This window comes from Xanthomonas sp. NCPPB 3959 (assembly GCF_056675575.1).
In genome coordinates, this window is sequence record NZ_JBWWVR010000001.1 from 692,060 (window position 1) to 749,730 (window position 57,671).

The window sequence follows — 57,671 nt, forward strand, 5'->3', positions numbered from 1 at the left end:
GAAGGTGACATGCGCCACCCAGATCGCGACCGCCCCGCGCGGTGCGATACCGAGCACCCCGCCCATCGACACCAGCAACAGCAGGATCGACAGGCCGATGATCACTTCCGGCATCACCAAGGGCGCGGTAATCAACGCACCGAACAAGGTTTTGCCGGGAAAGCGCCGCATGCGCACCATTGCCATCGCCGCCATGGTGCCAAGCACTGTCGATGCACACGCGGTCCAGAATGCCACTTCCAGGCTGACCCAGCCCGCGTCCAGCAACTGCCGGTCGCGCAGCAATTCGCCATACCAGCGCGTGGAAAAACCGCCCCACACGGTGGCCAGGCGCGAGGCGTTGAACGAGTACACCATCAGCAACAGGATCGGCAGGTACAGAAAGCCGAAACCCAGCGCGAGCACGCTGCCGCCAAGCACGCGTCTACTGCGAGAGGCGCGCATCATGTGAGCCGCCCTTCCAGCTCGCGCTGTTGATAACGGTGGAAGATCACGATCGGCACCAGCAACAACAACAACATCACAGTGGCTACTGCAGCGGCCACCGGCCAGTCGCGATTGTTGAAGAACTCGCCCCACAGCACGCGGCCGATCATCAAGGTGTTGGGGCCGCCCAACATTTCCGGAATCACGAACTCGCCCACCGCCGGAATCATCACCAGCATGCAGCCGGCCACGATGCCGTTGCGCGAGAGCGGCAAAGTGATGCGCACAAACGCCTGCCACGGCCGCGCGCCCAGATCGTAGGCCGCCTCAAGCAAACGTTGATCGTGCTTGACCAGATTGGCGTACAGCGGCAACACCATGAAGGGCAGATAGCAGTAGACGATGCCGATGTAGGCGGCGATCGGGGTGTACAGCAGGTGCAACGGCTGCCGGATAACGCCCAGTGCCAGCAGCGCCTGATTGAGCAATCCGTTGCCGTCGAGGATGCCGATCCAGGCGTACACGCGGATCAGGAACGAGGTCCACGATGGCAGCACTACCAGCATCATCGCCACGTTGCGCGTGGCCAGCGGCAGGCGCGCGATCACGTAGGCCATCGGGTAGCCGATTAGCAGCGCAAGCGCCGTGGAGATCGCTGCGATCTTGATCGAACTCGCATACGCCGCCACGTACTGGCTGTCGCGCAACAAGACCAGATAGTTGCCCAGATGCAGCTTGATGCTCACCGCGCCATCGGCAGCCACGGCGAACAATGGCGTGTACGGCGGCATTGCGGTGGCGTGCTCGGCGAAGGAGATCTTCAGCACGATCAGGAACGGAATCGCGAAGAAAAGCAGCAGCCACAGATACGGTGCGGCGATCACGCCCCAGCGTGCGCCCGGCAGTGCATGGCGAAGAGTGGCTAGCAAAACGTAGCGAGCAGTCGCCAGGGGGGCGCGGACGGCGCGGAGGAACCGCAGTGTACGAGTGGTACATGAGGATTCCGAGCACCGGCCGCGCGCCCCTGGCGGCTGCGCAGTAGTTTTGCTGGCCGCTCTCATGCGGTCAGCACCACGCCATCGTCCTCGCCCCAGCCCACCCACACCGCATCGCCCCAGGTCAGCGCTTCGCTGGCCCAACGCTGGCGGTTAGCGAAATGGGCCATCAACTTGAAGCCGCTCGGCAAGCGCACGTGATACACCGAATGGCTGCCGAAATAGGCGATGTCTTCGATCACCCCGTGCGCCTTGTTGCAGGTCTGCGCGGGTTCGTCCTTGCCGATGGCGAGTTTTTCGGGACGTAGCGCGAACGCCACCGTTTGCCCTGCGAACCCGGTGATGCCATGCCCGATGCGGATGGGTGCAGCGAATGCCGATGTTTTCAAACTGACGTAATCCGGCTCGTCTTCGACGATGACCGCGTCGATCAGATTGACCGAGCCGATGAATTCGGCAGCGAAGCGGTTGGCCGGTTGTTCGTAGATCTCGTCGGGGGTGCCGACCTGCTGGATCCAGCCCTTGTCCATCAGCGCGATGCGGGTGGCCATGGTCATGGCCTCTTCCTGGTCGTGGGTGACCATGACGCAGGTGACGCCGGAGGTTTCGATGATGTTGACCAGTTCCAGCTGCATCTGCGAGCGCAGCTTCTTGTCCAGCGCGCCCATCGGTTCGTCCAGCAACAGCAGCTTGGGCCGCTTGGCCAGCGAGCGCGCCAACGCCACGCGTTGCTGCTGCCCGCCGGATAATTGATGCGGCTTGCGCTTGGCCAAGCTGCCGAGCTGCACCAGCTCCAGCATCTCGCCGACACGCGCGGCGATGGCGGATTTGGACAAGGCTTCCTGCTTCAATCCGAATGCGATGTTCTGCTCCACGCTCATGTGCGGAAACAGCGCATACGACTGGAACATCATGTTGATCGGGCGCTCGTACGGCGGCAGCGCGTCGATGGGTTGGCCATCGAGCACGATGCGCCCCTTGGTCGGCCGTTCGAAGCCGGCCAGGCAGCGCAGCAATGTGGACTTGCCGCTGCCCGAGCCGCCCAGCAGCGCGAAGATCTCGCCCTTGCGGATCTGCAGGCTGACATCGTCGACCGCGACGAAGCCGTCGAACTCCTTGCGGACCTCGCTGATGCTCAGATACGCGGTGTCGCCGGTGGAGAGCTGCTCGGGAACTGCCATGAAACCTCTCGATTGCGAAGGCGCGAGGACCGCACTGGCGACCACTCACCGCATCATGGCAAAACCCGACTGCGGCTGCAGCGCTTGCGCCCGCCGCATCAGGAATCGCTCAGCGCGCCTCCTGCGCCGGTTCGCTCCAGCCCAGGCCCAGGCTTTTCTGCAAGGCCACGTAGTTCACCAGCAACTGCACCTGCGCCTGCGCGGCTGCGTCCTGCGCGGATAGTTGCTGGCGTTGTACATCGAGCAGGTCGATCGACGAAGTGGCGCCGGCATCGCGCCGCTGCTGCATCAGCCCGGCCGAGCGCGTGGCCGAGGCTTCGGCCTGCCGCGCCACCACCAGTTGTTTGCGCGCCGAGCCGAAGCGCGCCAACGCGGAATTGGCATCCTGCAACGCACCCAGCACGGCACCTTCGTACGCGGCCTCGCGGCCGGCATTGCCGGCACGCGCCTGCTCCACCTGGGCCTTGGTGCGGCCGAAATCGAAGATCGACCAGCGCAACATAGGCACCGCCAACGTGGTCAGCGCATCGGAATTGAAATCGCCCGGCGAACCGGCCACCCAGCTCAGCCCGCCCAGCAAGGTCACCTGCGGGAAATAGCCGTTCAATGCCTCGCCGATCTGCGCGCTGGAGGCAGCCAGCTCGCGTTCGGCCTTGCGCACGTCGGGGCGGCGACGGATCAACGCACCGGCATCGTCCACACGCACCTGGGTGGGCAACATCGGCAACGGCTGCGCTGTGCTCAATTGCGTATCCAGTGCACCGGGCTCGCGCCCGACCATCAACGCCAGCTGGTCCAATGCCTCCTGCGATTGCATGTCCAGCGGCAGGCGTTGCGCCTGTTGCTGCTGCACCTGCGTGGCGATCTGCTCGACCTGCAGGTCGGAGGCAGCGCCTTGTTCGCGGCGCTGCTGGGTCAGCCGCAACGTCTGCCCGATCTTGTCGAGGTTGGCGTCGGCAATGGCCAGACGCGCCTGCAGCCCGCGGTAGTTGAGATAGACCTGCCCGACTTCGGCAGCCAGCTGCACCTGCGCATCGGCCAGCTCGGCTTCGGAGGCCTGCGCCTGTGCCAGCGCACCTTCGGCGGCGCGGCGGCGGCGGCCGAACAGATCCAGCTCCCAGCTGGCATCGAACCCGACGCTGTAGATCTGGGTCTTGTCCAGGCTCGCCTCTTCGCTGCCTGCGGCCGGCGGCTGGCTGTTCTGGCCATTCTGCAAGTCGCCGAGCGTATCGACGATGGTCTGCGGCGGCTCGGCATACGCGTACAAGGCGCTGGCATTGAGCTTGGGCAGACGCTCGGCGCGACGCTGGCGTGCCAGTGCGCGGTTAGCCAACAACCGCGCCTGCGCAGCACGCAGATTGGGGCTGTCGGCCAGCGCCTGGGTGACCAGTTGGGTGAGCATCGGATCGTGCAGCTCCTCCCACCAGTGATTCAACGGCGCAGCGGCGACCACCTCGGCGCCGCTGGCGCGATGCAATGCCGGCGCCTGCATGGCCGCATCGGCCACGACCGGTGCCTTGGTGTAGTTGGGACCGAGCATGCAGCCGCCGAGCAGCACCGCGCTCAGCGCGGCTGCCAGTGGCATGCGGATCAGGCGCATGGAATCAGTGCATTGCAAGGTGCGCCCCCTTGGGTAACGGCTTGAGCAAAAAGGCCAGCGGAATCGTGCAGACCACGATCACGCCGAAGATCCAGAACAGATCGCTATAGGTCATCACCAGCGCCTGCTGCTGCACCAGGCGCGCCAGCTGCGCGATCGAGCGGATCGCGGCCTCCGCACCGGCGCTGCCCTGCATCTGCGCGCCCAGACCTGACAAGAACTCCTGCGCGCGCGAGGCGTTGGCGGTGATCGCGCTGCCGATGGTTTCGGTATGGAAGGTCATGCGGCGCTCCTGAAACGTGGAGATCAGCGCCAGGCCCACCGAGCCGCCCAGGTTGCGGCCGGCGTTGAACAAGCCCGAGGCATCGCCTGCCAGCTCGGGCGGCACCGACGAAATCGCGGCCTGATTCAACGACATCATCGCCAGCGCCAACCCGCAGCCCTGCAGCAACTGGCCGGCGACAAAATGCATGCCCACGGTGTCGGCAGTCAGCGACAGATTGACGAAACAGGCCGCGGCAAAACAGATCAGCCCGGCGATCACCAGAATGCGCACATCCACCACTTCCAGCAGCTTGGGCATCATCGGCATCAGCAGCACGGTCGGCAGACCGGACAGCAGCAGCACATAGCCTGCCTGCTCGGTGTTGTAGCCGGAGATCACCGCCAGAAACTGCGGAATCATGTACATGACCCCGAACAGGATCATGCCCACCGCCATGATCATGACGAACACCGCACCGAAACTGCGATGCAGCAACAACGACAAGTGGATCACCGGCGGCCGGCGACGGAACTGGGTGATCACCAAGGCGATGAATCCGCTCAGGGAGATCAGGCTCAGCATGTTGATCTCGCTGGATTCGAACCAGCGCTCGCGCTGGCCTTCTTCCAGCACCACGGTGAGCCCACCCAGCCCGGCGGTGAGGCCATAGATGCCCAACCAGTCGGCATCGAGCAGGCCGGCCCAATCGCCTTTTTCATGCTTCAACCCGAGCAGCAACAAGGCCACCAGGCCGACGCAGATCGGCACGTTGATGAAGAACGCGTAGTGCCAGCTGACGTTTTCGGTGAGCCAGCCGCCCAGCAGCGGGCCGATCACCGGGCCCATGATCACGGTCATGCCGAACAAGGCGGTGCCCATGGTCTGCTGGCTGGGCGGCAGCCGCGTGGCGACGATGGTCAGCGCGGTGGGAATCAACGCACCGCCGGCCAGGCCCTGCCCGACGCGGCCGATGATCATCATCGTCAACGAGGTCGACAAGCCGCACACCACCGAAAACGCGGTGAACATCACCGCGCAGATCAGCAGGAAGTTGCGCAGGCCCAGCGTGCGCACGAACCAGCCTGTGAGCGGGATCATGATGATCTCGGCCACCAGATACGCGGTGGAAATCCAGGTGCCTTCGGTGCCGCTGGCGCCGACTTCGCCCTGGATGGTGGGCAGCGCCGCGTTGACGATGGAGATATCCAGCGTCGCCATGAACGAGCCGATGGTGCCGGCCAGTACCGCCAGCCACGCGCCCGGTTCGGCCTTCTCGCGTTGGGCGCTGCCGCCGGCACGCGGGCCGGTGGCTGCGGCTGCACTCATCGCGCGCGCTCCTGCGCCTGCACGCGATCGGATTCCTCCTCGGCCCGTTGCTTGGCGTCCTTGGCCGAGCGCGTATCCACCGTCACTTCGACCGACATGCCCGGCACCAGCACCTTGCGCGCCTCGTCACCGGCCAGCACACGGATCCGCACCGGAATGCGCTGGACGACTTTGGTGAAGTTGCCGGTGGCGTTCTCCGGCGGCAACAATGCGAATTGCGAACCGGTGCCCGGCGAGAGGCTTTCGATCTTGCCGTGCAGCTTCACGCCCGACAGCGCATCGACCTCGATCTCGGCCGGCTGGCCCGGACGCATCAGGCCGACCTGGGTTTCCTTGAAATTGGCGACCAGGTACAGCGATTGCTGCGGCACGATGGTCATGGTGCGGGTACCGGCGCCGAGGAACTGGCCCACCTGCACGGTCTTGTCGCCGACCCGGCCACGGATGCGGCTGGTGAGGAGGGTGTCTTCCACCGCCACGCGGGCCTGGTCGGCATCGGCGGTGGCCTGCTTCACGCCGGCTTGCGCCTGTTCCAGCTGTGCGTTGCTGGCCAGGATCTGGCTCTGCGCGCCCTTGGCCTGTGCCTGCGCCGCGTCGTACTGGGCGCGTGCGCGGGCCAGTTCGTGCTGCAGGCTTTCCTGATGTTCGTGGGTGTCTGCACCCGAGGCGGCCAACGGGGCGAAGCGCTTCACTTCGGCCTGGGCGAATTTCAGGCTTGCCGCCGCCGAGGTCACCTGGCTACGCGCCTGCACCAGCGACGACTCCTGCCCGGACACGTTGGCAGTTGCTGCGGCGATATCGGCCTGGCGCGCGGCGATTGCGGCTTCGGCCTGCTGCAGGGTGGCCTGGTAGGTGCGGTCGTCGATCTGCAGCAGCGGCTGGCCGGCCTCCACGATCTGGTTGTCGCCCACCATCACCTTGGTCACATAGCCGCTGACGCGCGGCGCGACCGCTACCGAATCGGCCTGCAGATAAGCGTTATTGGTGCTCTGCATGTAGCGGCCCTTGATCAGGTAGTAGGCCAGCCACAGCGCCAGCAGCACCACCACCAGCAGGCCGACCACGATCAGCGTCCACTTCACCTTGGGGTTCTTCAACGGCGAGGGCTTGGGCGGCTCCTGCTGATTGTGTGCAGCGTTGCCTTGGGCATCCTGGGCCGAAGCCTGGCCGTCGTTGGACTGGTGATCGTGGTTGCTCAAAGTCAGGCGTCCTGTGTCGTGGGCGAGGCGCGCGCAACGACGTGCCGCATCAGCGGTTCCGGCGAAGGCGGCGCAACCATACAATTATTTGAACCGCCCGGTACAGATTGCGTGACGAGCCTGGTCAGCTGCCGCTTGGACTGATTGGTTCTTTATGAAGACCTGGCTACGCGGCCGCGCCTTCAACCCGCCGACGCCTCAACGACCGGTCTTGATCTCGGTCCACAGCCGCGTGTACAGCCGGTCCACTTCCGGCGGATTGATCGCATAGGTAAACATCTTGGCGGTCACCTCCGGCGGCGGGTAGATGGTGGCGTCGTTGCGGATCGCCGCATCCACCAGCGGCGTGGCAGTGCGCACCGGATTGGCGTAGTGGATGAAGTTGCTGTTGGCTGCAGCCACCTCCGGCTTCAACAGATAATTGATGAAGGCATAGGCGTTGTCGGGGTGCTTGGCGTCCTTGGGAATGGCCAGCATGTCGAACCACTGCGGCGCGCCTTCCTTCGGGATCGAATAGGCCACCTTGACGGTGTTGCCGGCCTCTACCGCTCGGTCGCGCGCCTGGATGATGTCGCCCGACCAGCCCACTGCAAGACAGGTGTTGCCGTTGGCCAGCGAGGTCACGTACTGGCTGGAGTGGAAGTTCTGCACATACGGGCGAATCGTCTTGATCAGCGCGGCGGCTTTTTCGATCTCCGCCGGCACCGTGCTGTGCGGATCCAGACCCAGATAATTGAGCGCGATCGGAATCATGTCCGAGGGCGTGTCGAGAATGGTGACGCCGCAGTCCTTCAACTTCGACAGATTTTCCGGCTTGAATACCAGATCCCAGCTGTTGGCGACCTCGGTGCTGCCGAAGACGGCCTTGAGCTTGTCCACGTTGTAGCCGATGCCGGTGGTGCCGATCATGTACGGCACGCCAAAGGCATTGCCCGGATCCTGCGCGGCGATGCGGCGCATGATGTCCGGATCCAGATTGACCAGGTTGGGGATCTTGCTCTTGTCCAGCGGCAGGAACACCCCGGCCTGGATCTGCCGGCCGAAGAAGCTCAGCGTGGGCACCACCACGTCGTAATCGCTGCCGCCGGCGAGCAGTTTGGCTTCCACCATCTCGTCGCTGTCGAACACGTCGTAGGTGACCTTGATGCCGCTGCTCTTTTCGAACGCGGGAATGGTGTCTTCGGCGATGTAGTCCGAGTAGTTGTAGACGTTGAGCACCTTGGCCCGCGCATCGGCATTGCCTGGCGCAGTGCCGCCACCGCAGGCGGCCAACAAGGTGGTGGACAGCGTCAGGGCGAGCAGTCGCAACGTCATGTGGATCTCCAAAGCAGTGCGGTCATGGCGGGGCCGGCGGTGTGGCCGGTGAGCGTTCCAGCCTACGCATCGGGTTTCTGTTTGCCCAGCTTATTTCCCTGGCTTGCAGCGGCTATCGAAAACGAGGTTTGCTGCGCCTGGCGGGCGCGGCCATTGGACGGGGTGGCATGCCGCATTCGACCATTGCGGTTTCCGCGCGTCACGCGCACCCGGCTGACGTGCGCGCGCCATGAGGGCCACTCATCTGCCCAGCGCCTGCGCGGTGTCGTCCAGCGCCGCCCAGGCCTTGTCGAACAGCTCATCGACCTGCTCGCAGGTGATGATCAATGGTGGCGACAGCAGCATGGCGTCGTAAGTCGCGCGCAGGATCAGCCCGCGCTTTAGTGCGAAGTCGCGGCACAGCGCCCCTACACGGCCGCGCTCGGGAAAATACGTGCCGCGTTGGCGCTTGTCCGGCACCAGTTCCAGTGCGCCGACCAGCCCGGCGATGCGTGCCTCGCCCACCAGGCGATGTTCGCCCAGCTCGGCCCAGCGCTGCGCCAGATACGGCGCAATCCGGGTGCGTGCGGTCTCCACGATGCCTTCGTCCTGCAACAGCCGCACATTCTCCAACGCCACCGCCGCACACACCGGATGCCCGGAATAGGTGCCGCCATGCGCCAGCTCGCCGCCGTGCGTCTTGAGCACACCGGCCACGCGATCGTTGAACATCGCTGCCGCCAACGGGATATAGCCGGAGGTGATGCCCTTGGCGAGCGTCATCACATCGGGCTGGAAGCCGAAGTAATCCGCACCGAACCACGCACCGGTGCGGCCGAAGCCGCAGATCACTTCGTCGGCGACCAGCAGCACGTCGTAGCGCCGGCAGATGCGCTCGATTTCCGGCCAGTAACTGCGCGGCGGGATATAGACCCCGATCGCGCCCATGATCGGCTCGCCGATGAAGGCTGCCACGTTCTCGGGGCCGAGCTGCAGAATCTTTTCTTCCAAGCGGCGCGCTGCCAGCAGCCCGTATTCTTCGGGATCCATCTCACCGCCATCGCCGAAGTGATACGGCGGCGAGATGTGATGAATATCCGGAATCGGCAAGCCGCCCTGCTTGTGCATGCCTTTCATGCCACCCAGGCTGGCACCGGCCATGGTGGTGCCGTGATAGCCGTCGTGGCGGCCGATGAAGATGCGTTTTTCCGGCTGCCCCTGCACCGCCCAGAAGTGCCGCACCAGCCGCAGGATGGTGTCGTTGGCCTCCGAGCCGGAGTTAGCGAAGAACGCATGGTTCAAATCGCCCGGCGTCAGCTCGGCCAGCTTGGCGGCGAGATGGATGGTGGGCTCGGTGGTGCACTGAAAGAAGCTGTTGTAGTAGGCCAACTGCTCCATCTGCCGCGCCGCCGCCTGCGCGAGCTCCTTGCGTCCATAGCCCACATTCACGCACCACAATCCGCCGAACGCATCCAGCAACTTGTTGCCGTCCGCATCCCACACATACACGCCCTGCCCGCGCGTCAGGATGCGCGTGCCCTTCTCGGCCAATGCTGCGTTGTCGTTGAACGGATGCAGGTGATGGGCGGCATCGAGTTGCTGCAAGGTCTTCAGTGCTTGCGGATCCATGGGCACTCCGGCTACGGGGTACGTGCAGTCTACGGTCGATCGGCCGGGCACAAGATGCTTTCAGTGGCGCATGCCGAACAAGGAGTGAAACGCGCGAACGGGGCGCGGTGCCCAATGTCCAATGCGCGAGGCATCATGCATCCTTATATGCCGTACCCTCATCCGCCCTTCGGGCACCTTCTCCCGATGGGAGAAGGAGACGACGCAGCACGCTGCGCGAGTCGAAAACGCCTCAGACATTCAACAGCAAGAACTCCCGTTCCCACGAACTGATGACACGAAAGAACGTCTCGTATTCCTTCCGCTTCACCGAGATATAGGCGCGCACAAACCGCCGACCCAACATCTCCTGCAATGCCTCGCAGCCCTCCAATCCGTCTAGAGCTTCACCCAGCGAGCGCGGCAGATCGTAGCCCTGCTCCTTGCCGTTGCTGCTGATCGGCGCGGTCGGTTCCAGCTTTTCGCGGATACCCAATAACCCGCACGCCAAGGTCGCTGCCATCGCCAGATACGGATTGGCATCGGAGCCGGCAAAGCGGCTTTCCACCCGCATGTTCTGCGGGGTGTCGATCGGCACGCGTAGCCCGCAGGTGCGATTGTCGAACCCCCACAGCACATTGCTGGGCGACACCTCGCCGAACATCAGCCTTCGATAGGAATTGACATTGGGTGCCAGCAACCCCATCGCCATCGGAATGTATTTCTGCAGGCCACCGAGATAATGCGCAAAGGTGTCGCTGAAACCGCCTTCGCGCTTGCCACTGAACACATTCTTGCCAGTGCCGGTATGCAACAGGCTCTGATGAATATGCATCGCACTGCCCGGCTCGGTTTCCATGGGTTTGGCCAGAAACGTGGCGTACACGCCATGCCGCAACGCGGCTTCGCGCATGGTGCGCTTGAACATGAAGACCTGATCGGCGCGCGACAGCGCATCGGCATGGGTGAAGTTGACCTCCAGCTGCGCCGCGCCGGATTCGTGGATCAAGGTATCCACGTCCAGTTCCATCGCGTCGCAGTAGTCGTACATCAGATCCAGGATCGGATCGAACTCGTTGACCGCATCGATCGAATACGACTGCCGCGCGGTTTCCGGGCGGCCGGAGCGCCCCGCCGGTGGCAGCAACGGAAAATCCGGGTCGGTGTTCTTCTGCACCAGAAAGAATTCAAGCTCCGGCGCCACCATTGGTTGCAGCTTCACCTCGGCATACGCGTCCAGCACGCGGCGCAGCACGTTGCGGGGCGCAAGCTCATGGGGCTGCCCATCCTTGGTGTAGCAATCGTGGATGACCTGCGCGGTGGGGTCGGCGGCCCACGGCACCATGCGCACGGTGGAGGCGTCCGGGCGCAGGTGCATGTCCGAATCAGAGGGCGAGGTCAGCTCGTAATAATCGTCCGGGAAATCGCCGGTGACGGTGGTGGCGAAGATGCCTTCCGGCAGGCGGGTGCCGTAGTCGTGCGAGAACTTGTCGGCGGGGATGATCTTGCCGCGCGCGTTGCCGGTGATGTCCGGCACCAGGCACTCCACCTCGGTGATGTTGCGCTCCTTGAGCCAGCGGCGCAGCGCGCTTTCCGGCTGCTTGGGCGTGGATTTGCGCGAACGTGTGCGGATGGACATGCAACCTCACTGGCCGCGTTGAGCGGCGTATTGACGACAGGCATCGCCGAAGGCCTGAAAGATGGCACGGTAGAACGGATGCTGTGTGACACGCCACTCCGGATGCCATTGCACCGCCAGCAAAAAGCCCGGCCCGGCGCCACGAAAGGCTTCGATCAGGCCATCCGGTGCAGTGGCTTCGACCACCAGCCCGTCGGCGAGCTTCGCAATACCCTGCCCGTGCAACGAATTCACCCACACCTGATCGGTCTCGCTCATGCCGGCCAACCAGCCGCCGGGTTGCAGCTGCACCAGATGCGCAGGGCCGTATTGCGTGTCCAGCGGTGCGCTGCGGTCTTCCCGATGATCGGCCAGGCCGGGCACCTCCTGCACGCGTTGATGCAAGCGCCCGCCCAGCGCCACGTTGACCTCCTGCAGGCCGCGGCAGATCGCCAGCACCGGCAGGCCACGTGCAAACGCCTGCGGGATCAGGCCAAGGCTGGTGGCATCGCGTGCGGGATCATGCAGGTTGCCTTCCCAACTGGGCTCGTCGCTGTAGTGATGCGGCTCGACATTGCTCACCGCACCAGTCAGCAACAGGCCATCCAACCGATCCAGCCACACGTCTGCATCCAGCGTGGGCTGCAGGCTCGGCAGCAACACCGGCATCGCGCCCGCCGCCTCCACCACCGCGCGAATGTATTTTTCGCCAGCGGCCAGAAACGGATGCGGCCCTTGCTGGATGCGATCGGTCGGCAACCCGACCAGTGGAACGACAGCCATGCAGACATCCCGGTGTAGAGCGTTGAACGTCAGGTGCAATGCACTTGCGATGCATCCGAACTTACCGCGCCGCCGCACGCATTGCCAAGCGCAACGCAACTGCGGTTGCGACTGCTCACGTGCGCTTTGCTACGCTGAGCGGCGACTTCGCAGGTGGTGCCCATGGCTTCCGAAAACTTCGCCGCGTCCTTGCCTGCTGCCGATGCCGCCACGCTGGCGCGCATCGATGGCTGCGAATCGGTCGACCTGCTGCTGCCCGACACCAACGGCGTACTGCGTGGCAAACGTGTGACAGGCGAAGCACTGGGCAAGATCTATCGCGATGGCGTGTGCCTGCCGATGTCGCTGATCGCCACCGACATCACCGGCAATACCGTGGAAGAGACCGGGCTGGGCTACGCCATCGGCGATGCCGACCGCGTCTGCCGGCCGATCGCAGGCTCGCTGCGTCCGGTGCCGTGGGCACCGCAGCCAATGGCGCAGTTGCTGCTGGCGATGCACAACCCCGACGGCAGCGTGTTCGAGGTCGCACCACGCGCGGTGCTGCAGCGTGTATTGCGTGGCTTCGCTGCGCTGGGCCTGACCCCGGTGATCGCAGTGGAACTGGAGTTCTATCTGTTCGACGCGGTGCCCGACGCGCAGGGGCGTCCGCAGACCCCGCGCGACCCGGTCACCGGTGAGCGCAGCGACAGCACCCAGGTGTATTCGCTGCAGGACCTGGACGACCAGCGCGACTTCACCGATGCAGTCACCGCCGCCTGCCGGCAACAAGGCATCCCCGCCGATACGGCGGTGGCCGAATACGCGCCCGGGCAGTTCGAAATCAACCTGCAACATCGCGCCGACGCGGTGGCCGCCTGCGACGAGGCACTGCTGCTCAAACGCACCATCAAGGCGATCGCGCAGCAGCAGGGCAAGCTCGCCAGCTTCATGGCCAAGCCGTTCCCGGGCCAGGCCGGCAGCGGCTTGCATCTGCACGTGAGCCTGCTCGATGCCGATGGCCACAATGTGTTTGCCAGCAGCGCCGCTGCGCCGGCCGACAGCCTGCGCCACGCCATCGCCGGGCTGCAGCGGCATGCGGATGCCTCGCTGCTGGTGTTCGCACCGCACGCCAATAGTTATCGACGCTTCGTCAGCAATGCCTTCGTGCCATTGGATGCGAGCTGGGGCTTCAACAATCGCACCGTGGCGCTGCGCATCCCGCATAGCGATGCACGCAATACCCGGATCGAACACCGCATCGCCGGCGCGGACGCCAACCCGTATCTGGTCGCCGCCACCGTGCTCGCCGCCATGCTGGATGGCCTGCAGCACCCCGGCGAGCCGACTGCGCCAGTCATCGGGAATGCCTATGCGCAGTCGGTGTTCCAGCCGCGTACCTGGCAAGGCGCAGTCGATGCATTTGGCGCCAACCCTTTCATCGGCGAGCAGTTGGGCAGCCAGTTCCAGCATGTGTTCGGCCAGCAGAAACAACGCGAATTGCTCGACTACCAGGCGCTGGTGCCGGATCTGGATTACGCCCGGTATCTGCGGACCGTGTGATGAGCGGCGCGGCCACATCACTGCCAGACACCGACACGCCGGGCAACGGCTATCCCGACAGTTGGTACGCGCGCAGCACGCCCGCCTTGCCGGAGCAGCCGCGCCTGCAAGGCGTTGAACGCGCCGATGTCTGCATTCTCGGCGCCGGCTACACCGGCCTCACTGCGGCCCTGGCCCTGGCCGAGGCCGGCTACAAGGTCATCGTGCTGGAAGCCAGGCGCATCGGCTGGGGCGCGTCCGGGCGCAACGGCGGCCAGGCCATCGTGGGCTACGGCTGCGAGCAGGAAACCCTGGAAGCGCTGGTCGACAATGCCGATGCGCGGCTGTTGTTCGACTTCTCACGCGACGGCATGCGCATGCTGCGCGCGCGCATCGAGCGTCATGCCATCGCTTGCGACTGGCGCGACGGTCACGCCCACGTGCCGCTGAAACCGCGCCAGGTGCAGGCCTTGCACCACGGCATCGTGCGCATGGCCGAGCGCTACGACTACCCGCTGGAATGGTGGGACCGCGCCCGCACCCGGCAGGTACTGGACAGCCCGCTGTATCTGGGCGCGATGTTCGACCCGGCCAGCGGTCATCTGCACCCACTGGCCTACGCGCTCGGCCTGGCACGCGCGGCGCTGGCGGCCGGCGTGCGCATCTACGAAGGCTCGGCGGTAACACGGCAGGAACATGGCGAGCGGGTGCTGATGCACACCGCCCAGGGCAGCGTATCGGCCGACTTCGGCGTGATTGCAGGAAACGCCTTGCTGCACGGCATTTCTGCATCGTTGGAGCGCCACATCATGCCGGTAGGCACCTATGTCGGCGCGACGCCGCCGCTGGGTGAGGGCCGCGCACGCGCCTTGATCGCCAACGACATGGCCGTGGCCGATACCAACTGGGCGCTGGACTATTACCGGCTCAGCGCCGACCACCGGCTGCTGTTCGGCGGCCGCGCCAGTTATTCCTCGCGCCCGCCGCCTGGCTTGAACCGCTTGATGACGCAGCGCATGCACACGGTGTTCCCGCAGCTACGCGGCGTGCCGTTGGAAACGCTGTGGGGCGGCTACGTGGACATCTCGCGCAACCGCGCCCCGCACTGGGGCCGGCTGGCGGCCAATGTGTATTTCGCGCAGGGTTTCTCCGGCCATGGCGTGGCAGCCACCGGTCTTGCCGGTCATGTCATCGCCGAGGCCATCACCGGTCAAAGCCAGCGTCTGGACGTGTTCGAGCGCATCCCGCACCTGCCCTTCCCCGGCGGACGGCGGCTGCGCACCCCGCTACTGGTGGCGGCGATGAGCTGGTACCGGTTACGCGATGCGCTGTGGTGATCTGGGCCCAAGAGCGGCTGACCAAACTACTTCACGCCAGTCTACTGCGGGCCGGCTGATCTGATGCCTGGCTGCAGGGCCCTTGCCCGCCCACCATCGCAGGACACGCCGCAAGTACGTCCGTGTAGGCTCTTACGCGGCATCCATGCCGCGTAAGGTCCCGCGACGGTGGGCGGGCAAGGACCAGTCAAGATGGTCGGTGTGCATGGTGCAAGCAATGCCTTACGTGGGTTGCTTAGATAACGGCACGCCTGATTCATCTTCTCAATGTAAGCCGAGCGATGGACAAGCTTTAAGAAAGCAACCGACAAACTCTCTGGTGCGGTGTCCTCACCGATTGCGGGACCGTGTGGCGGCATGGATGCCGCCACCGAGCCTACATGGACGTACTTGCGGCGTGTCCCGCGAGCGGTGAGGGCACCGCGCCCTCGACCCACGCAGCGTTTGATCTGGACCTCTGACTGCATCCACCAACATACCGCCGACAAAACCACTGCACTCATTTGTTAACCGCTCTTAGTCTTCGCCACTTTGAGACGAAGCGCTCAAGTTTTGGCGAGCAGAGCCGTTAGCTGGTATGACGGTTCGATCCGCACGGCTAACCGATGTCCCCAGGCACCCTACATCGCAATAGTGAAAGCGCAGTCTTGCCGCAACGCGTGTTGCTGGTGGAAAACTCGCGCACGTTCACCAGCATGCTGCGCGAAGCCATCGAGCAACGCGTGGAACTGCCCGTGACGGTTGTCTCGACTCTGGCCGAAGCGGCACGCGTACTGGACGAAGAAGATGGTTGGTTCCTGGTCCTGACCGGGCTGGTGCTGGTGGATGGCGACCGCGACAAGGTCGTGGAATTTTTCCTCTCGCGCAAACTGCCCACCGTGGTGGTCAGCGGGGTCTACGACGAGGATCTGCGCCAGCGCGTGCTGCAGCAGCAGATCATCGATTACGTGCTCAAAAATGCGCCAGGTGCCATCGAATATCTGGCTTGGCTGGTGCAGCGCCTGGAGCGCAATCGCCGTATCGCCGCTCTGGTAGTGGACGACTCCTTGTCTGCGCGTACCTATGCCGGCGCATTGCTGTCGATGTACGGCTACCGCGTGGTGCTCGCTGCCGATGGTGCCTCTGGCCTGCAGGCGATCGAGCGCGACCCCGGCATTCGCCTGACCATCGTCGATCAGGAAATGCCCGGCATGGAAGGCGTGGAATTCACCCGCCGGCTGCGTGCGATCCGGTCGCGCGACAAGGTTGCCGTGATCGGCATTTCCGGCAACAGCGATTCGTCGCTGATCCCGCGTTTTCTCAAGAACGGTGCCAACGATTTCCTGCGCAAACCGTTCTCACGCGAAGAATTCTTCTGCCGCGTGTCGCAGAACGTGGACCAGCTGGAACTGATCGGCACGCTGCAGGACCTAGCCACCCGGGACTTCCTCACCGGCCTGCCCAACCGGCGCTATTTTCTGGAACAGAGCCAGCGGGTGATCCCCACCCTGCTGTCACAGGACCAGACGGTCACCGCGGCCATGGTGGACATCGACCACTTCAAACATATCAACGACACCTGGGGCCACGAGGCCGGCGACCAGGCATTGCGTGCGGTGGCCGCCTCGGTCTCCGGGCATGCGCGGCCGCAGGATCTGGTAGCGCGCTTCGGCGGCGAAGAGTTCTGCCTGCTGGTGCCGGGGCTGGATATCGCCAACGCCAGCGACTATTTCGAAACCTTGCGTGAGCGCATCAGCGCCTTGCGCGTACGCGTGGGCGACGAAACGCTGAGCATGACGGTCAGCATCGGCGTGTGCATCGCCAGCGAAGGCGACCAGTCGCTGCATCATCTGTTGAATGAGGCGGACAAGCACCTGTATCTGGCCAAGGCCGGCGGTCGCAATCAGGTACGTCTGGCAGTCTGATCGAGGCCGGCTGAGCCGCGCAGCAAGCGCCTGCCGGCATGCAATCAAGCATGATCGATAGCGCTTCATCGCGCGCCAGCGCGCTCCTACACGAACGGATGCGCTTCGCTGGAGCGGCGCCGCATCGCACGCGCCGCGATCAATGCCAACAGACTCAACACCGCAGCGCCACCCAGATACTGCCCGACTGCCTGCACGCCATAACGTGCGGCCAGTTGCGTGGCCACATACGGCGCCGGCGCCGCACCCAGAATGCTGGCCAGATTGAACGACAACGAGGCGCCGGTGTAACGCACCTCGGTGGGATACAACTCGGCCAGCAGCGTGCCGCAGGGGCCGTAGGTCAGGCCCATGAAAAAGAAGCCCAACCCCAGGAAGATCAACACCTGCAACGGATGATTGGCCTGGAACAGCGGCGCAAATGCCAGCCCGAACGCAATGATCGCGATGCTGGCCAGCATCATCGCCAGCGGTGCGCCATGGCGATCACCAAACTTGGCCGAAAGCGGAATGCCGATCGCGAAAAAGACGATACCGGCCATCTGCAGCAGCAGAAACTGCTCCTTGTCGTAGCCCAGCGTCTTGGTGCCGTAACCCAGCGCGAACACCGTCATCAGATAGAACAGCACAAAGGTGGCGAACGCACCCAGCGTGCCGATGATCAAGGCCGGCCAGTGCTGGGTGATCACCGTGCCCAATGGCAGGCGTACGCGTGTTTTGTGGTCCAGGGTCTTCTGGAAATCGGGTGTCTCGGTGATGCTCAGGCGCACCCACAAGCCGGTCAGCACCAGCAATGCACTGGCCAGAAACGGCACCCGCCAGCCCCACTGCATGAACTGCGCATCGTCGAGCACTGCGCCCATGCCCAGGAAGGTGCCAGTGGACAATAGGAAGCCCAGCGGCGCGCCCAGCTGCGGAAACATGCCGTACCACACGCGTTTTCCAGGCGGCGCGTTTTCGGTGGCAAGCAACACTGCCCCGCCCCACTCGCCGCCCAAACCCAGGCCCTGTCCGAAGCGACACAACGCCAACAATGCAGGCGCAAACACGCCGATCTGCGCGTAGCTGGGCAGCAAGCCGATCGCCACCGTGGACAAGCCCATCGTCAGCAGCGCCGCCACCAACGTGGCCTTGCGCCCGACCCGATCGCCGAAGTGGCCAAACACGGCCGAGCCCACCGGCCGCGCGACAAATGCGACGGCAAATGTCGCCAACGACTGCAGCATCGCGGCGCTGCCATCGCCGGCAGGAAAGAACAAGGTTGGGAACACCAGCACTGCGGCAGTGGCATAAATATAGAAATCGAAGAACTCGATGGTGGTGCCGATCAAACTGGCGAATAGCACGCGCGCAGGCGAATTGATGGGCGAAGCAAGCGGCGCGGCAGCAGTCATCGTTGATCGGCATCCAGACAAGACAAGACGGCCGATTCTGGCAGATTGCAGCAGCAGTTTGCGCGGACCAACCGGCCTGGGAAAAGTTACAGGCGTGACCGTCCGCTTTACGGCAGCAGGGCTATGAGATCTCGGTTGAAGCGCTGAAGGAGTGCGGATAGATCACTTGTAGAGCTGATGATCTTCGGCTTGGCTGCAGGGCCCCTCGCCCGCCCAGCATCGTGGGACACACGGAAAGTTGGGAGCGTTTGGACGATGCAGATAGATCGCTTGTAGAGCCGATGATCTTCGGCTTGGCTGCAGGGCCCTTGCCAGCCCAGCATCGTGGGACACACGGAAAGTTAGGAACGTTTGGACGATGCAGATAGATCGCTTGTAGAGCCGATGATCTTAGGCTTGGCTGCAGGGCCCTCGCCCGCCCACCATCGCGGGACACGCCGCAAGTACGTCCCTGTAGGCTCTTACGCGGCATCCATGCCGCGTAAGGTCCCGCGCCGGTGGGCGGGCAAGGACCAGTCGAGAATGTCGGTGTGCATGGTGCAAGCAGTGCATGACGTGCATTATTTGGATGACGCCGGGTCCGATCAGCTTTCTAACGCAAGCCGAGCAACAGACAGGCTTTCATCCGACCACCGACCAACATTCTGGTGCGGTGTCCTCACCGCTTGCGGGACCGTGTGGCGGCATGGATGCCGCCACCGAGCCTCCAGGGATGGATTCACGGCGTGTCCCGCAAGCGGTGAGGACACCGCGCGCTCGACTAACCAGGCTTTTGACGTAAGCATTTGACTGCATCTATGACAATGCACCGACTCGAAAGATTGGTTGGCTTTGAGTAGTTGGACAATGCAGATAGATCGCTTGTAGAGCCGACGATCTTCGGCTTGGCTGCAGGGCCCTCGCCCGCCCACCGGCGCGGGACACGCCGCAAGTACGTCCGTGTAGGCTCTTACGCGGCATCCATGCCGCGTAAGGTCCCGCGACAGTGGGCGGGCAAGGACCAGTGGAGATGGTCGGCGTGCATGTTGAGAATGTCGGCTTGCATGGTTCCGTGCAAACAACCAGCAAATTACTTAGTCAACGTGTGGCGCTTGCGCCGTTTCGCGCTGCGCATGCGCCGCCAACCCGGCAGGCGTCAGCAGCGCGAATTGCCGCTCGCCGCGGTCTTCCACCTGGATCCACCCCGGACCAGGTTGGCCATCAAGACTGGCGCTGCCCAGCCAGGCCAATGTGCGCAGCAGCACGCTCATGCGCACGCCCAATTGCTTGCACAACCGCGCCAGCGACACGCCATCGGGTGCGTCGGCCAGCGCGGTGAGCAGCTGCGCGGTGAGCTGTGGATCAGCGGACAAGCACGGCCCCGATATCGCGCGATGCGGCATCCGCAGTCTCGGCGCGGTGCGGCAGTACGATCACCGGAATCGACTTGGAGGTCGGCGTACGCGCTTCGTCGGCGAAGCTGGATAGCGGCACCAGCGCGTTGGTTTCCGGGTAGTAGGCCGCCAGACAGCCGCGCGGGATGTTGTAGTCCACCAGCAGGAAGCGGCGCGCCTCGCGGTGCACACCGTCCTCGCACAGGCTCTCCAGATCCACCCAGTCACCGGCCTTCATGTTCAACGCTGCGATGTCGGCGCCGTTGATGAAGAGCACGCGGCGCTCGCCGAATACGCCGCGATAGCGATCGTCCAGGCCGTAGATGGTGGTGTTGTATTGATCGTGCGAGCGCGTGGTGGCCAGCGTAAACACCATCTGGTCGCTGTGGCTGCGACGTGCGCGATGGATCGGGTTGTCGGTGGGCACTGCGTGCGGCTTGAACACTGCGCGCTGTTCGGGCGTCACCCACTGGCGATCGCGCGCAGTGTTGGACAGACGAAATCCGCCCGGCGTGCGCACGCGCTGATTGAAGTCGGCAAAGTCCGGGAATACCTGCGCGATCAGATCGCGCACCCGGTCGTAGTCGCCTACCAACCAACGCCAGCGGATTGCACTGCGCGCACCCAACGTTGCCTCGGCCAGGCGCGCCACGATCGCCGGCTCGGACAACAGGTCAGGCGAGGCCGGCGGATTGATGCCGGCCGACAGGTGCACCATGCTCATCGAATCTTCCACCGTCACGCCTTGCGAGCCGGCGTCCTGGATGTCGATTTCGGTACGCCCCAGGCACGGCAGGATCAACGCATCGCGGCCATGCACCAGATGGCTGCGATTGAGCTTGGTGGTGACATGCACGGTGAGTTCGCAGTTGCGCAGCGCGCGATGCGTGGCATCGGTATCCGGCGTGGCGGCGGCGAAGTTGCCGCCCATTGCGAAGAACACCTTGCCGCGCCCGTCCAGCATCGCCTCGATCGCACCGACGGTGTCGAAGCCGTCTTCGCGTGGCGGCGCAAAACCAAACACAGATTGCAGCTTGTCCAGGAAGGCGGCCGGCGGTTTTTCGTAGATCATCATCGTGCGGTCGCCCTGCACGTTGCTGTGGCCGCGCACCGGGCATACGCCCGCGCCCGGCCGGCCCAGATGGCCGCGCAGCAACAGCAGGTTGGTGATCATGTGGATGGTGGCCACCGAGTGCTTGTGCTGGGTGATGCCCATGCCCCAGCAGGCGATCACGCGCTCGGCGTTGAGATAAATTTCGCCGGCCTTGCGCAGCGCCGCTTCGTCCAGGCCGGACTCTTCGACGATGGTGTCCCAGGCTTCCGCATGCACGTCGGCAGCGAAGGCGTCGAAGTTGGCGGTGTGCTCGGCGATGAACTCCAGATCCAGCAAACGCGGCGTGCCATCGCGCTGTGCCTGCGCATCGCGCTCCAGCACGTGCTTGATGATGCCCTTCACCGCGGCCAGATCGCCGCCGATCTTGAGTTGGAAATAATCCGAGGCGATGCGCGTGGAGCCGTTGTGCAGCATCTCCAGCTTGTCTTGCGGGTCGGCGAATTTCTCCAGCCCGCGCTCGCGCAGCGGATTGAATGCGGCGATCGCCGCACCGCGCTTGGAGGCCTGACGCAGTTCGCCAAGCATGCGCGGATGATTGGTGCCCGGGTTCTGGCCGAAGATGAAGATCGCATCGGCCAGTTCGAAGTCGTGCAGCGACACCGTGCCCTTGCCCACGCCGATCTGCGAACGCAGCGCGGTGCCGGAGGGCTCGTGGCACATGTTGGAACAGTCGGGGAAGTTGTTGGTGCCGAACTCGCGCACGAACAACTGATACAGAAACGCCGCCTCGTTGCTGGTGCGCCCGGAGGTGTAGAAGATCGCCTCGTCCGGGGTCGCCAGGCCATTGAGATGCCCGGCGATCTGCGCGAAAGCATCGTCCCAGCTCACCGGCACGTAGTGATCGGTGGCCGCGTCGTAGCGCATCGGGTGGGTCAGGCGGCCCTGCCCTTCCAGCCAGTAATCGCTGTATTGCGACAACAGACTGACGCTGTGCGCGGCGAACAACTCGTTGCCGGCGCGACGCGCGGTGGATTCGGCCGCCACGGCCTTGGCGCCGTTCTCGCAGAATTCGAAGGTGGAGGTGTGATCGCGATCGGGCCAGGCGCAGCCGGGGCAGTCGAAGCCGTCCGGTTGGTTGGCGTGCAGCAGCGTCTTGGCGCCCTGCACCGCGATGTCCTGTTCCATCAGGTGCTTGGCTACCGAGCGCAATGCGCCCCAGCCGCCGGCGGGATTGTCATACTGCTGGATGGTTTTCTTGCTCATGCGGGCTCTCCCACGCCAACGCCCAGATCCAGGCGCTGCGGATGGCTGTAAACGACACAATCGTGATCGCGGGCAAACCCGATCAGGGTCAGTCCCGCACTGTCGGCCAGGCTGATCGCCAGCGCGGTCGGTGCCGAAATCGCTGCAAGCAGCGGAATCCGGGCCTGCGCGGCTTTCATGGCCATTTCGTAACTGGCGCGGCTTGTGACAACCGCAAACCCTTGCGCTGCATCGACGCGGTCGCGCGCCAATGCACCAATCAACTTGTCCAGCGCGTTATGCCGGCCAACGTCTTCGCGCACGTAGCGCACAACCCCTTGCGCATCGGCCCAACCGGCGGCATGCACCGCGCCGGTCTGCGCGGCGATCGGCTGCTGCGCATGCAATGCATCCAACGCACGCGCCAGAGCATCCACATCGATCTGCAGCGACGATTGCAGCACCGGCGGCACACGCAACACCGCTTCGATCGATTCGTTGCCGCACACCCCGCAACCGCTGCGTCCATCCAGATTGCGCCGCCGCTGATCCAACGCGGCGGCGCGCTCGGGTGGAATCTCGATCTGCAACGAAGCGCCTTCCAGAAAGGTCTCCACTGCAATCACCCGCAAGTCTTGCGGGTGATCGACGATGCCTTCGCTCAACGAAAACCCGAGCGCGAAATCCTCCAGGTCCTCCGGCGTGGCCATCATCACCGCGAACGGCACGCCGTTGTAATTGAAGGCGACCGGCATTTCGGCTGCCACCATGTCCTGCACCATGGCGCTGCGACCGCCGCGGTGGCGACGGACCGTGCGCACCACACTACCGGGACGCACGGAGCGGGCAGACGAAGTGGTCATCTCATCTCAATGAAACAGCACGAAGGCTTTTTGCAGCGTGACCCAGATACCGAACAGCATCGGGATACCGACCGCCAGCCACGCAAACGCCACCAGTGCGGGATTGCCACCATGCCCGATGCGCGCCATTTGCTCGGGCGGCAACACACCATGCCCGCTACGGTCCACTTTCTCGTGCGCCAGCTGCTTTTCGCGTGCCAGCTCGTCGGGCGTCATGAAGTGGCGCGCGGCCACCGGGCGCACCAACAGATTGCAGATCAGACCGAGCACCAACATGCCGGCGAGGATGTACATTGTGGTGTTGTAGACCTGTGACGGCGGGCTGCCGTGGGCCAGCTGGTACTCACGCATATAGCCGACGACCACCGGGCCGAGGATGCCGGCGGTGGCCCAGGCGGTCAGCAGACGGCCGTGGATGGCACCGACCATCTGGGTACCGAACAAGTCGGCCAGATACGCCGGAATGGTGGCGAAGCCGCCGCCATACATCGACAAAATGATGCAGAAGATGCCCGCAAACAGCGCGATGCCGCCCACGTCACCGGCCGACGGCGCCGCCGCGTACAGGCAGATGCCGAGCACGAAGAACAGCGTGTAGGTGTTCTTGCGGCCGAGCTTGTCGGACATGCTGGCCCAGAAGAACCGGCCACCGATATTGAACAGGCTCAACAGACCGGTAAACCCGGCAGCAATGGCGGCGATGCTGGCCAGCTGGGTCGGATCCAGGCTGCCGAAACCGACGTCCACGCCGATCAACCGGCCGCCGAACACTTCCTGCAACATCGGCGAGGACATGCCGATCACGCCGATACCGGCCGAGACGTTCAGGCACAGCACGCCCCACAGCAGCCAGAACTGCGGGATGCCCCAGACCTTGCTCACGTGCACGTGGTTGGCGGTGATCATGGCGTTGTTGCTGGCCACCGGTGCGGTCCAGCCGGCGGGCGTCCAGCCGCTCGGCGGGACGCGGTAGCCGAACGCACCGGCCATCATGAAGACGAAGTACAGCGCCGCCATCACCAGGAAGGTTTCCATCACGCCCACCGAGGTCGGCGTGGCGAAATGGCGCATCAATGCATCGGCCAGCGGGCTGCCGATCATCGCGCCGCCGCCGAAGCCCATGATCGCCATGCCGGTCGCCATGCCGCGGCGGTCGGGGAACCACTTGATCAGGGTCGACACCGGGGAGATGTAACCCAGGCCAAGACCAATCCCGCCGATCACGCCCGAGCCCAGCCACAGCATCCAGATCTGATGGAAGTGGATGCCGGCGGCCGAAATCACCAATCCACCGCACCAGCACAGCGCCGAGACCACACCGGCCTTGCGCGGGCCGGCACGTTCCAGCCAACCGCCCCAGATCGCCGCCGAGCACCCCAGCAGCACGAAGAACAGCGTGTACATCCACTGCAGCTCGCTGATCTTCCAGTCGCAGGTGGTGGCGACCATGCGCGCGAACAGGCCCATGTCGGCCGGGCACGCGATCGCCTCGGTGATGCCCAGCGCCTTGGACAACGGCAACCAGAACACGCTGAAGCCGTAGGCCATGCCGATACACAGATGGATCGCCAGCGCTGCCGGCGGAACCAACCAACGATTGAACCCCGGACGCGCAATGATGCGCTCCTTGGACAGCAGACCGGCGTCTGCGCTGGCTGTCGCCACGGTGGACCCTTGTGTCATTCCGTTCCCCAAAAAATACGATGAGTGCGATGTAGAGCGACCGACAAACGACTGCGCGAAGAGTGTGTCAGCGGCCCCGAATACGATTGATGGCTGCGATCGATTGGCGTGTTGCGATAAGGGCAGCAGCGACTACCAGGCCCAACAGGCAGTCGTCTGGCGCATCATCGGCGATCACTGGATCTTTGCAATGCTTCGACCCAGCCCCATCCCCTGCCCGCGTCCCGCCACAGCCCGCGCCACAAGGCATTCCCTGAGGTTAGCGGCCGACGCTGCGACTAATTGACTAGTCCGTGCAGGCCGCGCGACGCGTGTCGCGGAATCGGCGTCGCAATCGGGCATTCCCAGGGGTGACGGGCGACGCGACGCCTGCCGTACAGTCATGCCATCACCGCGATGGAGCCTGCAATGCACGACCACCCGCTGAGCGATCAGGCGCATGCGTTACAGGCACCCTCGCAGTTGGACGCGTTCTGGATGCCGTTCACCGCCAATCGCCAGTTCAAGGCCCGCCCGCGCCTGCTGGCATCGGCCGCCGGCATGTACTACCGCGATGTCGACGGCCGCCAGATCCTGGACGGCGTCGCCGGCCTGTGGTGCTGCAACGCCGGCCATGGCCGCGAGCGCATCGTGGCGGCGATCCGCGCGCAGGCCGGCACGCTGGATTTCGCGCCGACCTTTCAGATGGGCTCACCGCTGCCGTTCGTGCTGGCGCAGCGGCTGGCCGCGATCGCCCCGCCCGGCCTGGGCCATGTGTTCTTCACCAACTCCGGCTCGGAGGCGGTGGATAGCGCGATGAAGATCGTGCTGGCCTATCACCGCCTGCGCGGCGAGGGCCAGCGCACCCGCTTCATCGGCCGCGAGAAGGCGTATCACGGGGTCGGCTTCGGCGGCATGTCGATCGGCGGGCTGCCCAACAACCGTAAATGGTTCGGCCCGCTGCTGGCCGGCACCGACCATCTGCGGCACACGCTCGATATCGAACGCAATGCCTACTCACGTGGCCTGCCTGCGCACGGCTCCGAGCTGGCCGACGATCTGGAACGGCTGATCACCTTGCACGACGCCTCCACCATTGCAGCGGTCTTCGTCGAACCGGTGTCCGGCTCGGCCGGCGTAATCCTGCCGCCGGAAGGCTATCTGCAGCGGCTGCGCGCGATCTGCGACCGCCACGGCATCGTGCTGGTGTTCGACGAAGTCATCACCGGCTTCGGCCGGGTCGGCGAGGCGTTCGCGGCGCAGCGCTTCGGCGTCACCCCGGACCTGATCACCGCCGCCAAGGGCCTGACCAGCGGCACGGTGCCGATGGGTGCGGTGCTGGTGGCCGATACGATCCACGCTGCCTTCATGCATGGGCCGGAAGCGGCGATTGAACTCTTTCACGGCTATACCTATTCCGGTCACCCGCTGGCCTGCGCTGCGGCAATCGCCACGCTGGACGTCTACGCCGAAGAGGATCTGTTCTCGCGCGCGATCACGCTAGGCCCGCAGTGGGAACACGCGCTGCACAGCCTGCGCGGGCTGCCGCACGTGATCGACATCCGCAACGTTGGCCTGATCGGCGCGATCGAGCTCGCACCCCGAAACGGTGCGCCGGGCGCACGTGGCTATGAGGTGTTCGAGCGCTGCTTCCACGACGGCGGCCTGCTGGTGCGCGTCACCGGCGATGTCATCGCGCTGTCGCCACCGCTGATCGTCACGCCCGAGCAGATCGGGCAGATCGTCGAAACGCTGGGCAGGATCCTGCGCAGCATTGTCTGATGACAGCGGCTTGATGACAGCAGCGTAAGCGCCCGCGTGTAGCGCCCGGGCGCGTCGCGGTCAAGCGCGCAAAGCCGGTGCAGGCTCACTACAATGCCGGCCCCGCACTTCCCCGCAGTTGCCGCATGAACATCGTTGTCAAAGAAGAACTCAAGGCCTATATCGACCCGCTGACGCCCGACGAACACGAGGCGCTGGAACGCAGCCTGCTGGCCGAGGGCTGCCGCGATGCGTTGGTGTTGTGGGGCGATGTGCTGGTGGATGGCCACAACCGCTACGGCATCTGCCAGAAGCACGATCTGCCGTTCCAGACCGTGCAGAACCCGCGCTTCCAGTCGATGCAGGACGTGCATCTGTGGATGATCGAGCAGCACCTGGGCCGGCGCAGCGTGTCGGACTTCCAGCGTGGCGTGCTGGCGCTGCGCAAGCGCGAGATCCTGGCTGCGCGCCAACGTACCCAGCGCGATGCCGACGCCCCAGTGGTCGGCGATGACCAGCCCGACACCGGCCTCGATGACAGCGCCGCACGCAGCACTGAAGACAGCGACAGCCCACCGTGGGAAGAGACCTCCACCCCGGTCAGCCGCGCCGAGCTGGCGCGTGAGGCACGCCTGAGCAACAACCAGGTGGTGATGATCGAGCGCATTCACAAACAGGCCGCCCCGGAAGTGGTGCAGGCGGTGCGGGCCGGCGAGATTTCGATCAGCGCCGCCGCCGCTGTGGCGACCTTGTCCGAGGACGAGCAACGCACCGCCGCGCAGGCCGGCAAGGCCGAGCTCAAGCAGGCCGCCAAACGGGTGCGCGATGCCAAGCGCAAACCCAAATCCGACGAAGCCGAAGGTGGCGAAGCCGAACGCCGCGATGTGAAAGCGCTGCAGCGCCGCGTCACCGAGCTGGAAAACGAAAACGCTGCACTGCTGGCCAAGGTAGCTGCGCTGCAGTCGCAGCTGGAGCGTCTGCGCGGCTGAGTGCACGACAGACCGCAGCGCCACCCGTAGGAGCGCACCTGGACGCGATGGGCTTCCCCGGTAACGCCATCGCGCGCAAGCGCGCTCCTACCGAACCATCACGCCGCAATCGCGAACGGCAAACCGCGCGCGACCGATCGGTGTAACCACCCGTAGGAGCGCCCTCGGGCGCGATGAAGCTTTCCCGCTAACGCCATCGCGCCCGAGGGCGCTCCTACGCCGACGCCAGCAGCGCTGCCAGGCTTCGCCGTGGACATGCCATCCGCACGCGACTGGGTACACTCAGGCCATGGAACCAAGCGTCAACACTCCCCGCCCCATCGATCCCCGTCGTGCCCAGCTGCAGCGCATGAAGCTGTTGGCGGTGGCCCTGTTGCTGGCCATGTTTGCCGGCTTTGTCGTCAGTCACCTGATGGGCGAGCAAGGCATCTGGGCCTGGGTATCGGCCTTCTGCGAAGCGGCCACGGTCGGTGCATTGGCCGACTGGTTCGCGGTGGTGGCCTTGTTCCGCCGCCCGATGGGCCTGCCGATTCCGCATACCGCCATCCTGCCGCGCGGCAAGGACCGCCTGGCCGACGGCCTGGCCGGTTTCGTGCGCGACCAGTTTCTCGCCCCCGATGCATTGATGGACAAGCTGCGCGTGTTCGACCCCGCCAGCCGGCTCGGCGAATGGCTGGCCAAACCCGAGCAGGCCCGCATGCTCGCGCAGATGGCGCGCGGCTGGATGCAGCAGGCGCTGGAGTTGCTGGACGAAGAAGCCGTGCGTGGCGCGATCCAACGCTTCGTCGTCGACCGCCTGCGCAAATGGAATGCCGCCGCAACTGCCGGCGATGTGATGGCGCTGCTCACCACCGACGGCCGCCATCAGAAGTTGCTGGATGAAGTCCTGCTGCGGCTGGGCGAATGGCTGGATCAGGAACAGGTCAAGACGCGTGCCTCGGCGCTGATCGTGCGCTACGCACGCCGCGAGTGGCCCAAGCTGGTCGGCACGGTGAATTGGGTCAAGCCGATCGAAGAGATCGGCGACAGCCTGGCCGACCGCATGGCACGTGCAGCGATCGAAGAACTGCAAGACATTCTCAAGACGCCCGAGCACCCAATCAGGCTCGACTACGAGGCGTGGCTGCAGCGCTACATTGCGCGCCTGCGCGACGAGCCGGAAATGGCCGTACGAGTGGAAGAGCTCAAGCAGCGCGCGATCGAACATCCGGCGCTGCAGGAGTATGTGCAAGGCCTATGGGGCGAGATTCGCGATGCGCTGCGCAACGACCTGGCGCGTGAACAATCGTCGATGGCCGCGCATATGGAGCGCTCGATGCAATCGCTCGGCCAGGCGCTGTCGTCGGACCCCTCACTGCGTGAAGCACTCAATCAGCATATGTTGCAGGCTGCTGACAAACTCACCTCGCGCTTGCGTGTCTCGGTGACCGAACATATTGCATCAACGATGAAAAGTTGGGACGAACGTCACCTCGTCGAACAATTGGAATTGGGTGTCGGACGCGATCTGCAATACATTCGGTTCAATGGAACGCTGGTTGGTGGATTGATTGGCCTTGCTCTTCATGCGCTGTCGATCTGGCTTGCGTTCTGATGCACTGGCAGTGACCTGATCACTTACTGACTGCTGCCCAATCACGGCCAGCCGCTGACGGCCACCTATTATTTGCCGGCCACCAATGGCACGTTGCAGCACAAGGGGAGTGCTGCACGGACTGGATCATCTTCAAGCGGTACCACGAGGCCGACCTCGCTGTCGGCCAGGACACTGGGCACGCAACAGCAAGGCAAAGGAAACAAGATGCCGAATGGCCGCTGGGATCTGCGCAGGAAGTACGGGCGCCGTACCTCGATCGGTGCACTGCTGATTCTCACCGCAGGTTTGATCGCCGCCATCCTGACCGGGCTTGCGGTGCATCGGCATAACGAACTCGAGCGTGAGCAGCGTTTCAACGATGTGGTGCGCAACCTGTCGCGCAACATCAGCGAGCGCATGTATACCTTCGAACATGGCTTGCGCGGCGCACGCGGCGCGGTGATCGGCGCAGGCAGCGGGCTCATTAGTCGCGATCGCTTCACCCAGTACAGCCGCTCGCGCGATTATTCGCGTGAGTTCCCCGGTGTGCTGGGTTACGGCTATATCCATCGCGTGGCGCCTGCCGACGAAGCGGCCTTTCTGCAGGCTGCGCGTGCAGACGGTGCGCCCGATATCCATCGTCGCCCGTTGGCGCCCTGGGATGGCGAACGTTTCATGGTGCTGTATTTCGAACCCGAATCCTCGGGCAACCGGCCGCTCGGGTTGGACATCGCCTCCGAGCCGCGCCGGCGTGCCGCTGCCTTGCAGGCATCGCGCAGCGGTGAGCCAATCATGACCTCGCCGGTCTCGCTGTCGGGGTATCGCATTCCCAGCGAAAGCGGATTTCTGGTGCTGCTGGCGGTCTATCGCGAAGGCATGCCGCTGCAGACGCCGCAACAACGCATGCTTGCGACCACCGGCTGGGTCTATGCGCCTTTCAGCGTCGAACAGATGGTGCAAAGCACCCTGGGCGAACGCGACGACGTTGCGCTGGATCTGTCCGACAGGCACGAGCCGACCCACACGTTCTATCGCAGCGGCACGCCGTCGAGCGACAGTGCGCGTCGTCCGCCGATTGTCCAGTTGCTGCCGATCTATGGGCGCACCTGGATCATCACCGCCCACCCCACTGCCAGCTTTCTCGCCTCGCTCCATCAGACCTCGCCTTGGTTGATAGGCAGTCTGGTGATGGGTGGCTCGGTGCTGTTCGCCGCGCTGCTCTGGCTGTATTTCAGCAACGGATTGCGCCGCGAAGAAGTGCTGCGCAAACAGATGGAACTGGCTGCACTGGTCAGCAACTCCAGCGAAGCGATCGTTGCCGAAACCCCGGATGGACGCATCACGCACTGGAATCCGGCTGCCGAGACGATGTTCGGTTACAGCTCGGAAGAGGCGATCGGCCGCACCTTGGCAACGCTGTTGTTGCCGCAACCGTATGCGGTCCCGGAAGTCGAACACCCCGACGAGCCGCATCCGGTGATGACCTCTGCAGCGCAGATCATGCGCCACCGCGATAGCCACGCAGTCTATGTACTGGCCAGCAAGGCGCCGATCCTCGAAGGCGACGACACCCTCACCGGGCATTCGCATTTCTTCCGCGACATTTCCGAGCGGGTGCGCTCGCACCAGCGCATCGTCGAGCTCAATGCATCGCTCGAACACCAGGTGGCCGAGCGCACCAGCGAGCTGGTGAAATTCTCCGCGCTGCAGCGCGCGATTCTGGCGCACGCCGGTTACGCCATCATCGCCACCGATTCCAGCGGCTTTGTCACGCTGTTCAACCCAGCTGCAGAAAAACTGCTGGGTTACAAGGCCGAAGAGGTGATCGGCCGGCGCAAGGCCAGCCAGTTCATCGAGCCGGAAGAACTGCAGGAGCGCGCGCGCATGCTGGCCGACCAGACCGGCACACCGGTGGCGCACACCTTGGAAGCGGTGGCCGCGCTGACCAGCCTCGGCCGCAGCGACACCAGCGAATGGACCTACGTCAGTCACGAAGGCCGTCACCTGCCGGTGTTGCTCACGCTGAGCACCTTGCGCGACGACAACGATCAGGTGATCGGCTACCTGGGCGTGGCGGTGGATCTCACCGAGCAGAAACTGCACGAAAAACAGCTGCGTCTGGCGATGGACGCGGCCAAGAGCGCCAACCAGTCCAAGTCCGATTTCCTGGCCAACATGAGCCACGAAATCCGCACCCCGATGAACGCCATCCTGGGCATGCTGTATCTGCTTCAACGCAGCGAGCTGCCTGTTGCGGCGCTGGATATGGTCGCCAAGATCGATCGGTCTGCACGCTCGCTGCTGGAGATCATCAACGACATCCTGGATTTTTCCAAGATCGAAGCCGGGCGCATCGATCTGGAACGCGCACCGTTCGACCTCAACCAGCTGTTCGACAATATCGCCGACCTGATGCGTTCCTCGCTCAGCGCCAAGCCGGTGGAAATGATTGTCGAACCGTTGCCGCGCGACAGCCGCTGGCTGCTCGGCGATGCACTGCGCATCAATCAGGTGCTGGTCAATCTGGTCGGCAATGCGATCAAGTTCACCGAACAGGGCGAGGTGGTGTTGTCGGTGCGGCGCTTCCCCAGTGGCGACCCGAACAAGCTCAAGCTGTTGTTCTCGGTACGCGACACCGGCATCGGCATTTCCAAGGAAAAGCAGAGCCTGATCTTTTCGCCGTTTCTGCAAGCCGACACCTCCACCAGCCGGCGTTACGGCGGCAGCGGCCTGGGCCTGACCATCAGCCGACGCTTGATCGAATTGATGGGCGGCGAACTGGAAGTGGAAAGCGTGCCCGGCCGGGGCAGCGAATTCTATTTTGTGGTGACGCTGGAAAAATCCGCACCGCCGCAGGCACAGCGCGAGTTGCCGACGTTGCCGTTGGAGTCGATGCCACGCGTCCTGATCGCCGACGACCACGATGCGGCGCTCAACAATCTGGTGCGTATCGCCACCGAACTCGGCTGGCGTGTGGATGCGGTGGCCAACGGCCAGGCTGCGCTGCAGGCGATCGAACAGGCCAGCGAGCCCTACGACATCTTCCTGCTCGACTGGCGCATGCCCGATATCGATGGCGTGGCGATCGCGCGCCAGATACGCGCACGTGCAACACCCGGTCCGCATCCGGTCATCGTGATGGTCACCGCGTACGAGCGCCGCCTGCTGGAGCAACATCCCGAGCAACAGGGTCTGGATGCGGTGATGACCAAACCGGTGACCAGTGCAGCGCTGCATCGTCTGGTGGAACAACTGTTCGAAGGGCGCGCCGCTGCGCGCGCCGCCACACCCGCTTTCGTCGCACGCCGGCTGGAAGGCGCGCATCTATTACTGGTGGACGACAGCGAGATCAACTGCGAAGTGGCACAACGCATTCTCGAAGGCGAAGGCGCCATGGTCACCGTGGCGCACGATGGCGAGCAGGCCATCAACACGCTCAAGCGCGCGCCGGATCTTTTTCATCTGGTGCTGATGGATGTGCAGATGCCGGTGGTGGACGGCTATGAAGCCACGCGACGGCTGCGGCAGATCCCTGCCCTGGCCAGTCTGCCGGTGATTGCGCTCACGGCCGGTGCGTTTCGTCCGCAACAGGAAAAAGCGCTGGAAGCCGGCATGAACGGTTTCATCGCCAAGCCCTTCAACGTGGAGGAACTGATCGCTGCCATCCGCCATTTCCTGCAGCCTGCACTGCACCGCATTCCCGCGCTTGCCCCGCAGGCCGAGCTGCACGCCGGCCCTGAGTGGCAACACGCCGATTCGGAGCTATTGGATGCGGCGCGCGCACGCAGCCTGTGGCGCGAACGCGAGCCGTATGCGCGCTATCTGCTCAAACTGCTACGCGACAATCCGGACCCTGCCGAAACCGCCGCCGAGCATCTGCGCAACAACGAACTGGCCGCCATCGGTGCGCTGGCGCACAAGCTGCGCGGCGCAGCAGGGTCGCTAGCATTACCAGCGCTGGCGGGTGCGGCCGGCGATCTGGAAAACCGCATCAATGAAGGCCACGACCTCACCTCTGCGTTGACTGCGCTCAAAGACACCATGCAGCGCACCGCCACCGCGATCCATGCCTTCCTGCAAGGCAGCGAGGGCGACGAAGTCATTGTCGACGATGGTCTCGCGCTGGACGACGACAGCGTGCAGATCCTGCAGGCGGCGTTTGCCAGCGACGATGCCGACAAGATCGACCACGCGTTGCTGATCTGCACGCCACAGTTGCCGGGTAACTTGCTGCAGGAACTGCAACGCGCCATCGAGGATTTCGACTTCCGTCGCGCCGAAGCCACGTTGCGCGACTGGCAGGCCACCCACTTCCGCTGACCGCCGCACGCGCCGGTTCGCAAGGATCCATCCATGCCGTCCCGTCCACTGCTCTGCGTCGACGACGAATCCAGCAACCTGGCGACCCTGCGCCAGCTGCTGCGAGACGATTTCCCGTTGGTCTTCGCCAAATCCGGCGGCGAGGCGCTGGATGCGGTCAGCCGCCACGCGCCGGCGCTGATCCTGCTGGATGTCGAATTGCCCGACATGGATGGATATGCGGTGGCGCGCACGCTCAAGCAGCAACCTTCCAGCACCACCATCCCGATCCTGTTCGTGACCTCGCGCAGCAGCGAGCAGGACGAACGCGCGGGGCTGGAAGCGGGCGCGGCCGATTACGTCAGCAAGCCCTACTCGCCCGCGCTGCTCAAGGCGCGCATCGCCACCCAACTGAAGCTGGCAGAAAATGCGCGCCTGGCCCAGCAGTACCGCGATGCGATCCATCTGCTCGGCACCGCCGGCCAAGGACAGGACGCCGACACCGGCGCGCATATCTGGCGCATGGCTGTGTATGCGCGCGTGCTGGCCGAAACAGTCGGTTGGTCCACGCAACAAGCGCAGCTGCTGCAGGACGCCGCGCCCCTGCACGATGCCGGCAAGATCGCCGTGCCCGGCAGCATCCTGCACAAGCCCGATGCGCTGGACGAACACGAACGCTCGGTGGTGCTGCAGCATCCGCAGATCGGGCACGATTTGCTGCGCCACGGCCGCGGCCCGGTGTTTCAACTGGCCGCAGAAATCGCGCTGCATCATCACGAATGCTGGGACGGCAGCGGCTACCCCAAGGGGTTGGCCGGCGATGCCATTCCCGAATCCGCGCGCATCGTGGCGGTGGCCGACGTCTTCGACGCACTGTGCGGGCGGCGCGCCTACAAGGCCCCATGGACGGTGGAAGACGCCGTGCGCAAGCTGGAAAGCATGGCAGGCAAACAACTGGAACCGCGCCTGGTGCAGCATTTCCGCGAGGCCTTGCCGCAGATCCTGCAGATCAAGGACGCTTGGGACGGCCCGGCTGTACAGCGTTGATTTGAAGTTGGCTGCCTTCCGCCGGACCCTCACCCCAACCCCTCTCCCGCAGGGAGAGGGGCTCTGGATCCTTCTCCCATCGGGAGAAGGTGGCGCGCAGCGCCGGATGAGGTTACAGGCAGCTCGGGGACGACCGGCCGACGATTCATCACTTCGCGCCTCCTACATCGCCATCGCGCGCTCCTACGTCACCATCAGCCGCCTTAGCCGCCAACCTCTGCATCAACGCCAAAACCCGACACAACACCCAAACCACCACGTCTACATCACCACACACGCACTGTTACCCACGTGCGCTTGAACCCCGCCCCACACGAGCGGACAATGCGCGTGTTGCGCCGCACAACACCGTGCGACGCGGGCCGATCCGGTTGCCGTCTGCGGCGCCAGCGATGCGACCCCGCAACCGAGAGTCCGATGTCCTCCAGCGTGTCCGAGGCCGGCGCCCTGCCGCCGCCGCGTTATCCCGATTACCGCATCATCTCGCTGATCCTGGCCTGCGCCATTTTCATGGAGCAGATGGACGCCACCGTGCTGGCGACCGCGCTGCCGACCCTGGCGCACGACTTCGGCGTCGCCGCGCCGGCCATGAGCATCGCCATGACCAGCTATCTGCTGGCGTTGGCGGTGCTGATTCCGGCCAGCGGTGCCATCGCCGATCGCTTCGGCCTGCGTCGCGTCTTCGGTGCATCGATCTGGGTGTTCGTCGGCGGCTCGATCCTGTGTTCGCTGGCCGACACCCTGCCCACCATGGTTGCCGCGCGCGTGCTGCAAGGCGCCGGTGGCGCGATGATGGCCCCGCTCGGCCGGCTGATTCTGCTGCGTACCGTCGAGCGCCGCCACCTGGTGTCGGCGATGGCCTGGACGCTGGTGCCGGCCTTTATCGGCCCGATGCTCGGCCCACCGCTGGGCGGATTTTTCGTCTCGTATCTGGATTGGCGCTGGATCTTCTACATCAACGTGCCGATCGGCATCGCCGGCTTTTTGCTGGTGCGCCGTTTCATTCCGGACATTCCCACCGAATCGGCCCCAGCACGCTTCGACCTGCGCGGTTTCGTCCTGTGCGGCACCGCGTTGGGCTGTCTGTTGTTCGGCCTGGAAATGGTCAGCCAGGAAAACGGCATCGGCAAAGCGAGCTGGTTGTTGGCGATCGGCGGCGGCGCGGCCCTGGGGTATCTGTGGCATGCGCGCCACCACCCTGCCCCGCTGCTGGATCTGAGCCTGCTGCGGATCGACTCGTTCCGCTTGTCGGTGATCGGCGGTGCGCTGATGCGCATCACACAGGGCGCGCATCCGTTCCTGCTGCCGCTGCTGTTCCAGATCGGCTTCGGCATGAGCGCCGCGCACAGCGGGCGCCTGATTCTGGCCACCGCGCTCGGCGCACTGCTGATGCGCAGCATCACCCCGCAGTTGCTGCGTCGCTTCGGCTATCGCAACAGCCTGATCGGCAACGGCGTGCTCGCCAGCCTGGGCTATATGGTGTGCGCCTTTTTCCGGCCAGATTGGCCGCACGCCCTGATGTTCGGGCTATTGCTGTGCTGCGGCGCCTTCATGTCATTCCAGTTCGCCGCTTACAACACCATCGCCTACGAAAACGTCCCCGCGTCACGCATGAGCCGCGCCAGCAGCCTGTACACCACCTTGCAGCAGCTGATGCTTTCGGTAGGCGTGTGCGCCGGCGCGATGATTCTGAAACTGGCGATGCTGGCTGGCGATCATATCCAGCCGCAGCAACGCGATTTCTCGCTGGCGTTCTGCGTGGTCAGCCTGATCTCGCTCAGCGCCACCTGGTGGCATCTGCGCTTCGACAAGCATGCCGGGCAGGAAATGAGCGGGCACCGCACCTAGCGCGCGTGATGAACGTGGATTCGCCTGACAACACCGCCGGGTGTTGTCAGGCATGCACTCAGCGTGCGTTCTTGTTTCGTCGCTGTGCGGCATCGGCACGTGTCACCAGCAAGAACGCCAGCGGAAAGCCGACTTCGATCGCGACCGCCGCGAAGATGCCTGCGTTGACGTGCCCGGCGGCCCACTCAGCAACACCCAGCACTGCCAGCAGCAGGCACGCGGTGACGAAGCCTGCGATCACCGCCCGGCGGCCCGGCGACGGCGGCGCATTTCTCACCAAAACCAGCATGACGCCGATGGCGGCATACAGCGGCGCGGCGCGGCGGCCGACCAGGCCCAGCGCGTTGCTGTCGAATGCGACGCCCCAGTTGGCCAGCATGGTCGCAGGCGCAAGCAACCAGGCGGCGCCCAAGGCGAAAAGCAACAACGCCGATAACGTGGCCAGGAAGCGGAATGCACGTGACGCGGTGGGCGTGCTCATGCGTTCACGTCCACGACAGTGCGCCCCTGCACCTTGCCTTCCAATAGCTGGACAGCACTCTGCGGCACCTCGGCCAGGCCGATGGTGTGGGTCGTCGTTGCGAGCTTGTCCAGATCCAGATCGCGCGCCAGACGCGACCACGCCTGCACGCGCACGGCTTGCGGCGCGTTGACCGAGTCGATGCCGGCCAGCGTGACATTGCGCAGGATGAAAGGCAGCACCGATGCCGGCAGTTGAACACCCTGCGCCATGCCGAAGGCGGTGACGACGCCGCGATACTGGGTCTGCGCCAGCGCGTTTGCCAGCGTATGACTGCCCACCGCATCCACCACACCGGCCCAGCGTTCCTTGCTGATCGGCGAACCGGGTTCGGACAGGCTGGCGCGGTCGATGATCTCGGCGGCGCCCAGGCTGTGCAGATACTCGGTTTGCTCCAGGCGGCCGGTGGAGGCGACCACGCGATAGCCCAGGCCCGAGAGCAAGGCAATGGCGACCGAGCCGGCACCGCCGTTTGCGCCAGTGACCAGGATGTCGCCGCGTTCGGGTGTCAGCCCGCCGTGTTCCAGTGCCAGCACCGCCAGCATGGCGGTGTAGCCGGCGGTACCGATCGCCATCGCATCGCGCGTGGAAAATGCGTCCGGAATCTTGACCAACCAATCCCCAGGCACCCGCGCCTTCTGCGCGTAGCCGCCATGGTGGGTCTGACTCAATCCCCAGCCATTGGCCAGCACCCGATCTCCAACCGCAATGCCCGGAAACGTGGACGCTTCGACCACGCCGGCAAAGTCGATGCCCGGAATCAGCGGGAACTGACGAATGATCGGGCCCCGCCCGGTCACCGCCAGTGCGTCCTTGTAGTTGACGGTCGAGTAGTCGATGGCAACCGTGACATCGCCCGGCATCAGGTCGTCTTCGTTGAACTGGACCACGGTGGTAGCAACCATCTCGCTGGTTTGATTCGCCAGCAAAGCGTTGAAGGTCATTGCCTTCTCCTGTTCGGATTGAGGCCGCGCGCGTTATCGCGTCACGGCGGTGTATCGGCACGGCAGTCGCTGCGACTGCCGTTGCTGGTCTATGCAGCGCCTGACAAAACTTATCTGGCGTGCGTGGGTGTCTTGGCATCAACAGGCGTGTTTGCATCCAAGTGCAGATTCTTGCGAATCAGCGACTGGAACACGCCTGCCGGCGCAAACCGCCGCAAGAACTGCAGTTGTCCGGCGATCTTGCCCGCGGTGTAGCGCACCTTGGGGTGTTGGGCGCGGGCCGCTTTCACCACCACGTCGGCCACGACGGATGGCTCGTCTGCAATCGCCATTGCCTGGGCCACCACTTTTCCAACTTCCGCTCGAACCTGCCGATAGGTTTCCAGCGGCGCGTCGGGGGCCAGATTGTTCGCCTCGAACTGGGTCTTGGTGTAGGCCGGTTCGATGACCGTGACCCGGATCCCGTAGCTGCGCAGCTCGTGGTCCACCGCTTCGGAATACCCCTCCACTGCGTGTTTGCTGGCGGCATACAGCGCCGCATACGGTGTGGGCACCAAACCAATGATCGAGCCGATATTGATGATGCGGCCACTGCCCTGGCGGCGCATATGCGGCACCACCGCGCGCGTCATCCGCACGACGCCCAGAAAGTTGGTGTCGAGAATGGCCTTGGCCTGCTCGATCGAGCTTTCTTCCGCCGCTGCGGGAGACACGCCGAAACCGGCATTGTTGACCAGCAGGTCGATGCGCCCCTCCAGCCGCAACAGTTCCTGGATGGCCGCATCCACGGACTCATCGCTGGTCACATCCAGCGCCAGCAGCTTGAAGGCGCGCTGCCCGGATTGCGCGCCGCGACGGCTGGTGCCGTACACCGTATAGCCGGCGGCGGCCAATGCCTCGGCGCTTGCTTCGCCAATGCCGGAGGATGCACCGGTCACCAGCGCAACAGGGGATTTGTTTGTCATGGGAATTCCTAAAGTGCAGTGAGTGACAGGCGCAGTTGTTGACGATCAAAAACCGCGCGGGATGCGGATACACGTGTGTCGGGATGCGCGTGTGTCGGTTAGTTGGATGGTTGCAACGACGACAGGATCTGGTCGCGAGACACCGCGATGATTTCGTCGGCCAGTGGCGAATCGTCCGGGCACGACCGCGACAGCACGATGGCGCCGATGGCGTGCGCCATCATGTCCAGGTTGCCGGCGCGCTCAGCCGCTGCCTCGGCAGTGCCGGGCGCAGCCCCGCTGCGGTCGAGCGCAGCCAGCAGGTTTTCGACCCCGGCCGCAAACACTTCCCGCACTTCCTCCGGCTGACGCGCGGCATCGGCGCCCAGCGCAGCCATCGTGCAACCGGTAGCGGGGCTGTCGCGGTGTCCGCGCGACAGATAGAACTTCACAAAATCCGTCTTGTCCGCGTGCTCGGTCTTTGCCGCGATGTTGGCTAGCCCGCAGGCCGCCGATTCGGCCATCAGGTCCGCTTTGGAACGGAACTGCTTGTAGAAGCCGCCGTGCGTGAAGCCTGCGGCGGCCATCAGATCGGCAATGCCGATCCCTTCGTAGCCACGCTCGCGAAACAGCACCGAGGCCGTTTCGACGACGTGCGCCCGGTTCGCTTGTGCCTGTGCCTTGGTCACTTTCATCGTTGGGACACTCCGTGCTTATGCGGGACTGAGGAGAGCGACAGCGTACATTGATGTTGCTCGTCATCAAAGTATTGACATCTTAGATTTTGATCGTAATCTTTGTCAACCACTGATTTCTGAGCACCGCCAATGACCCACTCTTCGCTGTTCGAGCCCTATGCCCTGGGCACCCTGACCCTGGCCAATCGCATCGTCATGGCCCCGCTGACCCGCAACCGGGCCGGCGCCGGCCTGGCACCCACTGCCCTGACTGCGACCTATTACGCCCAGCGCGCCTCGGCCGGCCTGCTGATCACCGAGGCCACCCAGATATCGCCGCAGGCCCAGGGCTATCAGGACACTCCCGGCGTGTACACGCCCGAGCAGATCGCCGGCTGGCGCGCCGTCACCGACGCCGTGCATGCCAAGGGCGGGCGCATCTTCGTGCAGCTGTGGCATGTGGGCCGCGTGTCGCATGTCGACCTTCAGCCGGGCGGCGCGGCACCGGTCGCGCCTTCGGCCATCCGCGCGGCGACCAAGGTGTTCGTCAACAACGGCTTTGCCGATGTCTCCGAGCCACGCGCGCTGGAGCTCGACGAGCTGCCGGGCATCGTCAACGACTTCCGCCAGGCGGCGGCCAATGCGATTGCGGCCGGCTTCGACGGCGTCGAAATTCACGGTGCCAACGGCTATCTGCTGGAGCAGTTCATCAAGGACGGTGCCAATCAGCGCACCGATGCCTATGGTGGCTCGATCGAAAACCGCGCACGCCTGTTGCTGGAAGTGGTGGCCGCCGTAAGCAAGGAAATCGGTGCCGATCGCACTGGCGTGCGCATCTCGCCGGTCTCGCCGGCAAGCGGCATTTCCGGCAGCGATCCGCAGCCGCAACACGACTACATCGCCGAGCAGCTCGATGCGCTGGGCATCGTGTATCTGCATGTGGTGGAAGGTGCGACCGGCGGCCCGCGCGATGTGGCGCCGTTCGACTATGCCTCACTGCGCAGCAGGTTCAAACGCACTTACCTGGCCAACAACGGCTATGACCTTGAGCTGGCCACTACGCAACTGAGCGCAGGCAACGCCGACCTGTTCGCATTCGGCCGGCCGTTCATCAGCAACCCGGATCTGGTCGAACGTCTGCAAACCGGCGCGGCGCTGGCGCCGTTGAATCCGGCCACGCTCTACGGCGGTGGCGCCGAGGGCTACATCGATTATCCGACACTCACCGGCTGAGGCTTTCGCGCCTTCGCACCTTTCGCACCTCTCTCATCAAGGAACGTTTCATGACCACACTTCCCGCTGTTCTCATCACTGGCGCTTCCACCGGTATCGGCGCTGTCTATGCCGAGCGCTTCGCACAACGCGGCCACAACCTTGTGCTTGTCGCACGCGACAAGCCGCGCCTGGACACACTGGCGGCACGTCTGCGTGACACACATGGCGTCAACGTCGACGTGCTGCAGGCCGACCTGACCCAGCCCGCCGATCTGACCGCAGTGGAAACCCGCCTGCGCGACGATGCGCAGATCGGCATCCTGATCAACAACGCCGGCATGGCGCAGTCCGGCGGTGTGTTGCAGCAAACCGCAGAGACGATCGAACGCCTGATCACGCTCAACATCACCGCGTTGACTCGGCTTGCCGCCGCTGTGGCGCCGCGCTTTGCGCAGTCGGGCAGCGGTGCCATCGTCAATCTCGGCTCGGTGGTGGGTCTGGCGCCCGAATTCGGCATGACCGTGTATGGCGCCACCAAGGCGTTCGTGCTGTTCCTGTCGCAGGGTCTGCACCTGGAGCTGGGAGCCAAGGGTGTGTATGTGCAGGCAGTGCTGCCGGCAGGCACGCGCACCGAGATCTGGGAGCGTGCCGGTATCGACGTCAACACGCTCAAGGACTTGATGGACGTTAACGAACTGGTCGACGCCGCGCTGGTCGGCTTCGATCGCCGCGAACTGGTCACCATCCCGCCGCTGCATGTGGCCGAACGTTGGGATGCATTGGATGGCGCGCGCCAGGGTTTGCTGTCGGACATTCGCCAGGCGAACGCGGCCGAGCGCTATCAGCCAAACGCCTGAGGTTTCATCCTTTGCCATGCCTGCATTGGTCGCCTTCGCGACCAGTGCAGGCATCTAGGTGGGATGTACGCATCTGCGTTTGTTGGCACCACTCCACAGATTCAATCGATTCAAACGGTTCACATCGCGGTCAAGCTGCACCCACCGATTTGCTAGTGCAACAGGTGAAGGCGGCCGGGACTCGCAGACGCCCGGCCACCCACACACAACGACAGCCTTGGACTCGAACCACATGAAAGCACTGACCTTCAAACGCTATGGCAAATCGCCCGACATCGGCTTCAGCGAGCTGCCGCGTCCGACAGTGAAACCCAACGAGCTGCTGGTCGAGGTGCACGCCGCTGGCGTGAACCCGATCGACAACATGATTCCCACCGGGATCTTCAAGCCTGTGGTGAAGTTCGACTTGCCCGCCACACTGGGCAGCGACGTGGCCGGGATCGTCGTCGAGGTCGGCAGCCGCGTCACCCGCTTCAAGAAAGGCGATGCCATTTTTGCCAGCGTGTTCGATCTGGGCCGCGGAACGCTCGCCGACTACGTCGCGGTCCCGGAAAGCGCCGCAGCGCTGAAGCCGGCCAACCTGGATTTTGTGCAGGCAGCCTCGGTGCCAATGGTCGCACTCACGTGCTGGCAGGCCTTGCAAGAACGCGCTGCGCTGCAGCCAGGCCAGAAGGTCTTCATTCCTGCCGGCTCCGGCGGCATCGGCACCTTTGCGATCCAGCTTGCAAAACACTTCGGCGCCAGCGCGGGCACCACCACCAGCACCGGCAACGTCGCACTGGTGAACAGCCTGGGCGCAGACGAGGTGGTCGACTACAAGCAGCAGGAATTCGAGACCGTCCTGCGCGGCTACGACATCGTGCTTGGCACCATCCGGGGCGATACGCTTGAAAAATCCCTCACGATTCTCAAGCCCGGCGGCAAGATCGTGTCGCTGGTCGGGCCACTGGATGCAGCCTTCGCGCGCGCGCGCCGGTTGAATGTCGTGCTGCAATTCGTCTTCGCCATGATGAGCCGCAAGATCATCCGCCTAGCGAACAAGCACAACGTCGCCTACACCTTTCTGTTCGTGCGCCCCGATGGCACGCAACTGGCCAAGATCGGCGAATTGCTCGAAGCCGAACGCATCCTCCCGGTCATCGACAAGGTGTTTGCGTTCGCGCAAGCGAAGGAAGCATTGGACTATCTTGCGCAGGGCCGTGCCAAGGGCAAGGTGGTCGTCAAGATCAAGTAAGAAGCCGGATGCAGATCCTTCGGCCAAGGTGCCGTACAGGAAAGCCGTACAACACAAGCCGGCCTTAGCACTGTTTCAGCGATCGTGCGCAACACGTGCACATGCCGTCTCCGAGTACGGCCACACCTACCCTTCTATTCTTCGCAACGATTTTTGCCAGTCACTTCAACACCGTGAGATCTCTCAACACCGTGAGATCTCGGTGGTCTTGTCGTGATTGGTCGGAGCGGATGGATCAGGTGTAGGGCGGCTGGTCTTTGGTTTGGCTGCAGGGGCCCTTGCCCGCCCACCATCGCGGGACACGCCGCAAGTACGTCCGTGTAGGCTCTTACGCGGCATCCATGCCGCGTAAGGTCCCGCGACGGTGGGCGGGCAAGGACCAGTCAAGATGGTCGGTGTGCATGGTTGCAAGCAGTGCAATACGCGCGTTTTTTGGATGACGGCGCGTCCGATCAGCGTCGCAACGCGAACGAATAACAGACAGGCTTTCAACGAAGCGACCTACGAACGTTCTGGTGCGGTGTCCTCGCCGCTTGCGGGACCGTGTGGCGGCATGGATGCCGCCACCGAGCCTACATGGACGTACTTGCGGCGTGTCCCGCAAGCGGTGAGGACACCGCGCCCTCGACTCACCAGGAAGCGCCATTTGAGGTGAAACAGCACTAAGCCCAAAGGCGGCTTTTTGGGGTAACACAACGACGTTGCCGACTGATTCCAATGAGGATGATGACGAAGCAATCGCTCCGCCATCACCTCGCTGCACACCGTTACATCCCGTGCGCAGCCAACTGCCCGAGTCGCTGCACCGCCACCGACACGGTCGGGTAGTCCAGCGTCTTTTGCTCGGCCACATCGGCGAGCATGGCCAGGGTGAAGCGCAGGCTGGAATCGTCGCGTGCCAGCCAGTTGGCCACCTTGTCCTCGGCCGTGCTGCCTGACATCGTCAGCACCTGGCCGACCAACGCGCGTTGATGTGCGGCCAGCTCGTCGCGCAGCACGCCACGTGCCACGGCGTGCCAGCGGCCGTTGACCTCCAGCGCGTCGATCTGCTCGAACAACCACGGCAGGCGCAGCGCTTCGCCCAGGCGGAAATGCACCTTGGACACGTCCACCGGCTTGAGCTTGCGGGTGCGCGCGGTTTCGATGATGTCGAACGCCGGCTCCAGATAGCGCAGCTCGGACAACTGCTGCGCCAGTTGCGGCGGCAGTCCCTTCTCCTGCCACTCCTGCACGCTGCCTTCGTACTGCGGGCGCTGCGTATCGGAGAGCACACCGGAAGCGACACGGATGTCGTTGAACGGGCCGTGGTAACGCTCCACCGCCGCCGTGATGCCCGGCATCTGGCCAGGACGCAACAGCAACCAACGCACGAACGAGCGTTGCAGGCGCCAGATCACTTCCAGTGCATCGATCTGCACCGACTCGGGCACCTTGCCGTCCAGCGCGTCGATCTGCGTCCACAGCGCGCGCGCATCCAGCGTTTCGCGGCTGATGGTGTAGGCCTTGGCAACCTCGCCGATGCTGCGGCCGGTGTCTTCCTGCATGCGCATCAGGAAGGTGGCGCCCATGCGATTGATGGTGGTGTTGGTCACCGCAGTGGCGATGATTTCGCGCTTGAGGCGGTGCCGTTCCATCGCATCGGCGTACTTCTTCTGCAGCGGCTGCGGGAAGTAACGCTGCAATTCCTTGGACAGATACGGGTCTTCGGGAATATCCGATTCCAGCAGCTGCTGGAACGCCACCAGCTTGGAATACGACAACAGCACCGACAGCTCCGGACGCGACAAGCCCTGCCCGCGCGCCTTGCGTGCGGACAGTTCCGCATCCGAAGGCAGGAACTCGATCTGGCGATCGAGCAGGCCCTGCAGTTCCAGCGTGCGGATGAAGTGCTGCTTGGAGCCGAGGCGCTTGACGCTCATGCGCTCCATCAGACTGATCGCCTGGTTCTGGCGATAGTTGTCCCATAACACCAGGTCGGCCACTTCGTCGGTCATCGAGGCGAGCAGCGTATTGCGCGCGTCGTAGGTGAGCTTCTTGGCCTGCACCATGTCGTTGAGCAGGATCTTGATGTTCACCTCGTGATCGGAGGTGTCCACGCCGGCCGAATTGTCGATAAAGTCGGTATTGAGCAGCACGCCGGTCTGCGCGGCCTCGATCCGACCGAGCTGGGTCAGGCCCAGATTGCCGCCCTCGCCCACCACCTTGCAGCGCAGCTCGCCGCCATTGACGCGCAGGCCGTTGTTGGCGCGGTCGCCCACATCGGCATGCGATTCGCTGGAAGCTTTGACATAGGTGCCGATACCACCGTTCCAGAACAGATCCACCGGCGCCTTGAGAATGGCGTTCATCAGTTCGTTCGGCGAGAGCTGCTTGACGTTGGATTCCAGGCCCAAGGCTTCGCGCACCGGCGCGCTGATGTCGATCGACTTGAGCGTGCGCGGGTAGATGCCACCACCGGCGCTGATCAGCGTGGCCTCGTAATCGGCCCAGCTGGAACGCGGCAGTTTGAACAAACGCTCGCGCTCGGCGAACGAGGCGGCTGCATCCGGATTGGGATCCAGGAAGATATGCCGGTGATCGAACGCGGCCAGCAGACGGATATGCCGCGACAACAGCATGCCGTTGCCGAACACGTCGCCAGACATATCGCCGATGCCGACCACGCTGAATTCCTGGCTCTGGCAGTCGCGCCCCATCGCACGGAAGTGGCGCTTGACCGACTCCCACGCGCCGCGCGCGGTAATGCCCATACCCTTGTGGTCGTAACCGACCGAGCCGCCGGAGGCGAACGCATCGCCCATCCAGAACCCGTGATCCAGCGCCAGCCCGTTGGCGATGTCGGAGAACGTGGCAGTGCCCTTGTCGGCAGCGACCACCAGATACGGGTCGTCCTGGTCGTGACGCACCACCTGCGGCGGCGGCACGATCTTGCCGCCGACGATGTTGTCGGTGATGTCGAGCAGGCTCTGGATAAACAGCTTGTAGCAGGCGATGCCTTCGGCCTGCACGGCGTCCCGGTCGCCACCCACTGGCGAACGCTTGACGTAAAAACCGCCCTTGGCACCGACCGGCACGATGACCGTGTTCTTGACCATCTGCGCCTTGACCAGGCCCAGCACCTCGGTGCGGAAATCTTCGCGACGGTCCGACCAACGCAGGCCGCCACGCGCCACCGCGCCGAAGCGCAGGTGCACGCCTTCCACGCGCGGGCTGTAGACGAAGATTTCGCGGTACGGACGCGGCTTGGGCAGATCCGGCACGATCGCCGAATCCAGCTTGAAGCTGATGCAGTGGCCGTGCTTGCCGCTCTTGTCGGTCTGGTAATAGTTGGTGCGCAGCGTGGCATCGATCACGTCGATGAAGCTGCGCAGGATGCGGTCCTCGTCCAGGCTGGACACGCGGTCCATCAACTTCAGCAGCGTGGCACGCGTGGCCTCCTGCTGCGCGGCGCGGTCGCTGCCACGTGCCTGCAACACCGGCTCCAAGGCCTTGAGCGTGGCCTCGTCGCCGGCCGCGAACACCGACAGTTCCTCGCGCAGGCGTTCCTGGCCGGCAAAGATCTGCGCCTTGGTTTCCTTGCCGGTGGATGGGTCGAAGCGCGCTTCGAACAATTCCACCAACAAGCGCGCCAGCAGCGGGTAACGGGTGAACGTCGCCTCGACATAGGCCTGCGAAAACGGCACTGCGGTCTGCAGCAGATACTTGCAATAGCCGCGCAGCAGCGCGACCTGGCGCCAATGCAGGCCGGCGGCCAGAATCAGACGATTGAAGCCGTCGTTTTCGGCATCGCCATTCCAGATGCGTTCGAAGGCTTCGCCAAAGCCGGCATCGGCGTGGGCGGCATTGATCTTGCCGGCGGTCGATTCGACCTCGAAATCCTGGATATACACCGGCGTGTCGCCAACCTGCAGCCGGTACGGCCGCTCGGAGATCACGCGCAGGCCCATGTTCTCCATCATCGGCATCGCATCGGACAACGGAATGTCGTCGAGCTGGCGATACAGCTTCAGGCGCAGGCCTTCGCCGGCATCCAGACGCATGCCGTCGTCGCGGCGGATTTCCTGCAGGCTCAGATGCAGGTCGTCCGGGCCGTCCAGTGTGGCCAGATGCTCGACGTCGGACACCGCCGATTCGATCGAGGAATCTTCGATATAGCCAGCCGGCAACGCACGGCCGAAGTTGGCCGCCATGCGCAAACCGTTGGCTTCGCCATGCCGCGCCACCAGCGCCTCGCGCAAGGCATCGCGCCAGTTGCGCAGCAGATGCGCCAGCCGCGATTCGAGTTCGGTGGTGTTGAATTCCAGCGCCTCGCCACTCTTGGGCCGCACGATCAGATGCAGCTGCGCCAGCGGCGACTCGCCCAGCACCACGCTGGAGTCGATGTACTCGCCATGCAACGCCTCTTTCAGCAAGGCTTCGATGCGCAGACGCACATCGGTGTTGAAACGCTCGCGCGGGATATACACCAGCGCGGAAATGAAGCGGCTGTACTTGTCGCGGCGCAGGAACATGCGGCTACGCACGCGCTCCTGCAGACCGAGAATGCCGATCGCGGTGCGATACAACTCTTCTTCGTTGGACTGAAACAGCTCCTCGCGCGGCAGCGTCTCGAGGATGTGCCGCAGCGCCTTGCCGCTGTGGCTGCTCGGGGTCAGCCCGGACTTGCTCATCACGTATTCGTGGCGCTGACGCACCAACGGAATTTCCCACGGACGGCGGTTGTAGGCACTGGAGGTGAACAGGCCCAGGAAGCGCTGTTCGCCGACGATGCGGCCCTTGGCATCGAACTCCAGGACGCCGATGTAATCCATGTAGCCAACCCGATGCACGCGCGAGCGCGCATTGGTCTTGGTCAGGATCAGCGCGTCCTTGAGCTTGGAGGTGGTATTCAAGCCGTGCGCTGCCAGCGTGGTCACCGGGCGTGCCGGCGAGGTGTCGTGGCCGCGCATCAGGCCCAGGCCGGTTTCTTCCACCGGGGCCAGCACGTCCTGGCCGTCCTGCTTCTCCACGCGGTATTCGCGATAGCCGAAGAAGGTGAAGTGGTCGGCCGAGGCCCAGCGCAGGAATTCCTGCGCCTCGTGGCGGCTGATGTCGTCCATCGGCAAGCGCCGGGTGGCCAGGTCGTCGGCCAGCATCACCATCTTTTCGCGCATCGCAGCCCAGTCGTGCACGATCGCGCGCACTTCGGCCAGCACCTTGCGCACCGCCGCTTCCACCTTGGGCATTTCTTCGGCGGGCTGGCGGTCGATCTCCAGCACCATCAACGACTCGCTCTTGCCCTCGCCCACCGCAGTCAGCTTGCCGGCCTTGTCGCGCGCGATGCGCAGCACCGGGTGGCCGAGCACGTGCACGCCGATGCCCAGGTCCGACAGCGTCATGCTCACCGAGTCCACCAGGAACGGCATGTCATCGTTGACGATCTGCAACAGCGTGTGCGGCGACTCGTAACCGTGGCTCTTCAGGGTCGGGTTGAACACCCGCACGTTGACCGTGCCGGCCTTGCGCGTGCGTGCAAATTCCAGCATGTCCGCCGCCAGCGCCGCCCATTGCTCGGGCGGATGGTTGGGGAACTCGTCCTCTTCCATGCGGCGATAGAAGCCGGCTGCGAACAGCTGCACTTCGGCCTGGCGGGCCGCCGGGTAGCGCTTGCGCAATGCGGCAAACACCGGCTCCAGAACGACCGCCTGCGGGGCGCCGGCAAGCACGGGGACGGCACGTTCGGCGACCGGCTTGGTCGGCGTCGTGGACGATTTCGAAGCGGCTTTCTTGGCTGTCATGAGAGAGCTGGGGTGCTCGGTGGAAAACCTGAATTGTACCGATGCGCGATGACGACGCCTTGCTGCATAGCGCAAATCCTCAGCCGTCAGTCGGCGCACGCAGGCTGCAAAAGCATTACCGCTGTGTAGTTTCCCCGCAGAGGTACGATGCGCGCTGGCGCAGGCGGCAGCTGGACCGCCAGATCCGGCAAAGTCTGGCCAGGTGCTTGTCGCACAAGGGCTTGCGCAGACCAAACTGCGACCGTCAAGTCTTTTTAAAAACTAAACTGGACGGTATAGTCTACCGCCATGACCCCCCGTTCCCACCGTGCTGCCCGGCGCTCGGACTGCGATCGCCGCATCCATGCGGCTGTGCATGCGCTGCTTGCCGAGCGCGGTATGCGGCTGAGCATGGACGCGGTGGCCGAGCGCGCCGGCTGCTCCAAGCAGACGCTCTACAGTTATTACGGTTGTAAAGAAAACCTGCTGCGCGATGTCCTTCAGGACCATGTGCATCTGGCCACGGTGCCGCTGGGTACCGCCTCGGGCGAGCTGCGCGAGGATCTACTGGCCTTCGCGCTGGCCCATCTGGATCGCCTGAACCGCCCCGATGTGGTACAGACCTGTCGGTTGGTGGAAGCCGAGTCGCATCGGTTTCCCGATCAGTCGCAGCAGATCTTCCATGACGGGGTGGTCGGCATGCAGCAGCGTCTGGCGCATCGCTTCGAGCAGGCGATGGATGCCGGCCAGCTGCGCCATGACGATCCGCACTTCATGGCCGAACTGCTGTTGAGCATGATCGTCGGTCTGGATTTCGATCGGCAACGCTTTCAGGTTCCCCATCGCGCCGGCCTCCCCGCCAGGCAGCAGTGGGCGCACTTCGCTGTCGACACCTTCCTGCGCGCGTTCGCCACGGCTGCTGCCACGCCTTCGCTGTCCCCGCTTTCCTTTCTCGCTTCAAGACCCTAACGGAGTTCCTCCTGATGATTGCCCCGCTCCGCACACTCGGCCTGGCCTGTGCCATCACCGTGGCGCTCGCTGCCTGCAGCAAGCCCGAACAACAACAGGCGCCGCCGCCGCCGGAAGTGTCGGTGCTGGAAATGCAGCCGCAGACCTTGCCGCTGGAACGCGACCTGGTGGGCCGCCTGTCGGCGTACCGCTCGGCCGACGTGCGCGCGCGCGTGGACGGTGTGGTGCTCAAGCGCCTGTACACCGAAGGCACCGACGTCAAGGAAGGCCAGCGCTTGTTCGAAATCGACCCGATGCCGCTGCGCGCCACGCTACTGCAGGCCCAGGGCCAGCTGGCCGCCGCCGAGGCGACCTATGCCAACGCCCAGATCGCCGCCAAGCGCGCGCGCAGCCTGGCACCGCAGCAGTACGTCTCGCGTGCCGATATCGACAACGCCGAAGCCACCGAGCGCTCGGCCGGCGCCAGCGTGCAGCAGGCGCGCGGTCTGGTCGAGTCCGCCCGCATCCAGCTCAGCTTCGCCAGCGTCACCTCGCCGATCACCGGCCGCGCCGGCATTCAGCGCGTCACCGAGGGTGCGCTGGTCGGCTCCGGTGAAGCGACCTTGCTGACCACGGTCGACCAGATCGACCCGCTGTATGTGAACTTTGCGATGAGCAGCGAAGAACTGGCCGCACTGCGCCAGGCGCAGAGCAGCGGCAATGTGCAGCTCAGCGGCGATGGCAAATCCACCATCAATGTGGAACTGGGCAACGGCACGCAGTATCCGCATCCGGGTACCTTGGACGTCTCGGCGGTCACGGTCGACCCGAGCACCGGTGCGGTGTCGCTGCGTGCGACCCTGCCCAATCCGGAGCAGGCACTGTTGCCGGGTGCGTTCGTGACCTTCAAGGCCAGCCTGGGCCAGCGCAACAACGCGTATCTGGTCCCGCAGCAGGGCTTGCAACGTGACGCCCTGGGCGCCTTCGTGCTGGTGCTGGGCAAGGACGGCAAGGTGGCGCGCAAGAACCTCACCGTCGATGGCCAGCAAAAGGGCCAGTGGATCGTCACCGGCGGCGTGGCCCCCGGCGACCAGGTCATCGTCGATGGCGTGCAGAAGGCGAAGGAAGGCCAGCCGGCCAAGGGCGTAGCGTGGAATCCGAACAAGCCGGCGCAAGGCGGCCAGCCAGGTGCGCCAGGTGCGGCTCCGGCCGCAGCGCAGGGCGGCGACGCACAGGCCGCACCGGCAGCCGACAAGGCCGATGCGGCCGCACCCGCGGCGCAGCAGCAGCCCAAGCCGGATGCGGCGGCGCAGCCAGCCGACTCCCAGTCCAAGCAGCAGTGACGGAAACCGGACATGCCTAAGTTTTTTATTGAACACCCGATCTTTGCCTGGGTGGTGGCGATCCTGATCTCGCTTGCGGGCGTGATCTCGATCCTGAATCTGGGTATCGAGTCGTACCCCACGATCGCCCCGCCGCAGGTCACCGTCACCGCCAACTTCCCCGGCGCCAGCGCCGATACCTCCGAGAAGGCGGTGACCCAGGTCATCGAGCAGCAGCTCACCGGTATCGACCACCTGCTGTACTTCAACTCGTCCTCGGCCGCCAACGGCCGCGTCACCATCACCCTGACCTTCGAAACCGGCACCGACCCGGATATCGCGCAGGTGCAGGTGCAGAACAAGGTGTCGCTGGCCACGCCGCGTCTGCCCTCGGAAGTCACCCAGCAGGGTGTGGTGGTGGCCAAGGCCAACGCCGGCTTCCTGATGGTGGCCGCGTTGCGCTCGGACAACCCGTCGATCAACCGCGATGCGCTCAACGACATCGTCGGTTCGCGCGTGCTCGAGCAGATCTCGCGCGTGCCCGGCGTGGGCAGCACCAACCAGTTCGGCGCCGAGTACGCGATGAACATCTGGTTGAACCCGGAGAAGCTGCAGGGCTACAACCTGTCGGCGACCCAGGTGCTGACTGCGGTGCGTAACCAGAACGTGCAGTTCGCTGCCGGTTCGGTCGGTGCCGACCCGACCCCGGAAGGCATCAGCTTCACCGCCACGGTCTCGGCGGAAGGCCGCTTCAGCTCGCCGGACCAGTTCGAAAACATCATCCTGCGTACCGACAACAACGGTGCCACGGTGCGCTTGAAGGATGTCGCACGGGTCACCGTGGGGCCGAGCAACTACGGCTTCGACACCCAGTACAACGGCAAGCCCACCGGTGCGTTCGGTATCCAGCTGTTGCCGGGCGCCAACGCACTGAATGTGTCCGAGGCGGTCGGTGCCAAGCTCGACGAACTGCAGCCGACCTTCCCGCAGGGCGTGACCTGGTTTGCGCCTTACGAGTCGACCACCTTCGTGCGCATTTCCATCGAGGAAGTGATCCACACGCTGGTGGAAGCCATCGTGCTGGTGTTCCTGGTGATGCTACTGTTCCTGCAGAACTTCCGCGCCACCGTGATTCCCACGCTGGTGATTCCGGTCGCGTTGCTGGGCACGTTCTTCGGCATGTACATGATCGGCTTCACCATCAACCAGCTGACGCTGTTTGCGATGGTGCTGGCGATCGGCATCGTGGTGGATGACGCGATCGTGGTGATCGAGAACGTCGAACGCATCATGAGCGAGGAACATCTGGAGCCCAAGGCGGCCACGCAGAAGGCGATGACCCAGATCACCGGCGCGGTGGTGGCCATCACCGTGGTGCTGGCAGCGGTGTTCATTCCCTCCTCGCTGCAACCCGGCGCCTCGGGCGCGATCTACAAGCAGTTCGCGCTGACCATCGCCATGTCGATGGGTTTCTCCGCGTTCCTGGCGTTGAGCTTCACCCCGGCGCTGTGCGGCGCGTTCCTCAAGTCGACCCATTCGACCAAGAAGAACTGGATCTACCGCACCTTCGACAAGTACTACGACAAGCTGGCGCATCGCTATGTGGGCGTGGTCGGCAATACCCTGAAGCACTCGCCACCGTGGATGATCGTATTCGTGGTGCTGGTGGTGCTGTGCGGCTTCCTGTTTACGCGCATGCCGGGCAGCTTCCTGCCGGAAGAAGATCAGGGCTTTGCGTTGGCCATCGTGCAGTTGCCGCCGGGCGCCACCAAGATCCGGACCAACGAGACCTTTGCGCAGATGCGTGCGGTCCTGGAGAAGCAGCCGGCCGTGGAAGGCATGCTGCAGATCGCCGGCTTCAGCTTCCTGGGCTCGGGCGAAAACGTGGGTATGGGCTTTATCCGGCTCAAGCCGTGGGAAGAGCGCGATGTGACCGCAGAGGAGTTGATCAAGCAGCTCAACGGCATGTTCTACGGCATCAAGGGCGCGCAGATCTTCGTGGTCAACCTGCCCACCGTGCAGGGCCTTGGCCAGTTCGGCGGCTTCGACATGTGGCTGCAGGACCGCTCCGGCGCAGGCCAGCAAGCCCTGACCCAGGCGCGCAACATCGTGCTGGGCAAGGCGGCGGAAAAGCAGGACACCATGGTGGGCGTACGCCCGAACGGGCTGGAAGACGCGCCGCAGCTGCAGCTGTCCGTGGACCGTGTGCAGGCGCAGTCGATGGGCCTGGAAGTCAGCGATATCTACAGCTCGATCCAGCTGATGCTGGCGCCTGTGTACATCAACGACTACTTCTCCGAAGGCCGCATCAAGCGCGTCAACATCCGTGCCGACGACCAGTTCCGTACCGGCCCCGAGTCGCTGCGCAGCTTCTTCAGCCCTAGCGCCACTGCAGTCGGTGCCGATGGGCAGCCGGGAATGATTCCGCTGAGCAATGTGGTCAAGGCCGATTGGACCTACGCCTCGCCGGCACTGAACCGCTACAACGGCTATTCGGCGGTGAACATCGTCGGTAACCCGGCTCCGGGCGGCAGTTCCGGCCAGGCAATGACGGCGATGGAAGAGATCGTCAACAACGATCTGCCGCCTGGCTTCGGCTTCGACTGGAGCGGCATGTCGTATCAGGAAATCATCGCCGGTAACGCGGCCACGCTATTGCTCGCGTTGTCGGTGGTGGTGGTGTTCCTGTGCCTGGCCGCACTGTACGAAAGCTGGTCGATTCCGGTGGCGGTGCTGATGGTGGTGCCGATCGGTGTGCTGGGTGCGATCGTCTTCTCGATGCTGCGCGGCCTGCCGAACGATCTGTACTTCAAGATCGGCATGATCACGGTGATCGGTCTGGCGGCGAAAAACGCGATCCTGATCGTGGAGTTCGCAGTGGAGCAGCGTGCGGCGGGCAAGACCCTGCGCGATGCGACGATGGAAGCGGCACACCTGCGCTTCCGCCCGATTCTGATGACCTCGTTCGCCTTCATCCTGGGCGTGCTGCCGCTGGCCATCTCGACCGGCGCCGGCGCCAACTCGCGTCACTCCATCGGTACCGGCGTGATCGGTGGCATGGTGTTCGCCACCGTGCTCGGCGTGATCTTCATCCCGCTGTTCTTCGTGGTGGTGCGCCGCATGCTGGGCGACAAGCTGGACGAGCAGTCCAAGGAATACGTCGCGGCACAGGGCGACGCTGGATCGCATCGTCCGGATCGCTGAGTCAGGCGTTCGCTGTAAACCAAAAAGCCCCGGCACTGCCGGGGCTTTTTTTGTGTGCTGTAGCGACGAAACGCAATACCCCGTAGGAGCGCACCTGGGCGCGATGGGGCTTTACCGGCTCAGCGTATCGAAGCGGTTCGACAGTGCGGATAGGTCAGTTGTAGAGCTGCTGATCTGCGGCTTGGTTGCAGGGCCCTTGCCCGCCCACCATCGCGGGACACGCCGCAAGTACGTCCGTGTAGGCTCTTACGCGGCATCCATGCCGCGTAAGGTCCCGCGACGGTGGGCGGGCAAGGACCAGTCGGGATGGTCGGTGTGCGGCGTTTTCCAACAGAGCAACCGTTAACCGTGTGCTGCAGTGTCTTCGTTCTTCAAATAACGTCACCAGCCAACTGTCTGATGCGGTGCCCTCGCCGATTGCGGGACCGTGTTCACGGCGTGTCCCGCGAGCGGTGAGGGCACCGCACGCGCGACGAGCCAGGATTTTTGGCCGGCGCTGGGCGCTACTTCGGGACAGTTAGATACCCGGCCTGCGGGCGCCGGTGGAGCCACGCACCACGCAGCGGCCGGTCATCACCAGGCGGCGAATCGGCAGCTGTGGCGATTTGAGCCGTTCCAGCAGCAGCGACATCGCCGCGCGGCCCATGTCTTCGACCGGCTGCTCGACCACGGTGATGCCTGGCTCGACCAAGTCGGTCCAGCGCTCGTTGTCGAAGCCGGCCAGGGCCAGGTCGTCGGGAATGCGCAAGCCGGCGGTGCGGGCGGCCTTGAGTGCGCCCATCAACAGCAGGCTGTTACTGGTGACGATGGCTTCGGGCCTGTCTGCGCTGGCCAGCCATTGGCCGACTTCGGCAATCGCCGCTTCGGCGGTGGGCGCCACTTCGCGGTACGCAGGCGTCAGCCCTTGCGCGCCCATCGCGGCCAGATAGCCGTTGCGGCGCTCGGCCGCAGTGGTGCTGGTGCCGAACAGCCCGCCGATGCGCCCATAGCCCTGCGCCTGCAGATGCGCGACCAGTTCGCCCATCGCTGCGGCGTTATCCAGCACCACGCTGTCGTAGCGGCTGCCGGGGCCGGCGCGGTCCACCAGCACGGTCGGGTAATCCAGCGCGAGTTCGTGCATGCGCCCCACCGTGACCCGGGTCGGGGCGAAGATCAGCCCGGTGATGCGTTCTTCCTGCATCAGTTGCAGGTACAGCGCCTCGCGCTCGGGGTCTTCATCGGTATTGCACAGGGTCACGCGCATGCCGGCGCGATAGGCGACCTCTTCCACCGCGCGGATCAGCGCGGTGAAGTACGGGTTGCGGATATCGGCCACGATCACGCCCAGGATGCCGGACTGCTGGGAGCGCAGGCGCCGCGCCATCAGGTTTGGCCGGTAACCGGTCTGGCGCACGGCTGCCTCAACCTTGGCACGCACCTCCTCGCTCACCGGTCCGGTGCCCAGCGCGCGCGAGACGGTGGATTTGGACACTCCGGCCACCCGGGCCACGTCATTGATGCTGATGCTCACTGGGACATACTCACTGGGACCGTTCCCGCTCCATTTGGCGCACCTTGACCCAGGCGCTGCGTCGGATTCGATGCTAACCCGAAAGCACTACAGCGCTTTTGTGCAGTGCACATTGACCTGAGTGTGGGAACGTTCCCACACTACTGCCCAGCCCGTTCCTACTCCCCGGAGTCCGTCTTGTCCTCTCCGTCGCCTGTCGCTCCCGTCACTCCCGAACTCGTACGCCTGCGTGCGCATGCCCGCGACAAGGACGACGCCATCGCCCAGGCCGCCCAGCTACTGGTCGCCGCCGGCTGCGTTGCGCCGGGCTACGACGCCAGCATGCGGCGCCGCGAAGGCCTGGCGAATACCTTCCTCGGCCACGGACTGGCGATCCCGCACGGGGTTGGCGAAGACCGCCATCTGGTGCGCCGCGACGGTATCGCGGTGCTGCAGTTGCCTGAAGGCGTGGAATGGAACCCCGGCCAGATCACCCGGCTGGTGGTCGGCATCGCCGCCCAGTCCGACACCCATATCACCCTGCTACGCCGCCTGACCCGCCTGATCCAGGACCCGGCGCAGCTGGAAGCGCTGTTCACCACCGACGACCCCGGCATGATCGTGGCCGCGCTCACCGGCGACCGCGCGCCCGACACCAGCGCCGCGCCGGCCACCGATCTGGCCGAAAAATTTGACTGGACCATCGCCTACCCCAGCGGCCTGCACGCACGCCCGGCGACGCGTTGGGCCGAGACCGCACGCGGCTTCTCTGCGCGTGCGCAAGTGCGCGCCGGCGAGCAGGCGGCCGATGCCAAGAGCCTGGTCGGCCTGTTGCAGCTCGGTCTGCGTGCCGGCGACAGCATCACCGTCTCGGCCGAAGGCAGCGATGCAGGCGCGCTGCTCAAGCGCCTGCGTGCGGTGATGGACAGCCTGACCGCGCAGGAAAAGGCCGATGCCGAACGCGCCGCGCAACGCCGCGCCGCCCCGGTCATCGGCTGGACCCCGCCACAGGCGCAGCCGGCCATCGTCGGCATCGGCGCCAGCCCGGGCGTGGCGATCGGCATCGTGCACCGGCTGCGTGCGGCGCAGACCGAGGTGGCCGATCAACCGGTCGGCCTGGGCGATGGCGGCGCATTGCTGCACGACGCGCTGACCCGCACCCGCCAGCAGCTGGCGGCGATTCAGGACGACACCCAGCGCCGGCTCGGCGCCTCGGACGCGGCGATCTTCAAGGCCCAGGCCGAGCTGCTCAACGACACCGACCTGATCACCCGCACCTGCCAGCTGATGGTCGAAGGCCACGGCGTGGCGTGGTCGTGGCATCAGGCGGTGGAACAGATCGCCTCCGGCCTGGCCGCACTCGGCAACCCGGTGCTGGCCGGCCGTGCGGCCGATCTGCGCGATGTCGGCCGCCGCGTACTGGCCCAGCTGGACCCGGCCGCCGCCGGCGCCGGCCTCACCGACCTGCCCGACCAGCCCTGCATCCTGCTCGCCAGCGATCTGTCGCCGTCGGACACCGCCAACCTGGACACCGCGCGCGTGCTCGGCCTGGCCACCGCGCAAGGCGGGCCAACCTCGCATACCGCAATCCTGTCGCGCACGCTCGGCCTGCCGGCGCTGGTCGCTGCCGGCGGCCAGTTGCTGGATATCGAAGACGGCGTCACCGCCATCATCGACGGCAGCAGCGGCCGGCTGTACATCAACCCGTCCGAGCTGGATCTGGACGCGGCGCGCGCGCATATCGCCGAGCAGCAGGCCATCCGCGAGCGCGAAGCCGCGCAGCGCGCCTTGCCGGCAGAAACCACCGACGGCCACCACATCGACATCGGCGCCAACGTCAACCTGCCCGACCAGGTCGCGATGGCGCTGGCCCAGGGCGCGGAAGGCGTCGGCCTGATGCGCACCGAATTCCTGTTCCTGGAAAGCGGCCGCACGCCCAGCGAAGACGAGCAGCACGCCACCTACCTGGCAATGGCGCAGGCACTGGATGGCCGCCCGCTGATCGTGCGTGCGCTGGACATCGGCGGCGATAAACAAGTGGCGCATCTGGAACTGCCGCACGAAGAAAACCCGTTCCTGGGCGTGCGCGGTGCGCGCCTGCTGCTGCGTCGCCCCGACCTGCTCGAACCGCAACTGCGTGCGCTTTATCGCGCTGCAAAAGATGGTGCGCGGCTGTCGATCATGTTCCCGATGATCACCTCAGTGCCGGAGCTGATCACCTTGCGCGAGATCTGCGCACGTATCCGCGCCGAACTCGAAGCACCGGAAGTGCCGATCGGCATCATGATCGAAGTGCCCGCCGCCGCCGCACAGGCAGATTTACTGGCGCGGCATGCGGATTTCTTCTCCATCGGCACCAATGACCTCACCCAGTACGTGCTGGCGATCGACCGCCAG

37 protein-coding genes and 1 other RNA gene (2 of these 38 running past the window's edge) are annotated in these 57,671 nt (G+C 64.6%); 16 read left to right on the forward strand and 22 right to left on the reverse strand.

What is annotated here, in order from left to right; translation table 11 throughout:
• The 11 genes from AC1KVG_RS02790 to AC1KVG_RS02840 all read right to left on the reverse strand — a co-directional run.
• A protein-coding gene (locus AC1KVG_RS02790) for an ABC transporter permease subunit (RefSeq protein WP_481093412.1) crosses the window boundary here: on the reverse strand, nt 1-447 show its 5' portion. 402 nt of this gene lie to the left of the window's left edge; 447 of the gene's 849 nt are visible here — the first part of the coding sequence; the start codon lies at nt 445-447; the stop codon falls past the left edge of the window.
• A complete protein-coding gene (locus AC1KVG_RS02795) occupies nt 444-1,355 on the reverse strand; it encodes an ABC transporter permease subunit (RefSeq protein WP_481093413.1) in 912 nt (303 codons plus the stop codon). Before AC1KVG_RS02795 ends, AC1KVG_RS02790 begins: the two co-directional genes overlap by 4 nt.
• Nucleotides 1,347-1,422: non-coding RNA, sX9 sRNA (locus AC1KVG_RS02800), on the reverse strand. Before AC1KVG_RS02800 ends, AC1KVG_RS02795 begins: the two co-directional genes overlap by 9 nt.
• Before the next feature lie 61 nt (nt 1,423-1,483).
• Nucleotides 1,484-2,602, reverse strand: coding sequence for an ABC transporter ATP-binding protein (locus AC1KVG_RS02805; protein ID WP_481093414.1), 1,119 nt, complete (start codon nt 2,600-2,602; stop codon nt 1,484-1,486).
• A gap of 109 nt (nt 2,603-2,711) precedes the next feature.
• Nucleotides 2,712-4,202 carry an efflux transporter outer membrane subunit gene (locus AC1KVG_RS02810; protein WP_481093415.1) on the reverse strand — a complete coding sequence of 497 codons (1,491 nt, stop codon included), beginning with the start codon at nt 4,200-4,202 and terminating at the stop codon, nt 2,712-2,714.
• A gap of 4 nt (nt 4,203-4,206) precedes the next feature.
• Nucleotides 4,207-5,793 (reverse strand): MDR family MFS transporter, encoded by a 1,587-nt coding sequence (locus tag AC1KVG_RS02815; protein ID WP_104551716.1) that lies wholly within the window; start codon nt 5,791-5,793, stop codon nt 4,207-4,209.
• Nucleotides 5,790-6,992, reverse strand: coding sequence for an HlyD family secretion protein (locus tag AC1KVG_RS02820; protein WP_255085425.1), 1,203 nt, complete (start codon nt 6,990-6,992; stop codon nt 5,790-5,792). The genes AC1KVG_RS02815 and AC1KVG_RS02820 overlap by 4 nt, the downstream gene beginning before the upstream one ends.
• Nucleotides 6,993-7,190: 198 nt before the next feature.
• Nucleotides 7,191-8,306, reverse strand: coding sequence for a polyamine ABC transporter substrate-binding protein (locus AC1KVG_RS02825; RefSeq protein ID WP_104551718.1), 1,116 nt, complete (start codon nt 8,304-8,306; stop codon nt 7,191-7,193).
• 240 nt (nt 8,307-8,546) lie between these two features.
• Nucleotides 8,547-9,914 carry an aspartate aminotransferase family protein gene (locus tag AC1KVG_RS02830; RefSeq protein WP_481093416.1) on the reverse strand — a complete coding sequence of 456 codons (1,368 nt, stop codon included), beginning with the start codon at nt 9,912-9,914 and terminating at the stop codon, nt 8,547-8,549.
• 232 nt (nt 9,915-10,146) lie between these two features.
• Nucleotides 10,147-11,532, reverse strand: a complete 1,386-nt coding sequence (locus AC1KVG_RS02835) for a glutamine synthetase family protein (protein ID WP_168957333.1) — start codon at nt 11,530-11,532, stop codon at nt 10,147-10,149.
• 6 nt (nt 11,533-11,538) lie between these two features.
• Entirely contained in the window at nt 11,539-12,294 is a 756-nt protein-coding gene (locus AC1KVG_RS02840) for a gamma-glutamyl-gamma-aminobutyrate hydrolase family protein (RefSeq protein WP_481093417.1), read from the reverse strand.
• A 162-nt stretch (nt 12,295-12,456) separates the two neighbouring features.
• Here AC1KVG_RS02840 and AC1KVG_RS02845 point away from each other — a divergent pair, with 162 nt between their 5' ends.
• From AC1KVG_RS02845 to AC1KVG_RS02855, 3 genes are all read left to right on the forward strand, one after another.
• Nucleotides 12,457-13,836, forward strand: a complete 1,380-nt coding sequence (locus AC1KVG_RS02845) for a glutamine synthetase family protein (protein WP_481093418.1) — start codon at nt 12,457-12,459, stop codon at nt 13,834-13,836.
• On the forward strand, nt 13,836-15,152 hold the full coding sequence (locus AC1KVG_RS02850) for an NAD(P)/FAD-dependent oxidoreductase (RefSeq protein ID WP_481093419.1): 1,317 nt from the start codon (nt 13,836-13,838) through the stop codon (nt 15,150-15,152). Before AC1KVG_RS02845 ends, AC1KVG_RS02850 begins: the two co-directional genes overlap by 1 nt.
• A gap of 605 nt (nt 15,153-15,757) precedes the next feature.
• The gene (locus tag AC1KVG_RS02855) at nt 15,758-17,056 is read left to right on the forward strand and encodes a diguanylate cyclase (protein WP_043909106.1); all 1,299 of its coding nucleotides are present in this window, start codon (nt 15,758-15,760) and stop codon (nt 17,054-17,056) included.
• Nucleotides 17,057-17,142: 86 nt separating this feature from the next.
• Here the strand turns inward: AC1KVG_RS02855 and AC1KVG_RS02860 are convergent, their stop codons facing one another.
• The 5 genes from AC1KVG_RS02860 to AC1KVG_RS02880 form a co-directional block, all read right to left on the reverse strand.
• Nucleotides 17,143-18,450, reverse strand: a complete 1,308-nt coding sequence (locus tag AC1KVG_RS02860) for an MFS transporter (protein ID WP_268214837.1) — start codon at nt 18,448-18,450, stop codon at nt 17,143-17,145.
• Between the two features lie 1,073 nt (nt 18,451-19,523).
• Nucleotides 19,524-19,802: a hypothetical protein gene (locus AC1KVG_RS02865; protein ID WP_023904289.1), complete on the reverse strand. Its 279-nt coding sequence runs from the start codon at nt 19,800-19,802 to the stop codon at nt 19,524-19,526.
• Nucleotides 19,792-22,140, reverse strand: coding sequence for an FdhF/YdeP family oxidoreductase (locus tag AC1KVG_RS02870; RefSeq protein WP_481093420.1), 2,349 nt, complete (start codon nt 22,138-22,140; stop codon nt 19,792-19,794). Before AC1KVG_RS02870 ends, AC1KVG_RS02865 begins: the two co-directional genes overlap by 11 nt.
• Complete coding sequence (fdhD, locus tag AC1KVG_RS02875; protein ID WP_481093421.1) at nt 22,137-22,982, reverse strand: formate dehydrogenase accessory sulfurtransferase FdhD; 846 nt, start codon at nt 22,980-22,982, stop codon at nt 22,137-22,139. Before fdhD ends, AC1KVG_RS02870 begins: the two co-directional genes overlap by 4 nt.
• A 6-nt stretch (nt 22,983-22,988) precedes the next feature.
• Nucleotides 22,989-24,665 (reverse strand): OFA family MFS transporter, encoded by a 1,677-nt coding sequence (locus AC1KVG_RS02880; protein WP_006449708.1) that lies wholly within the window; start codon nt 24,663-24,665, stop codon nt 22,989-22,991.
• A 396-nt stretch (nt 24,666-25,061) separates the two neighbouring features.
• Here AC1KVG_RS02880 and aptA point away from each other — a divergent pair, with 396 nt between their 5' ends.
• The 6 genes from aptA to AC1KVG_RS02910 all read left to right on the forward strand — a co-directional run bounded on the left by aptA (nt 25,062) and on the right by AC1KVG_RS02910 (nt 36,164).
• On the forward strand, nt 25,062-26,426 hold the full coding sequence (aptA, locus tag AC1KVG_RS02885) for an omega-aminotransferase AptA (RefSeq protein WP_481093422.1): 1,365 nt from the start codon (nt 25,062-25,064) through the stop codon (nt 26,424-26,426).
• 125 nt (nt 26,427-26,551) lie between these two features.
• Complete coding sequence (locus tag AC1KVG_RS02890; protein ID WP_481093423.1) at nt 26,552-27,394, forward strand: ParB N-terminal domain-containing protein; 843 nt, start codon at nt 26,552-26,554, stop codon at nt 27,392-27,394.
• A gap of 289 nt (nt 27,395-27,683) precedes the next feature.
• Nucleotides 27,684-28,988 carry a DUF445 family protein gene (locus tag AC1KVG_RS02895; protein WP_115040332.1) on the forward strand — a complete coding sequence of 435 codons (1,305 nt, stop codon included), beginning with the start codon at nt 27,684-27,686 and terminating at the stop codon, nt 28,986-28,988.
• 207 nt (nt 28,989-29,195) lie between these two features.
• On the forward strand, nt 29,196-33,290 hold the full coding sequence (locus AC1KVG_RS02900; protein ID WP_481093424.1) for a response regulator: 4,095 nt from the start codon (nt 29,196-29,198) through the stop codon (nt 33,288-33,290).
• A 33-nt stretch (nt 33,291-33,323) separates the two neighbouring features.
• Nucleotides 33,324-34,316 carry a response regulator gene (locus AC1KVG_RS02905; RefSeq protein WP_481093425.1) on the forward strand — a complete coding sequence of 331 codons (993 nt, stop codon included), beginning with the start codon at nt 33,324-33,326 and terminating at the stop codon, nt 34,314-34,316.
• A gap of 417 nt (nt 34,317-34,733) precedes the next feature.
• Nucleotides 34,734-36,164: a DHA2 family efflux MFS transporter permease subunit gene (locus tag AC1KVG_RS02910; RefSeq protein WP_481093426.1), complete on the forward strand. Its 1,431-nt coding sequence runs from the start codon at nt 34,734-34,736 to the stop codon at nt 36,162-36,164.
• 58 nt (nt 36,165-36,222) lie between these two features.
• Here AC1KVG_RS02910 and AC1KVG_RS02915 read toward each other — a convergent pair whose 3' ends face one another.
• The 4 genes from AC1KVG_RS02915 to AC1KVG_RS02930 all read right to left on the reverse strand — a co-directional run bounded on the left by AC1KVG_RS02915 (nt 36,223) and on the right by AC1KVG_RS02930 (nt 39,267).
• On the reverse strand, nt 36,223-36,645 hold the full coding sequence (locus AC1KVG_RS02915) for a hypothetical protein (RefSeq protein ID WP_023904298.1): 423 nt from the start codon (nt 36,643-36,645) through the stop codon (nt 36,223-36,225).
• Entirely contained in the window at nt 36,642-37,628 is a 987-nt protein-coding gene (gene acuI, locus AC1KVG_RS02920) for an acrylyl-CoA reductase (NADPH) (RefSeq protein ID WP_481093427.1), read from the reverse strand. Before acuI ends, AC1KVG_RS02915 begins: the two co-directional genes overlap by 4 nt.
• A gap of 110 nt (nt 37,629-37,738) precedes the next feature.
• Nucleotides 37,739-38,593, reverse strand: coding sequence for an oxidoreductase (locus tag AC1KVG_RS02925; RefSeq protein WP_268214824.1), 855 nt, complete (start codon nt 38,591-38,593; stop codon nt 37,739-37,741).
• Between the two features lie 98 nt (nt 38,594-38,691).
• A complete protein-coding gene (locus AC1KVG_RS02930) occupies nt 38,692-39,267 on the reverse strand; it encodes a TetR/AcrR family transcriptional regulator (RefSeq protein ID WP_481093428.1) in 576 nt (191 codons plus the stop codon).
• 132 nt (nt 39,268-39,399) lie between these two features.
• Here AC1KVG_RS02930 and AC1KVG_RS02935 point away from each other — a divergent pair, with 132 nt between their 5' ends.
• The 3 genes from AC1KVG_RS02935 to AC1KVG_RS02945 all read left to right on the forward strand — a co-directional run bounded on the left by AC1KVG_RS02935 (nt 39,400) and on the right by AC1KVG_RS02945 (nt 42,555).
• A complete protein-coding gene (locus tag AC1KVG_RS02935) occupies nt 39,400-40,482 on the forward strand; it encodes an alkene reductase (RefSeq protein WP_481093429.1) in 1,083 nt (360 codons plus the stop codon).
• Between the two features lie 50 nt (nt 40,483-40,532).
• Nucleotides 40,533-41,321, forward strand: a complete 789-nt coding sequence (locus tag AC1KVG_RS02940; protein ID WP_481093430.1) for an SDR family NAD(P)-dependent oxidoreductase — start codon at nt 40,533-40,535, stop codon at nt 41,319-41,321.
• Between the two features lie 79 nt (nt 41,322-41,400).
• Nucleotides 41,401-42,555 carry an NADP-dependent oxidoreductase gene (locus AC1KVG_RS02945; protein WP_481093431.1) on the forward strand — a complete coding sequence of 385 codons (1,155 nt, stop codon included), beginning with the start codon at nt 41,401-41,403 and terminating at the stop codon, nt 42,553-42,555.
• A gap of 767 nt (nt 42,556-43,322) precedes the next feature.
• On the opposite strand, the gene AC1KVG_RS02950 is transcribed toward AC1KVG_RS02945, so the two are convergent.
• Entirely contained in the window at nt 43,323-48,332 is a 5,010-nt protein-coding gene (locus AC1KVG_RS02950; RefSeq protein ID WP_481093432.1) for an NAD-glutamate dehydrogenase, read from the reverse strand.
• A 288-nt stretch (nt 48,333-48,620) separates the two neighbouring features.
• On the opposite strand from AC1KVG_RS02950, the gene AC1KVG_RS02955 reads away from it, so the two are divergent.
• The 3 genes from AC1KVG_RS02955 to AC1KVG_RS02965 are packed head-to-tail and all read left to right on the forward strand — an operon-like array spanning nt 48,621 to nt 53,785.
• Nucleotides 48,621-49,280, forward strand: coding sequence for a TetR/AcrR family transcriptional regulator (locus tag AC1KVG_RS02955; RefSeq protein ID WP_043908619.1), 660 nt, complete (start codon nt 48,621-48,623; stop codon nt 49,278-49,280).
• A 14-nt stretch (nt 49,281-49,294) separates the two neighbouring features.
• Nucleotides 49,295-50,602: an efflux RND transporter periplasmic adaptor subunit gene (locus AC1KVG_RS02960; protein ID WP_023904308.1), complete on the forward strand. Its 1,308-nt coding sequence runs from the start codon at nt 49,295-49,297 to the stop codon at nt 50,600-50,602.
• Between the two features lie 12 nt (nt 50,603-50,614).
• Nucleotides 50,615-53,785 (forward strand): multidrug efflux RND transporter permease subunit, encoded by a 3,171-nt coding sequence (locus AC1KVG_RS02965; protein WP_251755130.1) that lies wholly within the window; start codon nt 50,615-50,617, stop codon nt 53,783-53,785.
• Nucleotides 53,786-54,302: 517 nt separating this feature from the next.
• Here the strand turns inward: AC1KVG_RS02965 and AC1KVG_RS02970 are convergent.
• On the reverse strand, nt 54,303-55,295 hold the full coding sequence (locus AC1KVG_RS02970; RefSeq protein WP_481093433.1) for a LacI family DNA-binding transcriptional regulator: 993 nt from the start codon (nt 55,293-55,295) through the stop codon (nt 54,303-54,305).
• 177 nt (nt 55,296-55,472) lie between these two features.
• Here AC1KVG_RS02970 and ptsP point away from each other — a divergent pair, with 177 nt between their 5' ends.
• Nucleotides 55,473-57,671 carry the 5' portion of a phosphoenolpyruvate--protein phosphotransferase gene (gene ptsP, locus AC1KVG_RS02975; protein ID WP_481093434.1) on the forward strand. The gene runs 321 nt beyond the window's last position, so the window shows 2,199 of its 2,520 coding nt (coding positions 1-2,199); the start codon lies at nt 55,473-55,475; its stop codon lies beyond the right edge, outside the window.

Excerpts from the sequence above, each read along its gene's own strand:
- AC1KVG_RS02805 (WP_481093414.1), bottom strand. The coding sequence starts at position 2,602 with ATGGCAGTTCCCGAGCAGCTCTCCACCGGCGACACCGCGTATCTGAGC.
- AC1KVG_RS02810 (WP_481093415.1), bottom strand. The coding sequence starts at position 4,202 with ATGCGCCTGATCCGCATGCCACTGGCAGCCGCGCTGAGCGCGGTGCTG.
- AC1KVG_RS02815 (WP_104551716.1), bottom strand. The coding sequence starts at position 5,793 with ATGAGTGCAGCCGCAGCCACCGGCCCGCGTGCCGGCGGCAGCGCCCAA.
- AC1KVG_RS02825 (WP_104551718.1), bottom strand. The coding sequence starts at position 8,306 with ATGACGTTGCGACTGCTCGCCCTGACGCTGTCCACCACCTTGTTGGCC.
- AC1KVG_RS02830 (WP_481093416.1), bottom strand. The coding sequence starts at position 9,914 with ATGGATCCGCAAGCACTGAAGACCTTGCAGCAACTCGATGCCGCCCAT.
- AC1KVG_RS02835 (WP_168957333.1), bottom strand. The coding sequence starts at position 11,532 with ATGTCCATCCGCACACGTTCGCGCAAATCCACGCCCAAGCAGCCGGAA.
- AC1KVG_RS02840 (WP_481093417.1), bottom strand. The coding sequence starts at position 12,294 with ATGGCTGTCGTTCCACTGGTCGGGTTGCCGACCGATCGCATCCAGCAA.
- AC1KVG_RS02845 (WP_481093418.1), top strand. The coding sequence starts at position 12,457 with ATGGCTTCCGAAAACTTCGCCGCGTCCTTGCCTGCTGCCGATGCCGCC.
- AC1KVG_RS02850 (WP_481093419.1), top strand. The coding sequence starts at position 13,836 with ATGAGCGGCGCGGCCACATCACTGCCAGACACCGACACGCCGGGCAAC.
- AC1KVG_RS02855 (WP_043909106.1), top strand. The coding sequence starts at position 15,758 with ATGTCCCCAGGCACCCTACATCGCAATAGTGAAAGCGCAGTCTTGCCG.
- AC1KVG_RS02860 (WP_268214837.1), bottom strand. The coding sequence starts at position 18,450 with ATGACTGCTGCCGCGCCGCTTGCTTCGCCCATCAATTCGCCTGCGCGC.
- AC1KVG_RS02870 (WP_481093420.1), bottom strand. The coding sequence starts at position 22,140 with ATGAGCAAGAAAACCATCCAGCAGTATGACAATCCCGCCGGCGGCTGG.
- fdhD (WP_481093421.1), bottom strand. The coding sequence starts at position 22,982 with ATGACCACTTCGTCTGCCCGCTCCGTGCGTCCCGGTAGTGTGGTGCGC.
- AC1KVG_RS02880 (WP_006449708.1), bottom strand. The coding sequence starts at position 24,665 with ATGACACAAGGGTCCACCGTGGCGACAGCCAGCGCAGACGCCGGTCTG.
- aptA (WP_481093422.1), top strand. The coding sequence starts at position 25,062 with ATGGAGCCTGCAATGCACGACCACCCGCTGAGCGATCAGGCGCATGCG.
- AC1KVG_RS02890 (WP_481093423.1), top strand. The coding sequence starts at position 26,552 with ATGAACATCGTTGTCAAAGAAGAACTCAAGGCCTATATCGACCCGCTG.
- AC1KVG_RS02895 (WP_115040332.1), top strand. The coding sequence starts at position 27,684 with ATGGAACCAAGCGTCAACACTCCCCGCCCCATCGATCCCCGTCGTGCC.
- AC1KVG_RS02900 (WP_481093424.1), top strand. The coding sequence starts at position 29,196 with ATGCCGAATGGCCGCTGGGATCTGCGCAGGAAGTACGGGCGCCGTACC.
- AC1KVG_RS02905 (WP_481093425.1), top strand. The coding sequence starts at position 33,324 with ATGCCGTCCCGTCCACTGCTCTGCGTCGACGACGAATCCAGCAACCTG.
- AC1KVG_RS02910 (WP_481093426.1), top strand. The coding sequence starts at position 34,734 with ATGTCCTCCAGCGTGTCCGAGGCCGGCGCCCTGCCGCCGCCGCGTTAT.
- AC1KVG_RS02915 (WP_023904298.1), bottom strand. The coding sequence starts at position 36,645 with ATGAGCACGCCCACCGCGTCACGTGCATTCCGCTTCCTGGCCACGTTA.
- acuI (WP_481093427.1), bottom strand. The coding sequence starts at position 37,628 with ATGACCTTCAACGCTTTGCTGGCGAATCAAACCAGCGAGATGGTTGCT.
- AC1KVG_RS02925 (WP_268214824.1), bottom strand. The coding sequence starts at position 38,593 with ATGACAAACAAATCCCCTGTTGCGCTGGTGACCGGTGCATCCTCCGGC.
- AC1KVG_RS02930 (WP_481093428.1), bottom strand. The coding sequence starts at position 39,267 with ATGAAAGTGACCAAGGCACAGGCACAAGCGAACCGGGCGCACGTCGTC.
- AC1KVG_RS02935 (WP_481093429.1), top strand. The coding sequence starts at position 39,400 with ATGACCCACTCTTCGCTGTTCGAGCCCTATGCCCTGGGCACCCTGACC.
- AC1KVG_RS02940 (WP_481093430.1), top strand. The coding sequence starts at position 40,533 with ATGACCACACTTCCCGCTGTTCTCATCACTGGCGCTTCCACCGGTATC.
- AC1KVG_RS02950 (WP_481093432.1), bottom strand. The coding sequence starts at position 48,332 with ATGACAGCCAAGAAAGCCGCTTCGAAATCGTCCACGACGCCGACCAAG.
- AC1KVG_RS02955 (WP_043908619.1), top strand. The coding sequence starts at position 48,621 with ATGACCCCCCGTTCCCACCGTGCTGCCCGGCGCTCGGACTGCGATCGC.
- AC1KVG_RS02960 (WP_023904308.1), top strand. The coding sequence starts at position 49,295 with ATGATTGCCCCGCTCCGCACACTCGGCCTGGCCTGTGCCATCACCGTG.
- AC1KVG_RS02965 (WP_251755130.1), top strand. The coding sequence starts at position 50,615 with ATGCCTAAGTTTTTTATTGAACACCCGATCTTTGCCTGGGTGGTGGCG.